The 55774-nt window shown below is 67.8% G+C and carries 52 protein-coding genes and 1 tRNA gene (1 of these 53 cut by a window edge); 27 read left to right on the top strand and 26 right to left on the bottom strand.

What is annotated here, in order from left to right; genetic code table 11:
* The 5 genes in view from AC5P6S_RS19595 to AC5P6S_RS19575 are tightly spaced (each overlapping or abutting the next) and all read left to right on the top strand, a layout consistent with a single transcriptional unit that may run on beyond the window.
* On the top strand, positions 1 to 337 hold the 3' end of the coding sequence (locus AC5P6S_RS19595; RefSeq protein ID WP_005414812.1) for a stage II sporulation protein M. The gene continues 656 nt to the left of window position 1, outside the view; only the last 337 of its 993 coding nucleotides appear in the window; its start codon lies off the left edge, out of view; the stop codon is at positions 335 to 337.
* The gene (locus AC5P6S_RS19590) at positions 327 to 1949 is read left to right on the top strand and encodes a DUF4129 domain-containing protein (protein WP_099473917.1); all 1623 of its coding nucleotides are present in this window, start codon (positions 327 to 329) and stop codon (positions 1947 to 1949) included. Before AC5P6S_RS19595 ends, AC5P6S_RS19590 begins: the two co-directional genes overlap by 11 nt.
* Positions 1946 to 3130 (top strand): DUF4350 domain-containing protein, encoded by a 1185-nt coding sequence (locus tag AC5P6S_RS19585; protein ID WP_033833771.1) that lies wholly within the window; start codon positions 1946 to 1948, stop codon positions 3128 to 3130. Before AC5P6S_RS19590 ends, AC5P6S_RS19585 begins: the two co-directional genes overlap by 4 nt.
* Positions 3127 to 4113, top strand: coding sequence for an AAA family ATPase (locus AC5P6S_RS19580; RefSeq protein ID WP_005411535.1), 987 nt, complete (start codon positions 3127 to 3129; stop codon positions 4111 to 4113). The genes AC5P6S_RS19585 and AC5P6S_RS19580 overlap by 4 nt, the downstream gene beginning before the upstream one ends.
* A complete protein-coding gene (locus AC5P6S_RS19575; protein WP_235643546.1) occupies positions 4110 to 5408 on the top strand; it encodes a DUF58 domain-containing protein in 1299 nt (432 codons plus the stop codon). Before AC5P6S_RS19580 ends, AC5P6S_RS19575 begins: the two co-directional genes overlap by 4 nt.
* Positions 5409 to 5546: 138 nt before the next feature.
* On the opposite strand, the gene AC5P6S_RS19570 is transcribed toward AC5P6S_RS19575, so the two are convergent.
* From AC5P6S_RS19570 to AC5P6S_RS19560, 3 genes are read right to left on the bottom strand one after another with little or no spacing between them, the layout of a single operon-like run.
* Positions 5547 to 6194: a hypothetical protein gene (locus AC5P6S_RS19570; protein WP_235643548.1), complete on the bottom strand. Its 648-nt coding sequence runs from the start codon at positions 6192 to 6194 to the stop codon at positions 5547 to 5549.
* Positions 6194 to 7372: a glutathionylspermidine synthase family protein gene (locus AC5P6S_RS19565; protein ID WP_049397686.1), complete on the bottom strand. Its 1179-nt coding sequence runs from the start codon at positions 7370 to 7372 to the stop codon at positions 6194 to 6196. Before AC5P6S_RS19565 ends, AC5P6S_RS19570 begins: the two co-directional genes overlap by 1 nt.
* A gap of 7 nt (positions 7373 to 7379) precedes the next feature.
* A complete protein-coding gene (locus AC5P6S_RS19560) occupies positions 7380 to 7952 on the bottom strand; it encodes a DUF1190 domain-containing protein (protein WP_005411539.1) in 573 nt (190 codons plus the stop codon).
* Between the two features lie 456 nt (positions 7953 to 8408).
* Here AC5P6S_RS19560 and ilvD point away from each other — a divergent pair, with 456 nt between their 5' ends.
* Positions 8409 to 10247, top strand: coding sequence for a dihydroxy-acid dehydratase (gene ilvD / locus AC5P6S_RS19555; RefSeq protein WP_049397685.1), 1839 nt, complete (start codon positions 8409 to 8411; stop codon positions 10245 to 10247).
* Positions 10248 to 10377: 130 nt separating this feature from the next.
* On the opposite strand, the gene dinG is transcribed toward ilvD, so the two are convergent.
* The 3 genes from dinG to aroE all read right to left on the bottom strand — a co-directional run bounded on the left by dinG (position 10378) and on the right by aroE (position 13850).
* Positions 10378 to 12480: an ATP-dependent DNA helicase DinG gene (gene dinG / locus AC5P6S_RS19550; protein WP_005411541.1), complete on the bottom strand. Its 2103-nt coding sequence runs from the start codon at positions 12478 to 12480 to the stop codon at positions 10378 to 10380.
* A gap of 167 nt (positions 12481 to 12647) precedes the next feature.
* A complete protein-coding gene (locus AC5P6S_RS19545; RefSeq protein ID WP_235643550.1) occupies positions 12648 to 13001 on the bottom strand; it encodes a hypothetical protein in 354 nt (117 codons plus the stop codon).
* A gap of 3 nt (positions 13002 to 13004) precedes the next feature.
* Positions 13005 to 13850, bottom strand: a complete 846-nt coding sequence (gene aroE / locus AC5P6S_RS19540; protein ID WP_033833778.1) for a shikimate dehydrogenase — start codon at positions 13848 to 13850, stop codon at positions 13005 to 13007.
* 49 nt (positions 13851 to 13899) lie between these two features.
* Between aroE and AC5P6S_RS19535 the strand changes: the two genes are divergently transcribed.
* Positions 13900 to 14763 carry a TolB-like translocation protein gene (locus AC5P6S_RS19535; protein WP_049417654.1) on the top strand — a complete coding sequence of 288 codons (864 nt, stop codon included), beginning with the start codon at positions 13900 to 13902 and terminating at the stop codon, positions 14761 to 14763.
* Positions 14764 to 14844: 81 nt separating this feature from the next.
* Here the strand turns inward: AC5P6S_RS19535 and AC5P6S_RS19530 are convergent, their stop codons facing one another.
* The 4 genes from AC5P6S_RS19530 to AC5P6S_RS19515 all read right to left on the bottom strand — a co-directional run bounded on the left by AC5P6S_RS19530 (position 14845) and on the right by AC5P6S_RS19515 (position 17444).
* Positions 14845 to 15114, bottom strand: a complete 270-nt coding sequence (locus tag AC5P6S_RS19530; protein WP_049397683.1) for a hypothetical protein — start codon at positions 15112 to 15114, stop codon at positions 14845 to 14847.
* 32 nt (positions 15115 to 15146) lie between these two features.
* Positions 15147 to 16136: a porphobilinogen synthase gene (hemB, locus tag AC5P6S_RS19525; RefSeq protein WP_005414824.1), complete on the bottom strand. Its 990-nt coding sequence runs from the start codon at positions 16134 to 16136 to the stop codon at positions 15147 to 15149.
* A gap of 19 nt (positions 16137 to 16155) precedes the next feature.
* Positions 16156 to 17073: a bestrophin family protein gene (locus tag AC5P6S_RS19520; RefSeq protein ID WP_005411547.1), complete on the bottom strand. Its 918-nt coding sequence runs from the start codon at positions 17071 to 17073 to the stop codon at positions 16156 to 16158.
* Positions 17074 to 17195: 122 nt separating this feature from the next.
* Positions 17196 to 17444, bottom strand: coding sequence for a hypothetical protein (locus AC5P6S_RS19515; protein WP_005411548.1), 249 nt, complete (start codon positions 17442 to 17444; stop codon positions 17196 to 17198).
* Between the two features lie 184 nt (positions 17445 to 17628).
* Here AC5P6S_RS19515 and AC5P6S_RS19510 point away from each other — a divergent pair, with 184 nt between their 5' ends.
* Complete coding sequence (locus tag AC5P6S_RS19510) at positions 17629 to 18087, top strand: hypothetical protein (RefSeq protein ID WP_005411549.1); 459 nt, start codon at positions 17629 to 17631, stop codon at positions 18085 to 18087.
* A gap of 171 nt (positions 18088 to 18258) precedes the next feature.
* Here AC5P6S_RS19510 and AC5P6S_RS19505 read toward each other — a convergent pair whose 3' ends face one another.
* From AC5P6S_RS19505 to AC5P6S_RS19490, 4 genes are all read right to left on the bottom strand, one after another.
* The gene (locus tag AC5P6S_RS19505) at positions 18259 to 20058 is read right to left on the bottom strand and encodes a DUF885 domain-containing protein (protein ID WP_005411550.1); all 1800 of its coding nucleotides are present in this window, start codon (positions 20056 to 20058) and stop codon (positions 18259 to 18261) included.
* A 342-nt stretch (positions 20059 to 20400) separates the two neighbouring features.
* Positions 20401 to 20916 carry a cytochrome c oxidase assembly factor Coa1 family protein gene (locus tag AC5P6S_RS19500; RefSeq protein ID WP_049403671.1) on the bottom strand — a complete coding sequence of 172 codons (516 nt, stop codon included), beginning with the start codon at positions 20914 to 20916 and terminating at the stop codon, positions 20401 to 20403.
* A gap of 25 nt (positions 20917 to 20941) precedes the next feature.
* Entirely contained in the window at positions 20942 to 23167 is a 2226-nt protein-coding gene (locus AC5P6S_RS19495; RefSeq protein WP_188246433.1) for a S9 family peptidase, read from the bottom strand.
* Between the two features lie 162 nt (positions 23168 to 23329).
* Positions 23330 to 24019, bottom strand: a complete 690-nt coding sequence (locus tag AC5P6S_RS19490; RefSeq protein WP_099473829.1) for a glutathione binding-like protein — start codon at positions 24017 to 24019, stop codon at positions 23330 to 23332.
* Between the two features lie 112 nt (positions 24020 to 24131).
* On the opposite strand from AC5P6S_RS19490, the gene AC5P6S_RS19485 reads away from it, so the two are divergent.
* Positions 24132 to 24752 carry a TIGR00645 family protein gene (locus AC5P6S_RS19485; protein WP_012481561.1) on the top strand — a complete coding sequence of 207 codons (621 nt, stop codon included), beginning with the start codon at positions 24132 to 24134 and terminating at the stop codon, positions 24750 to 24752.
* Positions 24753 to 24954: 202 nt separating this feature from the next.
* A complete protein-coding gene (locus tag AC5P6S_RS19480) occupies positions 24955 to 25959 on the top strand; it encodes an energy transducer TonB (RefSeq protein ID WP_005414830.1) in 1005 nt (334 codons plus the stop codon).
* 82 nt (positions 25960 to 26041) lie between these two features.
* On the opposite strand, the gene AC5P6S_RS19475 is transcribed toward AC5P6S_RS19480, so the two are convergent.
* Positions 26042 to 26296 carry a hypothetical protein gene (locus tag AC5P6S_RS19475; protein ID WP_005414831.1) on the bottom strand — a complete coding sequence of 85 codons (255 nt, stop codon included), beginning with the start codon at positions 26294 to 26296 and terminating at the stop codon, positions 26042 to 26044.
* 77 nt (positions 26297 to 26373) lie between these two features.
* Between AC5P6S_RS19475 and AC5P6S_RS19470 the strand changes: the two genes are divergently transcribed.
* The gene (locus AC5P6S_RS19470; protein ID WP_099473832.1) at positions 26374 to 27159 is read left to right on the top strand and encodes a helix-turn-helix domain-containing protein; all 786 of its coding nucleotides are present in this window, start codon (positions 26374 to 26376) and stop codon (positions 27157 to 27159) included.
* 67 nt (positions 27160 to 27226) lie between these two features.
* A complete protein-coding gene (locus AC5P6S_RS19465) occupies positions 27227 to 27655 on the top strand; it encodes a DUF7832 domain-containing protein (RefSeq protein ID WP_062605400.1) in 429 nt (142 codons plus the stop codon).
* Between the two features lie 71 nt (positions 27656 to 27726).
* Here AC5P6S_RS19465 and AC5P6S_RS19460 read toward each other — a convergent pair whose 3' ends face one another.
* The 4 genes from AC5P6S_RS19460 to AC5P6S_RS19445 all read right to left on the bottom strand — a co-directional run bounded on the left by AC5P6S_RS19460 (position 27727) and on the right by AC5P6S_RS19445 (position 31629).
* The gene (locus AC5P6S_RS19460; protein ID WP_012481564.1) at positions 27727 to 28911 is read right to left on the bottom strand and encodes an ABC transporter permease; all 1185 of its coding nucleotides are present in this window, start codon (positions 28909 to 28911) and stop codon (positions 27727 to 27729) included.
* Positions 28908 to 29654 carry an ABC transporter ATP-binding protein gene (locus tag AC5P6S_RS19455; protein ID WP_235643554.1) on the bottom strand — a complete coding sequence of 249 codons (747 nt, stop codon included), beginning with the start codon at positions 29652 to 29654 and terminating at the stop codon, positions 28908 to 28910. The genes AC5P6S_RS19460 and AC5P6S_RS19455 overlap by 4 nt, the downstream gene beginning before the upstream one ends.
* Entirely contained in the window at positions 29651 to 31177 is a 1527-nt protein-coding gene (locus AC5P6S_RS19450) for an alpha/beta hydrolase (protein WP_235643555.1), read from the bottom strand. Before AC5P6S_RS19450 ends, AC5P6S_RS19455 begins: the two co-directional genes overlap by 4 nt.
* A 68-nt stretch (positions 31178 to 31245) precedes the next feature.
* A complete protein-coding gene (locus AC5P6S_RS19445; RefSeq protein ID WP_265329150.1) occupies positions 31246 to 31629 on the bottom strand; it encodes a GGDEF domain-containing protein in 384 nt (127 codons plus the stop codon).
* 216 nt (positions 31630 to 31845) lie between these two features.
* Between AC5P6S_RS19445 and AC5P6S_RS19440 the strand changes: the two genes are divergently transcribed.
* The 3 genes from AC5P6S_RS19440 (at position 31846) to AC5P6S_RS19430 (ending at position 35084) form a co-directional block, all read left to right on the top strand.
* On the top strand, positions 31846 to 32331 hold the full coding sequence (locus AC5P6S_RS19440; protein ID WP_049397677.1) for a DUF1203 domain-containing protein: 486 nt from the start codon (positions 31846 to 31848) through the stop codon (positions 32329 to 32331).
* Positions 32332 to 32563: 232 nt separating this feature from the next.
* Entirely contained in the window at positions 32564 to 33736 is a 1173-nt protein-coding gene (locus AC5P6S_RS19435) for a lytic polysaccharide monooxygenase (protein ID WP_043034473.1), read from the top strand.
* 178 nt (positions 33737 to 33914) lie between these two features.
* Positions 33915 to 35084: a lytic polysaccharide monooxygenase gene (locus AC5P6S_RS19430; RefSeq protein ID WP_005411565.1), complete on the top strand. Its 1170-nt coding sequence runs from the start codon at positions 33915 to 33917 to the stop codon at positions 35082 to 35084.
* A gap of 152 nt (positions 35085 to 35236) precedes the next feature.
* Here AC5P6S_RS19430 and AC5P6S_RS19425 read toward each other — a convergent pair whose 3' ends face one another.
* Positions 35237 to 35986, bottom strand: a complete 750-nt coding sequence (locus AC5P6S_RS19425; protein WP_081113724.1) for a ferredoxin--NADP reductase — start codon at positions 35984 to 35986, stop codon at positions 35237 to 35239.
* 84 nt (positions 35987 to 36070) lie between these two features.
* Between AC5P6S_RS19425 and AC5P6S_RS19420 the strand changes: the two genes are divergently transcribed.
* The 5 genes from AC5P6S_RS19420 to AC5P6S_RS19400 all read left to right on the top strand — a co-directional run bounded on the left by AC5P6S_RS19420 (position 36071) and on the right by AC5P6S_RS19400 (position 41140).
* On the top strand, positions 36071 to 37039 hold the full coding sequence (locus AC5P6S_RS19420; RefSeq protein ID WP_005411567.1) for an ABC transporter ATP-binding protein: 969 nt from the start codon (positions 36071 to 36073) through the stop codon (positions 37037 to 37039).
* A complete protein-coding gene (locus AC5P6S_RS19415; protein WP_005411568.1) occupies positions 37036 to 37827 on the top strand; it encodes an ABC transporter permease in 792 nt (263 codons plus the stop codon). Before AC5P6S_RS19420 ends, AC5P6S_RS19415 begins: the two co-directional genes overlap by 4 nt.
* Before the next feature lie 348 nt (positions 37828 to 38175).
* Positions 38176 to 38943 (top strand): hypothetical protein, encoded by a 768-nt coding sequence (locus AC5P6S_RS19410; RefSeq protein WP_201861616.1) that lies wholly within the window; start codon positions 38176 to 38178, stop codon positions 38941 to 38943.
* A gap of 377 nt (positions 38944 to 39320) precedes the next feature.
* Positions 39321 to 40259: a 2-dehydropantoate 2-reductase gene (gene panE, locus AC5P6S_RS19405; protein WP_043034471.1), complete on the top strand. Its 939-nt coding sequence runs from the start codon at positions 39321 to 39323 to the stop codon at positions 40257 to 40259.
* Positions 40256 to 41140, top strand: a complete 885-nt coding sequence (locus tag AC5P6S_RS19400) for an NAD-dependent epimerase/dehydratase family protein (RefSeq protein WP_043034470.1) — start codon at positions 40256 to 40258, stop codon at positions 41138 to 41140. Before panE ends, AC5P6S_RS19400 begins: the two co-directional genes overlap by 4 nt.
* A 55-nt stretch (positions 41141 to 41195) precedes the next feature.
* Here AC5P6S_RS19400 and AC5P6S_RS19395 read toward each other — a convergent pair whose 3' ends face one another.
* Positions 41196 to 41993, bottom strand: a complete 798-nt coding sequence (locus tag AC5P6S_RS19395; RefSeq protein ID WP_043034484.1) for a TatD family hydrolase — start codon at positions 41991 to 41993, stop codon at positions 41196 to 41198.
* A gap of 67 nt (positions 41994 to 42060) precedes the next feature.
* On the opposite strand from AC5P6S_RS19395, the gene hrpB reads away from it, so the two are divergent.
* Complete coding sequence (gene hrpB, locus AC5P6S_RS19390) at positions 42061 to 44565, top strand: ATP-dependent helicase HrpB (RefSeq protein ID WP_138970129.1); 2505 nt, start codon at positions 42061 to 42063, stop codon at positions 44563 to 44565.
* A gap of 211 nt (positions 44566 to 44776) precedes the next feature.
* Positions 44777 to 45151, top strand: a complete 375-nt coding sequence (locus tag AC5P6S_RS19385; RefSeq protein ID WP_138970130.1) for a hypothetical protein — start codon at positions 44777 to 44779, stop codon at positions 45149 to 45151.
* Positions 45152 to 45241: 90 nt separating this feature from the next.
* Here AC5P6S_RS19385 and AC5P6S_RS19380 read toward each other — a convergent pair whose 3' ends face one another.
* From AC5P6S_RS19380 to AC5P6S_RS19370, 3 genes are all read right to left on the bottom strand, one after another.
* Positions 45242 to 45781, bottom strand: coding sequence for a pseudouridine synthase (locus AC5P6S_RS19380; protein WP_138970147.1), 540 nt, complete (start codon positions 45779 to 45781; stop codon positions 45242 to 45244).
* A gap of 64 nt (positions 45782 to 45845) precedes the next feature.
* Complete coding sequence (locus tag AC5P6S_RS19375; protein ID WP_012481577.1) at positions 45846 to 46112, bottom strand: hypothetical protein; 267 nt, start codon at positions 46110 to 46112, stop codon at positions 45846 to 45848.
* Positions 46113 to 46206: 94 nt separating this feature from the next.
* Positions 46207 to 47064 carry a class I SAM-dependent methyltransferase gene (locus tag AC5P6S_RS19370; protein ID WP_012481578.1) on the bottom strand — a complete coding sequence of 286 codons (858 nt, stop codon included), beginning with the start codon at positions 47062 to 47064 and terminating at the stop codon, positions 46207 to 46209.
* A 169-nt stretch (positions 47065 to 47233) separates the two neighbouring features.
* Between AC5P6S_RS19370 and AC5P6S_RS19365 the strand changes: the two genes are divergently transcribed.
* From AC5P6S_RS19365 to AC5P6S_RS19350, 4 genes are all read left to right on the top strand, one after another.
* Complete coding sequence (locus AC5P6S_RS19365; protein ID WP_012481579.1) at positions 47234 to 48190, top strand: aldo/keto reductase; 957 nt, start codon at positions 47234 to 47236, stop codon at positions 48188 to 48190.
* Between the two features lie 649 nt (positions 48191 to 48839).
* A tRNA-Thr gene (locus AC5P6S_RS19360) sits at positions 48840 to 48913 on the top strand.
* Between the two features lie 357 nt (positions 48914 to 49270).
* Positions 49271 to 50395 carry a slipin family protein gene (locus AC5P6S_RS19355; protein ID WP_005411579.1) on the top strand — a complete coding sequence of 375 codons (1125 nt, stop codon included), beginning with the start codon at positions 49271 to 49273 and terminating at the stop codon, positions 50393 to 50395.
* Positions 50396 to 50450: 55 nt separating this feature from the next.
* Positions 50451 to 51671, top strand: coding sequence for an RtcB family protein (locus AC5P6S_RS19350; protein ID WP_049397670.1), 1221 nt, complete (start codon positions 50451 to 50453; stop codon positions 51669 to 51671).
* Between the two features lie 95 nt (positions 51672 to 51766).
* Here AC5P6S_RS19350 and AC5P6S_RS19345 read toward each other — a convergent pair whose 3' ends face one another.
* Positions 51767 to 52672 (bottom strand): NAD(P)/FAD-dependent oxidoreductase, encoded by a 906-nt coding sequence (locus AC5P6S_RS19345; RefSeq protein ID WP_012481581.1) that lies wholly within the window; start codon positions 52670 to 52672, stop codon positions 51767 to 51769.
* A complete protein-coding gene (locus tag AC5P6S_RS19340; protein WP_044571046.1) occupies positions 52662 to 53117 on the bottom strand; it encodes an Rrf2 family transcriptional regulator in 456 nt (151 codons plus the stop codon). The genes AC5P6S_RS19345 and AC5P6S_RS19340 overlap by 11 nt, the downstream gene beginning before the upstream one ends.
* A gap of 182 nt (positions 53118 to 53299) precedes the next feature.
* On the opposite strand from AC5P6S_RS19340, the gene AC5P6S_RS19335 reads away from it, so the two are divergent.
* Positions 53300 to 55420 (top strand): methyl-accepting chemotaxis protein, encoded by a 2121-nt coding sequence (locus AC5P6S_RS19335; RefSeq protein ID WP_043034463.1) that lies wholly within the window; start codon positions 53300 to 53302, stop codon positions 55418 to 55420.
* Positions 55421 to 55774 lie beyond the last annotated feature (354 nt).

Genomic DNA, 55774 nt, shown 5'->3' with positions numbered 1-55774 from the left:
ACACGGTGGACCATTCTGGCGCTTCGTGGCCGGCCATGGCGCGTTCGAGCTGACCGCGATCGTGATCGCCGGCGGTGCCGGCCTGCAGCTGGGCATGAAGCTGCTGGCACCGGGCCGGCGCAGCCGCCTGGACGCGCTGGTCGACGGTGGCCGCATCGGTGCGCGGCTGTGCCTGGGCGTGGCGTTCATGCTGCTGGCCGCAGCCTTCATCGAAGCGTTCTGGTCGTCGATCGCCGAAGTCCCCGCATGGACCAAGTTCGGCGTCGCCGGAGTGCTCTGGGCCGGCGTGCTGCTGTGGCTGTGGCGTGGCGGGCGTGGAGGCGGCCATGCGCATTGACCGTCTGGACGTGGTGCTGCGTGCACGCAGCGGCTGGGAAGCGATGGAGCTGGGCAGTGCCCTCGCCCGCCGCCATGCGCGCGCCGTGTGGGGCAGCTGGCTGCTGGCCAGTGCTCCGTTGTTCGTGATCTTCAACGCGCTGGGATGGTGGCTGGATGCCTTCGGCTGGGCCTGGCTGGCGATGTGGTGGTGCAAGCCACTGTTCGAGCGTGCGCCGCTGTATGTGCTGTCACGCGGCATCTTCGGCGAACCGGTCAGCACACTTTCGGCCCTGCGTGCGCAGCGCCACTGGGGCAACACTGGTTCCTGGGGCTACCTGGGCTGGCGTCGCTTCAGCGTGCTGCGCAGCCTGTGCCTGCCGGTGAACCTGCTGGAAGGCAACGCACCGGGCCAGCGCGGTCCACGCCGCCGTGCGGTGGCTGCCGGCGCCGCAGGTGCGGCGACAGTGCTGACCGTGACCTGCATGGCGTTCGAAGCGGTGCTGGTGTCCGGCGCCATCGGTGCAGTGTTCATGTTCATGCCACTGGACCTGATGTCCGAATCCTGGCGTGCGGCGTGGGACATGATCGGCAAGGACACGCCGGCATGGGCACGCTTCGGTTTCAATCTGGCCTGCTGGCTGGCCTCGGCGCTGATCGGCCCGTTCTTCGTCGGTGCGGGCTTTGGCCTGTACTTGAACCGGCGTACGCAGATGGAAGCCTGGGACGTCGAAATCGCCCTGCGCCGCCTGCGCGATCGCCTGCTGCCGGCGGCATCGACGCTGGCGCTGCTGCTGTGCCTGGCACTGCCGCTGGTCTCCGCCCCGGTGCATGCGCAGGACGCAGATGCCGAGCCCGGGCGCGCAATGGGCAAGCCCAACGCCAGTGACATCGCCGCCGAAGACGACGACGATGAACCGACCATCGACCCGGCCAACACGCCGGCCACCATCTTCGGTGGCACGCCGGTGGACACCGCCGGTTTCCGTCAAGCGGTTAACCGCGCCTATGAGGACCCGCTGCAGCGCCCGACCCGCGAGGTCACCCGCTGGAAGCCGATCGAGCAGGCCGAGGAAAAAAAGAAGGAAGACAAGCAGCTGCAGCGTGACACCAACAGCAAAGGTGAACGCAAAGCGCGCAGGGACGGCATCGCCTGGCTGGCACGGCTGGCCGAATGGGGCCTGTGGGGCCTGCTCGGCATCCTGCTGCTGGTGCTGCTGCTGACCGCGCGGCTGTGGCTGCCATGGCTGCGTGGCAGTGGCCGGCGCAAGGCCGACGCTGCACCGGAGGTGCTGGAGAAACAGGTGGAGTTGCCGGTGGTGCTGCCGCCGGACGTGGCCACCCAGGCTGGCCTGCTCTGGGACCAGGGCCGGCCGCGGCAGGCGCTGGCCCTGCTGTACCGCGCCAGTGTGCGCACGGTGGGCGAGCGCAGCGGTATCGCGCTTCCACCCGGTGCCACCGAAGCGCAATGCCTGCGCGCGTCGCGGCGCATGCCTGATGCCACCGATCGTGACCTGTTCGCGCGCATCGTGCGCATGTGGCAGTACGCCGCCTACGGTGGCCGCCTGCCCAGCCGCGCCGATTTCGATGCATTGGCCGATACCCTGCGCCAGCAGTACGGGTGGCAGGCATGAGTCCGCGCCTGTTCTGGTCGCTGCTGCTCGGTGCATTGGTGCTGTTCGGTGTACCGCTGACCATCCTCTACCTGCGCACGCACGAACGGGTGACCGAGACGATCCGGCTGCCGCCACAGGGCGAAGCCGCCTACAACCCGCTGTACGTACTCGGCCAGGCCCTGCGCGCCGATGGCATTGACGTGCACTCGCGGCCACGGCTGGAACTGCAGCAGATGGCACTGGGGCCGAACGATACGGTGGTGCTGCTGCAGGACAGCAGCGAACTGCCGCCGCCCGTTGCCAGCGCGCTGCTGGACTGGGTCGACGGTGGCGGCCACCTGCTGGTACGTACACCGCCGCCGGCCGAGGACGATGCCGGCAGCACGCAGGGCCCCTTGCTGGACCGGCTGGGCGTGGACAGCCTGTTCCAGCGCAGCGACTGCCAGCCGTTCCATGTCGACGACGATCCTGGCCACGTCGAATTCTGCGGTGGCCGTCGCTTCACCCTGGGTTTTGCCGCCAGTGCGCAGGCCGAACGTCGCTGGGGCACGGATCGCGACCTGGTGTTCGCGCGCCTGCGCCATGGCCAGGGCAAGGTGAGCGTGCTGGCCGACATGGAGTTCATGCGCAGCGAGGTGGACTCACCGGCGGCGCGCCTGGCCTCCGCAGGGGGCAAGGCCAGCGACGGCCTGCACGACGCGTCGCATCGCGACCTGACCCGCTACCTGCTCGATCCGAACTACGGCAAGGGTGCGGTCTGGCTGGTCTATGCCAGCCGCCCGCCGTCGCTGTGGTCGCGCATGTTCTATCAGGGCTGGCCGCTGTGGGCACCGTTGCTGCTGGCCCTGCTGGGTTGGCTGTGGGGCCGCTCGCAGCGCTTCGGCAGCCTGCTGCCGTCGCCGGTTCTGGAACGCCGTTCGCTGCTGGAGCACGTGCGCGCCAGTGGTGAACTGCTGCTGCGTTTCGGCCACGGCGCGCGCCTGTACGAGGCCGTACTCGCCCTGTTCCTGCACCGCCTGCGCCTGCGCGCACCGGTTGCCGCCGCACTCGATGGCGCGCCGCGTGATCAGGCCATCGCCGAGCTGCTGAAGTGGCCGCAGGGCCGCGTTGCCAGCGCGCTCACGCCCCCTCCGCCGCACGATTCCTCCGCCCTGCGCGAGCGCATCCGCTTGCTGCTCCAGATGAGATCCCTGCTATGACCGAAGTCCCCGAGCTGCCGGCGGCCGCCAACGCCCGCCTGATCGAACGCGTCGATGCCATCCGCGATGCCGTCGGCCACGCCTTCATCGGCCAGGCTGATGTGCTGGACCAGATCCTGGTGGCCCTGCTGGCCGGTGGCCACGTGCTGATCGAGGGCGTGCCCGGGCTGGGCAAGACCCTGCTGGTGCGCGCGCTGGCCCAGGCACTTGAGCTGGACTACGGTCGCGTGCAGTTCACCCCCGACCTGATGCCCAGCGACGTCAGTGGCCACGCGGTGTACGACCCGAAGAGCGAGAGCTTCAAGATCCGTCGCGGCCCGGTGTTCACCAATCTGCTGCTGGCCGACGAGATCAACCGCGCACCGGCCAAGACCCAGTCGGCGCTGCTGGAAGTGATGCAGGAAGGCCAGGTGACCATCGAAGGCAAGGCCTTCACCCTGGCGCCGCCGTTCATGGCGCTGGCCACGCAGAACCCGCTGGAGCAGGAAGGCACCTACCCGCTGCCGGAAGCGCAGCTGGACCGCTTCCTGCTGAAGGTGCTGATCGACTACCCGCAGCTGGAGGACGAGAAGCGCATGGTGACCGCGATCACCAGCGGCCGCGCCGCCAGCGATTTCGACCTGAGCCAGGTGCCGCGCGTGCTCGGTGCCGGTGAGCTGCTGGAACTGCAGCGCGCCACGGCGGCGATCACCGTCGATGACGAAGTGATCGACTACGCGGTGCGGATTGTGGCGGCCACGAGGCAGTGGCCGGGTATCGCGGTCGGCGCTGGCCCGCGTGGCAGCATCGCGCTGGTACGTGCCTCGCGCGCGCAGGCGGTGTTGGCCGGCCGTGACTTCGTCACCCCCGACGACGTGCGCGACATCGCGCGCCCCGCGCTGCGCCATCGCATCGCGCTGGCACCGGAACTGCAGATCGAAGGCCAGGACGCCGACGACGTGCTGGGTGCACTGCTGGCCAAGGTGGAAGCACCGCGCCGATGAGGCCGGCCCCGCTGCTGCTGGCGCTGCTGCTGGCCTGGGCCGCCCTGGGTGGCCTGGTGCTGGGCGGCCTGCTGCCGCGCTGGAGCTGGGCGCTGGCCGCGGTGGCGATTGCCGTGCCAGCGTTGATGGATCTGTGGCGGCAGACGCGGCGTCCATCGCCGCAGATCCAGCGTGAGCTGCCCGAAGCGCTGGCACTGGGCGTGCGCCGCGAGGCCGCGCTGCGGCTGCAGGCGGACGCATCGATGACGGTGCAGGTGTTCGACCTGGTCCCCGGCGGCTGGCCGCTGGAGTCGCTGCCGCAGCGCGTGCGCCTGAAGGCCGGCAGCGCCTCCACCCTGCACTACCACCTGCAGCCGCTGCAGCGCGGGCGCTTCCGCTTCGACGGCGTGCACCTGCGCATGCGCTCGCCATGGCGGCTGTGGTGGCAGCAACGCACGCTGCCTCCCGTGCTGGACGTGCGGGTCTATCCGAACTTCGTACCGCTCACTCGCTTCGCCCTGTTCAGTGCCGACCAGGCCTCGCGGCTGGTCGGCGCACACGTGAAGCGCCGCCGTGGTGAAGGCACCGACTTCCACCAGATGCGCGAGTACCGCATCGGCGACAGCCTGCGCCAGCTGGACTGGAAGGCCACCGCGCGTGCGCGCAAGCTGGTCTCGCGCGAGTACCAGGACGAGAAGAACCAGCAGCTGCTGCTGATGCTCGACAGTGGCCGCCGCATGCTGGCCAGCGAAGGCGGGCTCTCGCACTTCGATCATGCATTGAACGCCTCTCTGGTGGTGGCCTACCTGGCGCTGCGCCAGGGCGATGCTGCCGGCCTGTTCGCCACCGGTGGCGAGCGCCGCTGGGTGGCACCGCAGCGTGGCATGGGCACGGTCGAGCACCTGCTGCGTGCCAGCTACGATCTGCAGCCGCGCGCGGTGGCCACCGACTACCTGGCCGCCGCCACCGAAGTGTCGCTGCGCCAGCGCCGGCGCGCGCTGGTGATGCTGGTCAGCAACGTGCGCGACGAAGACATCGAGGATCTGCTGGCGGCGGTGCGCCTGCTGCAGAAACGCCACCTGGTGTGCGTGGCCAGCCTGCGCGAGCGCGAACTGGATGCTGTCCTCGATGAAGAGGTGCAGTCGCTGGAGGACGCGGCACAGGCCGGCGCCGCGGCGCTGTACCTGCAGCAGCGCGCGAAAGCGCATGAAGCGCTGCGCAGCGAGAAGGTGATGGTGCTGGACGTGACCGCCGACGCCCTGCCCGGTGCACTGGTGGAGCGCTATCTGGCGGTGAAGCGCGAAGGGTTGCTCTGATACCGGGAGCGGTTGCCGGCCAGCGGCCGGCACTACCGACACATCGCTCTGGTAGGTGCCAACCTTGGTTGGCACGAAACCCACAGCGCCGACCAGGGTCGGCATCTACCAGCAACGGTTGCCGGCCAGCGGCCGGCACTACCCCTGCAGCAATCGCCGCTGCAATCGCTCCACCGCGCGCTGCAGCAACACCCGGTTGCGGGCCAGCTTCATCCACTGCGGCAGGCGCGAGAACATGGATCGGTGATGGCCGCGGCTTTCGCGCAATGTCGCGCTCGCGTACTCGTGCAATGCCTGCAGATGTTCAACGTTATAGGCCCAGAGCAGGCCTGCGCGGGTCGGTTCGACCAGGCACAGCGGCAATCCGAAGTGCGGATCGGCAGGCTCGGCATCACGCAACGGACGCACCGAGACCGAAACATCGGTACTGCGATCACATTGCGCACATCGAGCAGCGAAGGACGCCGGTGCAGGAACGCCAGCGGGAACCCGACGACGCACGTGCAGCCACTGATGCCCACAGAATCCACAAGGTTGGCGGCCCAGCATGTAGACCGCACCGACCCAGTCACCACTGTCCAGTGCAGAACTGCAGCCGGTGCAGCGGAATCGCGCGGTCCACCGGTAAGGTTCCCAGCTGGCGACCACCCAGCCGGGGGTGTCGCAGCGATGGCAACGCACCGCGACACGGTCCGCGAAGGCCTGCAGGCTGCGCCCGTCATCGAAGTGCCGGCCAGGCACGGGCGAAGAACGCCCATGCCGGCCAGGCCAACGCCGCACCGCCATCAGACGTAGATCCGCGTCGGCGCCTCGTCAACGATCGCATGCGGCACGAAGCGCGCACTGTCACGGGTGATCGCGCTGTCGTCTTCGCGGATGCCGATGCCGCAGGCGTGGTCACCCACCACCCAGCTGCCGATCAGCGGATAGCCGCCTTCGAAGCGGGTGAGCGGATGGGCGCGCTGGATGATCGCCGGGCCATCGTAGGGACCGTCGCTGCGCTGGGTGCTGCCATCGGCCAGATGCATCTCGATGTTCGCGCCTTCGCGCGAGAACAGCGGCTTGCGCACCCAGCCCGACGCCAGCGTGCTGCCGTCATCGAAATGCGCTTCCAGCAGGTTCGGATGGCCCACGTTGCGCTGCCACAGCAGCGGCAGGATGCCCTTGTTGCTCAACACCGCCTTCCACGCCGGCTCCAGCAGCTGAACGCCCGAGCCGGGCAGCGCGCGGCCGAATTCCTCGGCCATCAGGTCTTCCAGCGGATACAGCTTGAACAGCGTGCCGATCACCGAATCGTCCAGCGCGGTGAAGCGGCCGTCCTCGGACAGGCCAATGTCCTCGATGGCGATGGCCTGGCCATGCAGGCCGGCCTGCGATGCACAGTCGCGCAGATAGTCGACGGTGCCGCGGTCTTCTTCGGAGCTGCCCACGGCACTGAAGTACAGCGGCGGCGGCAGCTGCGTGGCCAGTTCGCCGAAACGCTCGACCAGCGCTTCGTGAATCGCGTTGAACTGGTCGGCGTGCTGCGGCAGGCGACCGGCGTTGCGCTGGTCTTCCAGCCACTGCCATTGGAAGAAGCTGGCCTCGAACAGCGAGGTCGGCGTGTCGTAGTTCAGTTCGTACAGCTTGGCCGGGCCAGTACCGTCGTAGGCCAGGTCCAGGCGACCGTACAGATGCGGCTGGCGCTGGCGCCAGCTGTCGGCGATCCAGTCGCGGTAATGCGACGGAATCGCCAGCTGGTCCATCAAGCGTTCGCTGGCGATGACATCGCCGACCAGGTCCAGCGCCATCTGGTGCAGCTCGGCGCTGGGGTCTTCGATGTCCTGCTCGATCTGGCGCAGGGTGAACGCGTAGTACGCGCTTTCGTCCCAGTACGGCTGGCCGTCGATGGTGTGGAAGCGGAAACCTGCCTCTTCCGCGCGCGCCCGCCATTGGGCACGCTCGGCAATCCGGATGCGCTGCATGGGTCGATCAGCCGCCGTAGCTGCCGCTGCTGCTGCGACGCGCGCTGGTGTTGCCGAAGCCACCACGGCTGGCAGTGACCGCACGGTTCGGTTCGCTGGTGACCGGGGCCAGGCCGGCCTTGCCCGCGCCGATGCCGCTGGCGGTGTTCAGGCCACCAGTGCCACCCGGTGCCGGGCGCGCCCAACCCGCATTCTTGTCCTGGTAGGCCGGCGCCGATGCCGGTGCCTGCGGTGCCAGGCCTCCGCGGTTGCTCAGCATCTGCGACATGAAGAAGCCCATCATCATCGGGCCGATGAACGAGGTACCGGCCGAGGTGTGCTGCTGCACGCACTGCTCCGGCTTGTAATCCTTCTCGCAGGCTTCCCTGCTGGCGTACTTCGGCGCCGCATCGGCGGCCTGCTTCTGCGCTTCGGCGAAGGCATTGCGGCACGACGACGGATCGCCGGTGGCCTCGGTGCAGGCCTCGACCGAGGTGTACAGGCCTTCCTGCACCTTCACCTCCGGCTCCTTCTGGCAGGCGGTGAACAGCAGCGGCGCGGCGCTCATCAGCAGCAGCGCGGTGGTGCGGGAACGTTTCATGGCCTCATGCCCTGTCGACGGATCAATGCCCCAATGATGCCAAATCCGGGCCAGCAACCGGAATCGGCAAAGTCCGAAAGATGAACGGACTTTCATTTTCGTCGTTCCAATCAGGAATCGGGGGTCAGAGCCCGTCGCGCAGAACGGGATCCGACCCCGTCAGATCGCAGGAAACTGTCGAAGGCGGGGTGGGTCCGGTTGCGGGGGCGTGAGCGCCATGGATGGCGCGACCGAGGCTACATGGACGTACTTGCGCCGTCCCCCGCAGCCGGACCCACCCCGCCATCCCACGGATAGCCCAGCTGTTGCTGTTGAGGTTGCCGGCCAGCGGCCGGCACTACCCCGGGTGCAGGGCGCAGCCCTGCCGCTCTCTCCCCGGTGGTTGCAGCAGCAACCGAAAAAATTGGCCATGATCGGCTGACCCCCACGTCGTACGGCCCGCCCGTTCCGCCAGCCATGCCCGAATACCGTTCCCGCACCTCCACCGCCGGCCGCAACATGGCCGGCGCCCGCGCCCTGTGGCGTGCCACCGGCATGAAGGATGGCGACTTCCACAAGCCGATCATCGCCATCGCCAACTCCTTCACCCAGTTCGTGCCCGGCCACGTGCACCTGAAGGACCTCGGCCAGCTGGTCGCGCGCGAGATCGAGCAGGTCGGCGGCGTCGCCAAGGAATTCAACACCATCGCCGTGGACGACGGCATCGCGATGGGCCACGACGGCATGCTGTATTCGCTGCCCAGCCGCGAGATCATCGCCGACGCCGTGGAGTACATGGTCAACGCGCACTGTGCCGACGCACTGGTGTGCATCAGCAACTGCGACAAGATCACCCCCGGCATGCTGATGGCCGCGCTGCGCCTGAACATCCCGGTGGTGTTCGTTTCCGGCGGGCCGATGGAAGCGGGCAAGACCAAGCTGTCCGAGCACAAGCTGGATCTGGTCGATGCGATGGTGGTGGCTGCCGATGACAGCGCTTCCGACGAGAAGGTGGCAGCGTTCGAACGCAGCGCCTGCCCCACCTGCGGCTCCTGCTCGGGCATGTTCACCGCCAACTCGATGAACTGCCTGACCGAAGCACTGGGCCTGTCACTGCCCGGCAACGGCACCACGCTGGCCACCCACGCCGACCGTGAGGCGCTGTTCCGCCGTGCCGGCCGCCTGATCGTCGAACTCTGCCATCGCTGGTATGGCGGCGAAGACCCGAGCGCGCTGCCGCGCGGCATCGCCACCCAGGCGGCGTTTGCCAATGCGATGACCCTCGACATCGCCATGGGCGGTTCCACCAACACCATCCTGCACCTGCTGGCCGCCGCGCAGGAAGCGGAGGTCGACTTCGACCTGACCCACATCGACGCGCTGTCGCGGCGCGTACCGCAGCTGTGCAAAGTGGCGCCGAATACGCCGAAGTACCACATCGAGGACGTGCATCGCGCCGGCGGTGTGTTCGGCATCCTCGGTGAGCTGGACCGCGCCGGCCTGCTCGAAACCACGGTGCCGACCGTGCACAGCGCCAGCCTGGCCGAAGCACTGGAACGCTGGGACGTGGTGCGCAGCGACAACGACACCCTGCATACCTTCTTCAAGGCCGGCCCGGCCGGCATCCCCACCCAGGAGGCCTTCAGCCAGGCCACGCGCTGGCCGACGCTGGACGTAGACCGCGCCGAGGGCTGCATCCGCTCGCTGCAGCATGCGTATTCGCTGGAAGGTGGGCTGGCCGTGCTGCGCGGCAACCTGGCCGTGGATGGCTGCGTGGTGAAGACCGCCGGCGTGGACGAATCGATCCATGTGTTCGAAGGTCCCGCGCGTGTCTATGAAAGCCAGGACGCCGCCGTCGCCGGCATCCTCGCCGACGAAGTGCAGCCGGGCGAGGTGGTGGTGATCCGCTACGAAGGCCCGAAGGGCGGCCCCGGCATGCAGGAAATGCTGTACCCGACCAGCTATCTGAAGTCGAAGGGACTGGGCAAGCAGTGCGCACTGCTCACCGACGGCCGCTTCTCCGGCGGCACCTCCGGCCTGTCGATCGGCCATGTCTCGCCGGAAGCCGCCAGCGGGGGTGTCATCGGCCTGGTGGAAGATGGCGACCGCATCCGCATCGACATTCCGGCCCGCCGAATCGACCTGCTGCTGGATGAGACCACGCTGGCCCAGCGCCGCAGCGACGCCGATGCGCGTGGTTGGAAGCCGCGCGCGCCGCGCCCACGCAAGGTCACCAGCGCGCTGAAGGCCTACGCCCTGCTGGCCACCAGCGCCGACAAGGGCGCCGTACGCAACACCGCGCTTCTGGGCGATTGACCGCCATACGGTAGTGCCGGCCGCTGGCCGGCATCTGGGAAAAGGGGACGGAGGGAATTAAGTCGTTTGTGCCATAAACGACTTAATTCCCTCCGTCCCCTTTTTTCCGGCCAGCGGCCGGCACTACCGGTCAGCCGATCACACGCTTGAACGGCGGCAGCGCGTCGATGATGCGCTTGCCGTAGCGGCGGGTCAGCAGCCGCGAATCGAGGATGATCACGCGGCCGGTGTCGGTGGAAGTGCGGATCAGGCGGCCTGCGAACTGGGTCAGCGTGCGCAACGCATGCGGAATGGCGATCAGGTTGAAGGCATTCAGCCCACGCCCCTCGAACCATTCGCTGAGGGTGGCGGTCTGCGGATCGGTCGGCACCGCGAATGGCACCTGGGTGATCACCACCGTGGTGCAGGCTTCACCGGGCAGGTCGAGGCCTTCGCCGAACGAGTTCAGTCCGAACAGCACCGAACCCTCGCCTGCGGCCACGCGGCGCAGGTGCTCGTCGATCAGGCGGGTCTTGGACATCTCGCCCTGCACCAGCACCTGCTTGCGGCGCGCGGCCGACATCAGCCCGGCCACCTTCTCCATCTTCCAGCGCGAGGTGAACAGCACCATCGAGCCTTTGGCCCAGTCCAGCTCGGTGTCGAGATAGCGCGCCACTTCGCGCGGATGGCCTTCGCGGTCGTCCGGAGTGACCGGGAATTTCGGCACGATCAGTTCGGCCTGGTTGGGCAGGTCGAACGGTGACGACAGCGAGACCATCTCGGCCTCTTCCGGAATGCCGTTGTCGATCGCCAGCGACTGGAAGTCGCCACCGCCGGTCAGCGTCGCCGAGGTCATCACCACCGAGTCCACTTCATCCCACAGCAGCTTGCGCAGCACGTGCGCGGCCGACACCGGCGAGCCGTGCAGCACCAGGTCGCCGTCGCGGGTGGCGGTGACCCAGCGCGCCATCGGCGGCGCACCGTCCTTGTCTTCGCGACGCCAGGCCTGCCACAGGTTGTACTGCTGCTCGATCATCTCCAGCGCCATGCCCAGGTTGCGCTGCAGGCGCTCGCGCGCGGCATCGTCCGGCTTGCCCTTGGCCACCTGCGCGGTGGCGGCATGCGCCCAGTTGTAGAGACTGCGGGTATCGTCGGCCAGTGCTTCGATCGGCTCGCGCCAGGCCTCGGGCAGGCGTCCATTGGCGGCGCGCCACATCGGTTCCTCATCGGCTGGCGCCGGCATCCACACCCGCTCGATGTGGTCACGGAACGCGCGCAGCTGCTTGGCCACGTTGCTGGCCACCTCGATCGCTTCGTTCGGCAGCAGGTTGCCGAGGCGATCCTTGTCGACCGCGCGGTAGGCGCCGGCGATCAGGATCTGCAGGCGACCGGTGCGTTTGGCCATCTCGTCCAGCGCCAGGCTGGCCGCGCCCTGGTCGATCGCCACGTTGCCGATGTGATGGCCTTCATCCAGCACCAGCAGCATGTCCGACGGCGGTGCGATCAACGGCTGGCCGTTGTCGCTGTCGCCGATCGACAGCGCCGACAGCAGCAGCGCGTGGTTGGTGACCACGATCTGCGCATCACGCACGGTGTTGCGCGAACGCAGCACCGCACACTGCGCCGAATAGGCACAACGGCGCCCGGCGCAGCCCGAAGCCGGCGTGGTGATGCGGCTGCGCAGGCCGGGGCTGATGGTCTCCGGTGCGTTGTCGATATCGCCATCCCAGCTGCCGCTGGTGAAGGCGTCGGTCAGGCGCTTGGCGATGTCCATCTCGATCGGCGCCAGTGGCCGGTCGAACAGCGGCGCGTCATCCTCGAACATGCCGCCCTGCGAGCCCTCGCCCTGCGCCTCGGCGGCATTGCGCGTGCACAGGTAGCGGGTACGGCCCTTGGCCAGCGCCACGGTCGCCTCCAGGCCGGTGGCTTTCAGGAAATTCGGGATATCGCGCTCGACCAGCTGCGACTGCAGCGCCACGGTGCCGGTGCTGATCACCAGCTTCTTCTTGCTGGCCAATGCGATCGGCACGCCTGCGGTGAGGTAGCCCAGGCTCTTGCCGACGCCGGTGGGCGCCTCGACCACGCCGACGCCACCGCTTTTCGACAGCGCACGCGACACCACGCCGATCATCTGGCTCTGCGAGCGACGGGTGGAAAAGCCGGGGGTATTGGCCTGCAGCGTCGTGTACGCCTTGCGGATCGCGTCCTTCAAGGTGTCATCGAGGGTGCGCGGAGCGGCGACGGTTTCGGTCACGCCGGGAATTACCGTAGCTGGATCAGGCCGGGCATTGTCGCATGGCCGGCCGCATTCACCGCCGCTGGGACCCTGAACGGGCCGGCGACGACGCCCGCTGGCGGTCCCGGTCCAATGGCCGGACCATCCCAGGGGCAGATACGCCGGGCATGGCCCGGCGCGACCGGTCAGGCGGCCGGGAGCGTACGGGTACGCAGCAGGCGCACCAGCGCCCACACCACCAGCACCACACCGATGGCCTCGACCATCGCCAGCGCGAAATGCAGCACGCCGAGGATGGCACTCAAGCTCGACACGGCACTGAAATCACCGCTGCGGACCATCAACATCGGCAGGATGCCCGCCGCCATGCCGCCGAGGCTGGCCAGCAGCAACAGCAGCAGGCCGACCAAGGCACCGGTGCGGGTGGCATCGCGCGGTGCGCCGACCACCCAGACCAGGCCCACGCACAGCGCGATCAGCACCGGCAGGCGCACGCCCACCATGCTCAGCACCGTGACCAGCAGGGTTGTGCCGTCCATCGATCAGTCCTCGCCGGCCAGCACGGCCGAGCCCTGACGCAGCGACTGGTAGACCTCGTCGGTCTGCGGGCGCACACCGTGCCACTGCAGGAAACTCTCAGCGGCCTGCTCGACCAGCATGCCCAGGCCATCGACCGTATTGCGGCACTCCGCGGCGCGCGCCCAGGCCAGGAAGGCGATCGCCGCTTCGCCGTAGTTGAGGTCGACGGCGGTGGTCATCGAGTTGACCAGCGACAGCGGCAGCTTGAACTCGACGTCACGGTCGCGGCCGGCCGAGGTGGCGTTGACGATCAGTTCGAAGTCACCCAGATCACGCAGGTCTTCCCAGTAGCGGCTGATCGCGCGACCCGGCTCACCCATCGCATCGATCAGTTCATCGGCGCGTTCCGGCGTGCGGTTGACCACCACCAGCTCGGTGATGCCGGCATCAAGCAGCGCCGGGGCGACGCTGCGCGCGGAGCCACCGGCACCGATCAGCAACATGCGGCGGCCACGCAGGTCCAGGCCATGGCGGTCGGTCAGGTCACGCACCAGGCCGATGCCGTCGGTGGTGTCGCCATGCCAGCGGTCGCCCTTGCGCAGCAGCGTGTTGACCGAACCGGCGCGGCGCGCGCGTGCGGTCAGGGTGGTGCACACCGAGAACGCGGCCTCCTTGTGCGGCGAGGTGACGTTGGCGCCGACACCGCCGTCGGCGGCGAAGGCCTCCAGGCCGGCCAGGAACGCCTCCGGGGCCAGGTCGATCGCGCGGTAATCCACCGCGATGCCTTCCTGGCGACCGAACGTCGCGTGGATCTGCGGCGACTTCGAGTGGGCAACGGGGTGTCCGAAGACGGCGTAACGGTCGGTCATGGAATCCTCAAGCTGGCTAGACTGATGCTCTGTTCGTGCATGGAACCGGATGATGCGCATCACCCTGCCCCTGCTGGTGCTTGCCGCCAGTCTACTCTCTGCCCCCGTGGCGATGGCGTTGAACGAGTACGGCATCGAAGGCATGGGCGTGGTCTCGACCCGTGCCGACGAGGGCCGCGCCACGATCAGTGCCGACGGCCAGCGCATCGTCTTCGCCCGCCGCGGCGAAGCCGGCTGGGGCCTGTGGGAGGCGCGCGTGGTCGATGGCCGCTGGCAGCAGGCGCAGGCCCTGCCGGTAGGCGTGGCCGGCGAGGCCCGCGATCCCTACTTCAGCCGCGACGGCCGCTGGCTGTTGTTCGCCGCCGGCCGCGAAGGCGCGCTGGCGCTGTACCGGGCTGCGGTGGAAGCCGATGGCCGGCTGGGCAAGGCGCACCCCATGGCCGGCGACGGTGGACGCCACGAAGAGCGCGGGCCGGCCCTGAGCGCGGACGGCACGCGGCTGCTGTTTGCCCGCCAACAGGGCCGTGGCGCCGGCTGGAACCTGTTCGTGGCGACGCTGGATGCGCAGGGCATGCGCGGCCCGGCCACCGCATTGACAGCGTTGAACAGCGCCGATGACGAGACCGACGGCGACTGGCTGGGCAACGATGGCGCAGTGGTGTTCAGCCGCGGCAACGGCACGACCGCACAGGTGTGGAGCAGCGGCTGCGCGTGGAGTGGCGCGGCCCTGCAACCGTTGGGACTGTCGTTCAACCAGACCGGCGGCTGGACCGGCGCGCCGGTGATCGACAACGCCAAGCCAGGCGAAATGATGGTGGCCAGCAGCGCGGCCAGGGCACCGCGTGCCGGTGGCGTGGACGTGTACCGGTTGGCGGTGCCGAAGGTGGCGGCGGTGGCCGGGTGCGTGCGGTAGATCCACGCCGCGCGTGGATGCGCCCGCGAAGGGGTCAGAGCCCTTTCCTGCGGAAAGGGATCCGACCCCCGGCATTGCCCGTCAGCGCGACAACACCTTGGCGCGCAACTGCTCGTACTCCATCTCGCTCAGCTGGCCATTGTCCTTGCGCTGGTTCAGCGCGGCCAGCTCGGCCTGCACGCTGTCCGGCAGGGCCTGCTCACGGGCCACGTGGCGGGCGGCGGAGAGCTGCTCCGGTGGACGCTTGCCCGCGCGCCAGGCGGCGATGAAGACACCGACGATGATGGTGCCGAACACCAGCGTGCCGGTGCCCCAGATCAGCCATTGCATCCATCCCAGTTCGGGTCCCATCGCGCAGTCCTCCGTCTATCGTGGCGCTATTGTCAGCGCTCGCGCAGCCATCGCGCCACCTGCGGCGCGAAATAGGTCAGCACGCCATCGGCACCGGCCCGCTTGAAGCCCAGCAGCGACTCCAGCACGCAGGCGCGCTCGTCCAGCCAGCCGTTGGCGAAGGCGGCCTTCATCATCGCGTACTCGCCACTCACCTGATAGGCGAAGGTCGGCACACCGAATTTCTCCTTCACCCGGCGCACCAGGTCCAGGTACGGCATGCCCGGCTTGACCATCACCATGTCGGCGCCTTCTTCCAGGTCCAACGCGATCTCGCGCAGGGCCTCGTCGCCGTTGGCCGGGTCCATCTGGTAGGTCTTCTTGTCGGCCTTGCCGAGGCTGGCCGCGCTGCCCACCGCATCACGGAACGGACCGTAGAACGCCGAGGCGTACTTGGCCGAGTAAGCCATGATGCGCACGTTGACGTGGTTGTCGGCATCCAGCGCACGGCGGATCGCGCCGATGCGGCCATCCATCATGTCCGACGGCGAAACGATGTCGACGCCGGCTTCGGCATGCGACACCGACTGCTTGACCAGCGCTTCGACAGTGATGTCGTTCAGTACATAGCCCTTGTCGTCGATGATGCCGTCCTGGCCGTGGGTGGTGTACGGGTCCAGCGCCACATCGGTCATCACCCCCAGTTCCGGGAAGCGCGACTTCAGCGCGCGGATCGCGCGTTGCGCCAGGCCGTCCTCGGCCCACGCCGCCGATGCATCCAGCGATTTCAGCGACGGGTCGATCACCGGGAACAGGTCGATTACCGGAATGCCCAGCTCCAGCGCCTCTTCGGCCACCTTCAGCAGTTCTTCGATCGACAGCCGCTCCACGCCCGGCATCGACGGCACTGCGGTGCGGCCGGCCAGTTCGTGCACGAACACCGGGTAGATCAGGTCATCGGTGGTCAGCGTGTTCTCGCGCATCAGGCGACGCGAGAACTCGTCGTGGCGCATGCGGCGCGGGCGGTAAAGCGGATGGGACATGGCAGGCTCCGAAGAGTGGCTATTGCAACAGGTAGCCCTGCGGCAGCAGGGGTTCGGGCAACGGGCGTTCGCCGAGCGCATCGAGCTGGTCGATCTCGATCGTGCGCACCAGCGCGTCCAGCGGCAGGTCGTTCGGCTCCAGGCCGAACGGGTCTTCCATTTCTTCGCCCAGCTGGTCCAGGCCGAAGAAGGCATAGGCCAGCACCGCCGACAGCACCGGCGTGCCCCAGCCCAGCGAACTGGCCAGGCCGAACGGCAGCAGCACGCAGAACATCCACGCGCAGCGGTGCAGCAGCAGGGTGTAGGCGAACGGCAGCGGCGTGGTGAGGATGCGCTCGCAGCCGGCCTGGATCGACGACATCGCGTGCAGGCGCTCTTCCAGCTGGGTGTAGAGGATGGGCTCGAGCTGGCCGGCGCGCAGCGCATGCGCCAGTTCGGCCGCGATCATCGCCAGCAGTGCATCGGGCACGTTCTCGCGCTGGCCCAGCTGTTCGCGCTGGCGCTTGTCCAGCCACGGCAGTGCTGCCAGGGCGACGATGCGACCACGCAGTCGCGCCGCCAGCGCATGGGCGAACGCGGTGGTGAGGTAGGCGACGCGACGACGACGGCCCGCGTCGTCGGCCAGCAGCAGGTTTACCTGGCGCGCCAGCGAACGCGATTCGTAGACCAGCTGGCCCCACAGCTTGCGTCCTTCCCACCAGCGGTCGTAGCAGGCGCTGTTGCGGAAGCTGAGGAAGATCGACAGCACCAGGCCAAGCAGGGTGAACGGGGTCACCGACACGCGTTCGATGCCGGTGGGGGGCGCCAGTTCGACCACCGCAGCCACGGCGATGGACAGGATCAGGATGGCCAGCACCTTCGGCGCGATCGCTTTGACGATCGAACCGCGCAGGATGTACAGAAGTTGCCAGCCGTGGGGACGGGGTCGGATGATCATGGGGCAGCCGCGCGGGGCGCGGATTCACAGGCACGCGGGGGGCTCGCGCAGCCATTCATTGTACGCCCCCGCCCGGCCATCGGCCGTGTGCCTGCGACGCCCTGTCGCACCCGGGACCGGGCTCAGACCACGCCGCCGCCCAGGCCAAGACGCAGGATGCCGACCACCACCACGATACCGTTCAGGACCAATCCGGCCCACGCCCGACCACGCTTGCTCGGGTGGGTGAACAGGATGCCCAGCGCGGCGATGACCGCACCGACCGCGGCGAACGGGATCAGGAACCAGTTGCCCCAGCCCAGCAGCGGAATCAACGCCAGGATCATCCACAACAGCGCCAATACGCCCCACAACAGACTGATCACACCCATGCCGCTCTCCCGCAGTTGGTTCCTGGCCCCACCATAATCGTTCCCGTTGCCGCCGCCTACTGCCATTGGCGGGGCTGTCACCCGACCCGTGCTAGCGTGCTGTCGTGCGTGCCCCGGCCCGGGTGTTGGCGCCGATTCAGAGTGGCCCGCCGATCATCGCAACCAGTCCTGCAGGGGAAGTGCCATGAACATCCGTTGGGCCGCGTTGGCGGCCACGCTGCTGGTCGCCGCCGGCTGTGCCAGCACCTCCAAGGTGATGCTGGGCCGCGCGCGCGCACCGATCGATCCGGCGCTGGTGCAGATCTATTCGACGCCACCGGCCGGCTCCCAGGAAATCGCCCAGCTGGAATCGTCTTCCGCCGTCGGCTTCGGCACCCAGGGCCAGACCGACGCCGCGGTGGCCCGCCTGAAGCGTGAAGCCGCAGCGCTGGGCGCCAACGGCGTGGTGCTGATGGGCGTGGGCAGCAGCGGGTCGCCGGTAGGCATGTCGGTGGGCGCGGGCACGTTCGGCTCGCACGTCGGTGGTGGCGTCGGCATCGGGATTCCGACCACGCAGAAGCGCGCCGCAGGCGTCGCGATCTGGGTGCCGAATCCGGCACCGCCGGCGCGGTTGCCGACACAGGTGATTACCCCGCAGCGGTGACGCAGCAGCGTCACCGGGGTAGTGCCGGCCGCTGGCCGGCACATCCCTGCAACAGCCAACACATCGCTCTGGTGGGTGCCAACCTTGGTTGGCACGAACCCACAGCGCCGACCAAGGTCGGCATCTACCAACACCGGTTGCCGGCCAGCGGCCGGCACTACCGGAGGGTGTTCAGCGCTTGTACTTCGGTACGAACACCTTGTTCACCGCGTCGGCCAACTGGTCCGGCGGCAGCAGGCCCTGGTCGAGCAGGAAGTTGTTGAACGCGAGGCGGTCGAACTTCGCACCCAGCGCCAGTTCCGTCTGCATGCGCAGTTCCAGGATGCGGGTGTAGCCGTAGAAGTAGCTACCGGCCTGGCCCGGCATCCGCACCATGTAGCGGTCCAGTTCCTGCGTGGCCATCGCCTTGGACAGGCCGACCTGCTCCATCAGCACGCGCTCGCCGTTGGCACGGTCGGTCAGGCCGAGGTTGAGCATCGGGTCGAGCATCGCGCGCGCGGCGCGCAGCAGGCGGAACTGCAGGGCGATCATCTGCCCGTCCAGCGGCTCGTACGGCACCATCTCGGCTTCGGCGTACAGCGCCCAGCCTTCCACGTTCACCGAATTGAACGCGAACATGGTGCGTGCCAGCGACACACCACGCTCGACCATCGCGGTGAACTGCAGCTCGTGGCCGGGGCGGCCTTCATGCGCGCTCAGCGTCCATGCTGCCGCACCGAAGTTGAAGTCGTCGTACTGCGCGCCCGGGCCCGCTGCCGGGTTGCCCAGCGGCAGCACGAAGGTGCCCTGCTGCCCGGTGTTGTTGACCAGCGGGGCCGGCAGGAAGTGCGGGGCCGGGCTGGCCGCGCTCTCGGCGGCCGAGCCAAGGCGCATCTGCATGGCGCGCTTGGGCACGTCCACGATGGCGTGCTCGCGGATCAGCGGATCGATCGCATCGATCACCTTGCGGTAGTGGCCTTCCAGATGATCGTCGGCGATCTTGTCGGCCTTCAGCGCGCGGATCACCGCCACCGGATCGCTCGGGTCGGCCACCTTCAGCCCCTTGTCCTTCACCACCAGCGGTGCCAGCTGCTGCATCGCCGAGCGGGTTTCCATGAACTCCAGCTGTGCGCGCTGCATCAGCAGCTTCGGGTCGATGTCGATGCCGACCTGCTTGAGCTGGTAGGCGTACAACGGCGCCGGCAGGCGTGCGTCGGCACGTGCCTTCGGCAGTACCTCCTTGCGGGTCCAGGCGGCGTAGTCCTTCATCTGCCCGGCCAGCGCCTTCATTGCTTCATCGGCGCCGGCAATCTGGTACTTCTTCAGCAGCGACTCGATACCGGTGATGTAGGTCTCGACGTTGTCCAGCGACTGCTGCACTTCAATCTTCGTCGGCTGCAACAGGCTGCTGTCCTTCAGCCGTTCCTCGTAGCGCTGGCGCGCCAGCGTGGTGAAGGCGGTGCCGCCCGGCTGCAGGCCGGCATAGGCCTTGAGGCGGTCGACCGCCTTGGCCCGGCGCTCGGCCGGCACCTGGTCGGACAGCAGCAGGTTGAGGCCGCTGAACACGGTCTGCGGCGCATCGCTCCACGGCAGCAGGTACTTCTCGTTGAGCTCGCTGCCTTCGATGTTCTGGCTGGCGGCGTGGATCATGATTTCCAAGTCCTGGCGGACATTGGGATCCTTCTCGACGGCCAGCTTTGCCTTCAGTTCGTCACGTGCCTTGGCCATGGCAGCGCGGTAGCGCTTGCCGTTGTCCGGGCCGAGATCGGCCACCTTGTCGTCGTAGCCGGGCACGCCGAAGAAGCCGGTTTCCTCCGGCTGGAACGGGCCCTGGGCGTCCAGCAGAATCTGCGCCAGCGCATTGCTGCGGGCGACCCAGGCCGGGCTGGCCGGGGTGGCGGCCTTGGCGGAGGGTGCCGCCAGCGCCGGTGGTGCGGACAGCAGCGGTGCGGCAGTCAGGGCCAGGGCAACGGCGAGCGCAATCGGCTTCATGGGACACTCCAGCAAAGGGTTGCCCGCACCCTACGCGCTCACGGCGATGGCGACAATCGGTGGGAAGTCATGGCGGGCTGGTTGTGCAGCCGGGCTCCGCGGAAACCTGGCGGGAGTAGAGTCGATTGTCAGTCGACCATCGCGCGCAGCGCGGGGTTTTTCGCTGTCTGATCGAAGAGCAGTCGACTGACAGTCGACTCTACCCCGGTCGACCATCGCGCGCAGCGCGGGGGTTTTCGCTGTCTGATCGAAGAGCAGTCGACTGACAGTCGACTCTACCCGGTCGACCCTACCCGGTCGACTCTACCCAGTCGACGTCCCGCAGTCGCCTGCGCCCGGAGGTCACAGCGCGGCGGTCAGCGGGCATTCGCCGCGATCACGGCAGGCCTTCAGCTCGCACTCCTGCGCGGCCTCGTCGTCATCCAGCGCCGTCAGGTCGAAGGTCTGCTTGTCCTCGCCCAACACGTACATCACCGGGTAGTCCCACACGTCATCGCGACGGGTACCCTGCACGAACAACCGCCCGTGCGCATGCGGTCCTTCCAGGGCTACGGTCAGGCCGACATCACGCTGGCCGTTGATCGCCGTCTGCATGCTGCCCAGCGGCATCGACTCGATGTTCAACGGCTCACCGAACGCTTCCACCAGTTCAATACTGCAGCCCGCCCGCCGCAGCGCCTCGCGCATCGGCGGGCTCTCGCGTGCCGCCTCGCTCCAGCGCAGCACGCTCCAGGTCACCACACCCCCTGCACCACCCAGCACCAGCACCACCATCAACGGCATCGCCCAGCGCCAGTGGCGGCACCACCAACCGGCGGATGCCGGGTCATGGGCGGGAATCGGCGGTGGCAGGGTCATCGGCGGGCTCCTTCCCGTTTCTGGATCAGGGCTTGAGGCAACGTCCCAGGAAGGCTTCGGCCACGCGGTAGCGATGCAGGGCATCGGCGCCGGACAGGCCATGCTTGGCACCCGGGTAGGTCATCAGCTCGAACGGCTGTGCACGCTTCTGCAACGCGCTCATCAGGCTGGTCGAATTGGTGAACAACACGTTGTCGTCAGCCATGCCGTGGATCAGCAGCAGCGGCGAGCGCAGGCCATCGATATGGGTCAGCACGCGCGCTTCGCGGTAACCCGCTTCATTGCGCGCCGGCAGGTCCATGTAGCGTTCGGTGTAATGGCTGTCGTACAGGCCCCAGTCGGTCACCGGCGCACCGGCCACGCCACAGGCGTACTGGTTCGAAGCCTTGGCCAGCAGCATCAGGGTCATGTAGCCGCCGTTGGACCAGCCCTGCACGCCGATGCGCGCCGGGTCCACCCATGGCTGCTGCTTCAGCCAGGCCACGCCGCGCAGCTGGTCGGTCACTTCCACCGTGCCCTGCTTGCCATACAGCGCACCACCGAAGTCGCGGCCACGGCGCGGGGTGCCACGGTTGTCCAGCGAGAACACCACGTAGCCCTGCTGGGCCAGGTACTGGTTGAACAGGTGGTCGCCACGGCCGGGCCAGCTGTCGGTGACGGTCTGGCTGGCCGGGCCACCATAGACGTACACCGCCACCGGGTAGCGCTTGGACGGATCGAAGCCGGCCGGCTTGATCAGGCTGTAGTTCAGCGGGGTCTTGCCGTCGGCAGCCATCAACGTGCCGAACTCCACCGGGCGCTGCGCATCGCGGTAGCGCGCATACGGATGCTTGGGATCGGCCAGGTCGTTCTCGAGCAGGGTGGCGATCTTCTCGCCATTGGCGCGGAACAGTTCGATCTGCGGCGGCGTGGTGCTGTTGGACCAGCTGTCTACGTAGACGCTGGCGTTGCGGGCGAAGCTGGCGCTGTGCATGCCCGGCGCCTTCGACAGGCGCTGCGGCTCACCGCCCTGCAGCGACACCGCGTAGATCTGGCTTTCGCGCGAGGTCTCGATGCCGGCGCGGAAGTAGGCCTTGCCAGCCTTTTCATCGACCGCCAGCAGCTCATCCACCGGCCAGTTGCCGTGGGTCAGCGCGGTGGCCTTGCCCTTGCTGTCGATGCGGTACAGGTGCTGGAAGCCGGTGCGTTCGGACGACCACAGCACGCTGCCGTCATCGAGGAAGCGCAGGCTGTTGTGCAGCGGCACCCAGGTCGGGCTGGTCTCGTGGGCGAGCACGCGCTGGCGGTTGGAATCGAGTGCCACTTCCACCAGGTCCAGCTGCTTCTGGTCACGCGACTGGCGCTGGAAGCTCAGGTGCTGCGCATCGCGCCAGTCCACGCGGGCCAGGTAGATGTCCTGTTCCTTGCCGAGGTCGACCCAGCGCGGCTGCGCATCGGCGGCCGGTGCGATCACGCCCAGCTGCACGCGCACGTTGGCATCGCCGGCGGCCGGGTAACGCTGCTCGATCACGTCGGTGCGGTCGGCATAGACCTCGTAGCGCTTCTGCACCGGTACCGGCGATTCGTCGATGCGGGCAAAGGCAATCGCCGAATCGTCCGGCGCCCACCAGTAACCGGTGTGGCGATCCATTTCCTCGTCGGCGACGAACTCGGCAACGCCGTTGCCGATGGTGGTGCTGCCGTCGCGGGTCAGCTGCAGCTGCCTGCCGCTGGCCAGGTCGATCACCCACAGGTTGCGGCCGCGGATGAAGCTGACGAAGCCGCCCTTGGGCGACAGCTTGGCGTCGGTGGCGAAGCCTTCACCATGGGTCAGCTGGCGCACCGCCGCCTGGCCCTGCTGCTTGAGGTCGTACAGGTACAGCTCGCCGCCCAGCGGGAACAGCAGGCGCTGCGCGTCCGGCGACCACTGGTAATCGACGATGCCGGTCATCGCGGCGATGCGCTGGCGCTCGCGGCGGGCCTTCTCCTCGTCGCTGAGGGTCTCGGTGCCGGGCAGCACCACCTTGGAATCAACCAGCAACCGGGTCTGGCCACTGTCGATGTCGTAGCTCCACAGGTCCAGCTGGTTGCGGTCGCTGTCCTTGCCGCGCAGGAAGCTGACCTGCGAACCGTCGGGCGCCACCTTCGGCTTCATCAGGGTTGGGCCGGACAACGGCAACGGGCCGGTGATGGCTTCCAGGGTCAGCTTTTCAGCGTGGGCGGCGGTACTGGTGGCGAGCATGAGGGCGAGCGAAGCGAACAGGTGGCGCATGGAGGATCCCGGCAAACGGCAGGTCCGCCCCCGCGATGGACGCGGAGCGGTCGTCCCCCATCCTAACCAAGCCTGTGCGGGAAGGCAGCATGACCTTCTGCCCATGGCCTGGTGCTGGGGTCAGAGCCCTTTGCGCTGCAAAGGGATCCGACCCCGAGGCGGTCAGCGCTGGCCGAACAGGTGCTTGCGCTCCTCGTCGCTGAGCGGCTTGCCGGCGTTGGGGTTCACCTGCTGGCGCAGGGCATAGGCCCGCTGGGTGGCCGGGCGTGCGGCAATGGCTTCATGCCAGCGCTTGAGGTTCGGGAACGCGGTGAAATCCACCGGCAGCGTGTCGTAGGCGCCGATCCACGGGTAGCTGGCCATGTCGGCGATGGTGTACTCGTCGCCGGCCAGGAAGGCGTGCTGGGCCAGGCGCTTGTCCATCACCCCGTGCAGGCGGCGCACTTCGTTGTCGTAGCGCTCGATGGCATACGGGATCTTTTCAGGCGCGTATACGTTGAAGTGGCCCATCTGGCCGCTCATCGGGCCCAGGCCGGCCATCTGCCAGAACAGCCACTCCAGGGTGGTGACGCGGCCGCGGGGGTCGCTGGGCAGGAAGCGGCCGGTCTTCTCGGCCAGGTACAGCAGGATCGCGCCGGACTCGAACACGCTCTGGGGAGCACCGCCATCGGCCGGGGCCTGGTCGACGATGGCCGGCATCTTGTTGTTCGGCGAGATCGCCAGGAATTCCGGCTTGAACTGGTCGCCCGAGCCGATGTTGACCGGGTGGATGCGGTATTCCAGGCCGGTTTCTTCCAGCAGCAGGGTCACTTTGTGGCCGTTCGGGGTGGGCCAGTAATACAGGTCGATCATGGCGGCGGCTCGGGGTGCGGAAAGGAACCTGAAGTCTAGTGCGTGAGTTGGGTTGGCACCGTCATGGCGGGCCGGTAACCTCGCCTCTCCCCCGCAACGCAGCATCCCTCGCATGAGTGCAAACCGCCCGCCGCTCTCCCCCTTGTCCACGCTGATCTTCGCCTCACGCTGGCTGCAGCTGCCGCTGTACCTGGGCCTGATCGTGGCGCAGTGCGTCTACGTGTTCCTGTTCGGCAAGGAACTGTGGCACCTGATCTCGCACTCGGTGTCGATGGGCGAGCAGCAGATCATGCTGATCGTGCTGGGCCTGATCGACGTGGTGATGATCTCCAACCTGCTGGTGATGGTGATCGTCGGCGGCTACGAGACCTTCGTCTCGCGCCTGCGCCTGGAAGGCCACCCGGACCAGCCGGAATGGTTGAGCCACGTCAATGCCAGCGTGCTGAAGGTGAAGCTGGCGATGGCGATCATCGGCATCTCCTCGATCCACCTGCTGAAGACCTTCATCGCCAGCGGTGCGCTGGGCGGCATCCCGCTGTGCACGCCGGAGCAGATGAGCGTGGCCGCTGCCAACATCGGTGTCGCCCGCTGCTCGATGCTGACCCAGGATGGCGTGCTGTGGCAGACCATCATCCACTGCGTGTTCATCCTGTCGGCGATCGGCATCGCCTGGACCGACAAGCTGATGTCCAACAGCCACAGCAGGTCGCACGACAAGGCACACGACCACTGAGGTCGCCGCCGCCAGCGGCTTGACCGCCGCTGCCCCATTCCGGCCACCGTCCCTTGTGCGCGGCGGTGGCCGGGATGCTAGATTGCACCCTCGCCGTTGCCGGCGGTGGCGTCGGGAAACGTCACCCTGCCGCGCCCGGACCGCAGGTCCCGGCCATGCGTATCAATGATTTACGTCACGTCGTCTTCTAGAGGGGAGCAGGATGTCGCACGTCTCAACGATCACCGCCGCGCGCCGGTGGCTGCCGGTTGCCCTGGCACTGGCACTGGCCGCCTGCTCGGGCAAGGAAGAATCCGCAGCGCCTGCTGCCGCCACGGCGCCTGCCGCTGCCGCACCCGCCGCACCGGCGGTTGCTGCCAAGGTGCAGTCCATGGGTACCGAGCAGCTGCGCGAGTCGGCCAGCCAGGCGCTGCGCGAGAACCGCATGTATGCACCGGCCGGCGACAACGCCATCGAGTACTACCTCGCCCTGCGTGACAAGACGCCGGACGACGCCTCGGTGAAGAGCGCACTGACCGACCTGCTGCCGTACACCCTGATCGCCGCCGAGCAACACCTGGGCCGCGAGGACTACACCGAAGCGCAGCGCCTGGTGGCACTGATCGAGAAGGTGGATGCATCCGCGCCGGCCCTGCCGCGCCTGAAGGACGGCCTGGCCAAGGGCGTGCAGAACGCCGCCAAGCGCACCGAAGCGGAAGCCGAGAAGGCCAAGAAGGACGCCGAGGACCGCAGCAAGCAGCAGACCGAGCAGCAGCGCCTGAGCGAGCAGCGCGCCAAGGAAGCCGACGCCGCCAAGCAGATTGCCGCGCAGCAGGATGCCGCGCGCCGCGACAACGAGCGCCAGGAAGCCGAGCGCCAGGCCGCCGCCCGCCGCGAGGCCGAGCAGAAGCAGCAGCAGGCTGCCGCCCAGCAGGCCAGCGCCGCACGCCAGGCCGCCGCACCGGCAGCGCCCACCCTGCGCCCGGTCAGCACACCGGCGCCGCGCTATCCGGGCGAAGCGCTGCGTTCGGGAACCTCCGGCGAAGTGCTGGTGGAGATCACCGTCGGCACTGACGGCTCGGTGGTGAACGCTCGCGTGCTGCGCGCGACGCCGGGACGCGTGTTCGACCGTGAAGCCCTGAACGCGGTCAAGCGTTGGCGCTTCGAGCCGGTCAGCGCGCCGGTGACCACCCGCCGTACGCTGGTGTTCGCGCCGGGCAACAACTGAACGAAAAAGGGGACGGAGGGGATTAAGTCGTTTCTGCCCCTGCAATGACGCCAAGGCCCGGCATGTCCGGGCCTTGTCCGTTTCAGGCCGCTCCATCGATCAGGTGTTGCAGTGCCGGATCGCGCGCCGTCAGCACCTGGAACAGGCCCAACGCGTGCAGGCCCGGCAGCAGCGCACGCAGGTCGGCTTCGGCAGTGGAACGGGTGGCAACATCGCTGGCGGGATCCTGCCAGTCACGGACGCTGGCCAGGAAGGCGCCGACACTGCCCTTGCGCACGGTGAGGCCGTTCACCTGCACGTCGTTCTGATGGTCGGGGAGGATGTCGTGTGGCTGCATGGGGAAGCGCTCCGTTGAAGTGGGCCCCAGTGTCGGGGCCCGGAGGCGACGTTTCTGCCGTATAACTGCCAATCGATATGGCAGATCAGACAACCGCCGCATTGCTCGACCCCGCGCTGGCCGATGCCACCGATGGACCGGTGGTGCTGGCGGCCCGGCTGCACCAGCTCGGCAAGCGTCGCACGGCCCGCCACCGGCATGCGCGTGGGCAGCTGCTGGGTGCGTACCAGGGGCTGCTGCGGATCGCCGCCGACGACCTGCACTGGCTGCTGCCCGCAGGTCACGTCGCCTGGATACCGCCGTTGCTGCCCCACGCGCTGCTGGGCGCAGACGGGTTCAATGGCTGGAGCCTGTACTTCAACGCGGAGGCCTGCCTGGGTCTGCCCGCCACACCACGCATCTTCCAGCCCAATGCGCTGCTGCAGGCGGCGACAGCACGTGCGCTGCAATGGCCCCATGCGCCACTGGATGCTGCGCAGGCACGCCTGGCCGGCGTGATCGCCGATGAGATTGCCGCCAGCACGCCGCTGCCGCTGGCCCTGCCACAACCGCGTGACCGGCGCCTGGGCCGGATCGCCGCCGCGCTGGCTCGCGCGCCGCACGACAACCGCAGCGTCGAGGACTGGGCCGCCAGCAGTGGCCTGTCCGGCCGCAGCCTGGCCCGCCACTGGCTGGCCGAGACCGGCATGACGCTGAGCCAGTGGCGGCAACGCCTGCGGGTGCTGCTGGCGCTGCCACGCCTGCTGTCCGGCGAGCCGGTGATCAGCGTCGCGCTGTCGATGGGGTACGACACGCCCAGCGCCTTCATCGCCGTGTTCAAGCGCGAGATGGGGGTGACGCCTGCGCGGTATGGAAAGGACTGACGCATTCGGCACTACCGCCGCCTTTCCGCACCTCCTAAGCTCGCTGTCGATCTCAAGGGAAGAACAGATGAAGTACGACGACGCCAGCTGGCATTCCGGCGGTGATTTCCCCACGGATCTTCCTGCAGAGGCTGGGGCTACTCACATTGGCATGTACCTGGCGTGGCTGCTGCTACAGGGAATGGCAAGCGCGGAACTCGCGGAAGACGCAGAAGAAGACCTGCAAGCGCTGCTGGAACGCAGAACGACGCCAGGCCTGTTCCTGCTGGAGTGCAGCGACGGCAAATTCGTCGACGATCTGATCAGTGATGAAGCCAACACGTTCACCGCTGCGTACTACGACCTCGAGAATGGCCAGTACCTGGACGACTATGAGGAACAGCTGGGCGCCAATGTCCCGGATCTGTACCACGTCGCCGATACCTGGGAGAACTTCGACCGCCTGGCGCCGGTGATTGCCCAGCGCTTCGCCACTTGGCAGGCAACCCAATCCTGAAAACAACGAGGCCCGGCATGACCGGGCCTCGTTTCATATCCGCCGGGCACAGCCCAGCGCTATCTCTGCGGTCAGCCGGAGATGGCCAGGCGCTCGTTGTGATAACGGCGCACGGCGGCGAACCACAGCACGGCGGCCAGGCCGAGGCTGGCGCCGAGGTAGATGGCCCAGACCGCGGGTGTGATGGTCTCGTGGCGGATCACCTTCAGCAGCATCTGGTTCTGCGACAGGAACGGCACGGCGTACTGCCACAGCTGGCTCTTCACCGGGTAGGCAATCAGCGCATAGCCCGGCAGCATCGGCAGAAGCATCAGCCAGGTCATGTGGCTCTGCGCTTCCTTCATGCTCTTGGCCGCTGCGGCCAGGAAGGTCAGCAGCGAGGTGCCGATCAGCAGCATCGGCAGCATCACCAGCAGCATCTGCACCATCGCCATGATGTTCATGTTGAGCTGGCGGCCGATGTTGCCGGGGGCGATCTGCGCGCTCACCTTGAACGCGGCCAGGGTCAACAGCAGCGAGGCAAAGCCGACCATGCAGGCGGCGGCGATCTTGCCGCTGACAATGGCACTGCGCGACCCCGGCGTGGCCAGCAGCGGCTCCAGCGACTGCCGCTCACGCTCGCCGGCGGTGGTGTCCATCACCAGGTAGGCACCACCGAGGAACGAGGTGAGAGTCAGCAGGATCGGCAACAACGCCGACAGCATCAGGCCACGCTTGGCTTCGGCACTGGCCATGTCCTGGCTGGCCACGTCCAGCGGCCGTGCGACCTGGGCGTCGATGCCCCGCGCCATCAGCCGCAGCGCCCCTACCTGGCCGTTGTACGTGGCCAACGCCGCCTGCAGGCGCGCAGTGGGCACCTCGGCGGCACGTCGTGTGCTGTCACTGATCACCTCCACCAGCGCCGGCTTGCCATCGGCCCAGTCCCTGCCGAAGTCCGGGCTGATGCGCAGCGCCACGTCGATGTCCTGCGAACGGATGGCCTCGGCCAGGTCCTTCGGCGCAGCAGCGGTATTCAGGCCCTGGGCAGCCAGGAAGCGCACCAGGTTCGGCGCATGTTCGGCGCCGATGGTGGGAATCTGCAGCGGCTGCTCGATCTGCGTGCGCACGCGGCTTTCGGACAGCTTGCCCATACCCAGGATCAGCAGCGGGTACAGCAGCGGCCCGAACAGCAGGGTCAGCGCCAGCGTACGCCGGTCGCGCGACAGGTCACGCAGCTCCTTGCGCATCACCGTCATCAGGGTCGACATCATGCTCATGCGTGCAGGCCCTCTTCGCTGCCGATCAGTTTCACGAACGCATCCTCCAGGTTGGATTCGCCGGACTGCCCGCGCAGTTCATCGGCGCTGCCGGCGGCCATCACCGTGCCCTTGGCGATGATCACGATGTGATCGCACAGCGCGGCCACCTCCTGCATGATGTGGCTGGACAGGATCACGCAGCGGCCTTCTTCGCGCAGGCCCAGCAGGAAGCGGCGCAGTGCGCGAGTGGTCATCACGTCCAGGCCGTTGGTCGGTTCATCGAGAATGACGTTGCGCGGGTCGTGCACCAGTGCGCGGGCGATCGCGGTCTTGGTGCGCTGGCCCTGCGAGAAGCCATCGGTCTGGCGGTCGAGGATGTCGCCCATGTCCAGCGCGTGCGACAGCACCTCGATGCGCTCGCGGATGCGCTCGGCCGACAGGCCATGCAGTTCGCCGAAGTAGGCGATGTTCTCACGCGCGGTCAGGCGCTTGTAGACGCCACGCGCGTCGGGCAGCACGCCGAGATGGCGACGCACTTCCACCGGATTGCGCGCAGCATCGACACCATCGACGCTGATGCTGCCCTGGTCGGGGGTCATCAGCGTGTACAGCATGCGCATGGTGGTGGTCTTGCCGGCACCGTTGGGGCCCAGCAGGCCGGTGATCTGGCCATCGGCGGCGCGGAAGCCGACGTTGGCCACCGCCTGGATGCGGCCGGTGCGGGTATCGAAGGCCTTGTGCAGGTTGTCGGCGACGATCATGGTTCCCATCCGTTGAACGAGGTGAACGCCGGCACGTAGCTCAGCGTGTCCAGGCAGCCGGCATCCAGCGCCTTCGCATCGGTCGTGTCGATGAACTGGCCAAGCAGGCGCGGCATGCAGCCGGCGGTCAGCGTGCCGTGGCCCTGGCCACGGGAGACCAGCGCGCGTCCATTGGGCAGGCCCTTGAGGACCTGCTCGGCATAGCGGGGCGGGGTCACCGGGTCCAGTTCACCAGACAACAGCAGCGCCGGTACGTCACTGCGCAGCGGCACGGCATTGGCTGCCGGTGCCGGCCGGTGCGGCCATGCCGGGCAGGCGGCAAAGAAGGAACTTGCCACGTCGTTGCCGAACAGGCGCCCGGGATCCTCGGCCGGCGCCTGGTAGCGCGGCGCGTCTTCGCTGCAGATCACCGACCAGTGCATGCCACGGTTGATCTGGAAATCCATGCTGCGGTTCGCACCGCGCGCCAGCGAGGCGAGCGGCGCGTAGCGGCCGTGCGCGGCTTCATCAAGAACCAGCGGCAGCAATGAGGCGTACTGGGGTACGTAGGAAAACGCAAACGCCAGGCCCACCACGCTGTCCGGTGTCAGCACATCCTTCCGGGTGTCGTAGGTGCCGGGATCGCGATACTCGACCGGAACCGGTGCACGGCGCAGGGTCTCGACCACGCTGCGCAGCTGCGCACGGGTATCGGTCGGGAAGCGCCTGCTGCAGGCAGCGTCCTTGCGGCACTGCGCCGACTGCAGGGCGATCGCGTCTTCGAACGTCCTGGCGAAATCGCCGCCCACCACCAGCTCATTCGGCACCACGCCATCGATGACGATGCTGCGGGTGTGCTGTGGATAGGTACCCGCATAGCGCTGGGCCACGCGGGTGCCGTAGGACGCACCGATCAGATTGACCCGGTCCACGCCCAAGGCCTGGCGGACCGCGTCCAGGTCGGCAATGGCTTCGGTGGTGGTGTAGAAACGTGCGTCCGCACGTCCCTGCAGGGAAGCCGCGCATCGCTGGGCATAGTCGCGCATCAAGGCCTCGGAGGGCGCCGCGTCCTCGTCCATCGGCAGTTCCTTTCCGTCCGCGCCGAGGCAGCTGAGCGGGTTGGAGCCGCCGGTGCCGCGCTGGTCGACCAGGAAGATGTCCCGCTGCTTGCGCACCTGGCGCAGCGCGGTATCGACGATGACGGCCACTTCGCTGGCGGCCTGGCCGGGGCCACCGGCCAGGAAGAACACCGGGTCGGGCTGGCTGGAGCCGCTGCTGCCCGATTCCAGCCAGGCGATGCGCAGGCCGATGCGCCGGCCAGCGGGCTGGGCCCGGTCCTCCGGCACCTGCAGGGTGGCGCACTGCGCTTCCACGTTGGCACTGGCACCTACCGTGGACAGCGTGCAGGGCTGGAAGTCGATCGTGCCGAAACGGCGGCTGGGTGCATCGCTGGCGCCTTCGGCGCCGGGTGACGGTGACTGGCTGCAACCGGCAAGCATCAGGCTGGCCAACGTTGCGGCCAGCACGAGGTGGTGTCTTTGCATCGTGCTCGTTTCCCCTGGAGGACGTTCCTGGCAACCACGACGGGCTGCCGCGGAAGATGTGACTCAACTTACACGGGCACGGCGTCGTCGGCGATGGGCAGACGCGAAATCTCCGCCGGCGTGGCGCAGGCCAGGCGATCGCGGCCGGCGGCCTTGGCCCGGTACAGCGCCGCGTCTGCCGCTGCCAGCAGCGTGGACAGGTCGCCGTTGCCGTCGTCCATCGCCAGGCCAATGCTGGCAGTGACCGTCACCGGCCCAGTGGTCAGCGGCGCCGGTTTCTGCTGCAGAGCGGTACGGATCGCCACAGCCCACGCCATCGCTTCACCCTGCGTGCTGCCGGCCAGCACCAGCACGAACTCCTCGCCACCGTAGCGGCCCAGCAGCGTGTCATGGCCCTGCAAACCGTGCTGCATCAATGCAGCGAAGTGGCGCAGTACCTCGTCTCCGGCCAGATGGCCCCAGCGATGCAGAGCAGGAAGCCAAGCGCGGTGAGGGTGGGGACATCCAGGGACATGCGGCGCTCATCGGCCGGGGCGGCGCGCGCATCTTGGCGCCTTGTGCTGCGATCCCCGCGGCGCTGCCTGGCCCGATGGAGATGCGGGGTCTGAAAACGGCGAGCACGGCGGCCGGTGCCTGCGCAGAATCCGTGGGAAACCAAGGAGACGCCCATGCATGCGTGGTACCTCGGTGGCATCGACCACCGCCCGTTCCTGCACCTGTTCGAAAAGAGCGACACCGCGCTGGCTGCGCTGGGCATCCGGCGTCGCTGGGCCGGCGAATCAGGAGGACACCCCTGCCGGATCAGCCTGAGCGATCCGCCCGGTGGCAGCGAGCTGCTGCTGTTGTCCCACGTGCACCTGCCCCTGCACTCGCCCTATCACGCCTCGGGCCCGATCTTCGTGCAGCGTGGCGTGACCCGCTGCGTGCTGCCGCCGGGCGAAGTACCCCCGTACGTGCAGCGCCGGATGATCTCGTTGCGCGCCTATGACCAGGCTGCATTGATGCTGGCCGCCGAGATCAGCGCAGGCACGGATGTCGGCGCTCGGCTGGACGCGCTGTTTGCCGACCCTGACGTGGCCTTCGTGCAACTGCACAACGCGGCCCACGGCTGCTTCTCGTGCCAGGCGGATCGCGTCGGCATGGCGCCGACATGACCGGATCTCCACGACGTGATCGTTGCCACGCCGGACACGTGATCGCCAGCGCATCCGTTCAGGCCCACGTGAAGCCCGCGGGAAGGGCTTCACACCCACAGTCACGGATCAGCATTTCCATGGTTCCGCACCCGGCACCGCAACTCGATACTCGCGATGGTGCCGCCGAAAGTCCGCCGCGCAGCGCAACTCTGCGGTCACCGCTCTCTTTCGACGACCACAAGGAAGCGCCATGTCATTCCGATCCACACCGCTGCTGCTGGCCACCTCGTTCGCCGCTGCAGGCCTGTGCCTGGCCGGCAACGCGTTCGCCCACGGCACCATGACCACGCCGGTCAGCCGCGTCTATGCCTGTTTCCAGGGCAATCCGGAGAACCCGACCAACCCGGCCTGCGCCGCCGCGAAAGCGGTGGGCGGATCGCAGGCGTTCTACGACTGGAACGGCATCAACCAGGCCAACGCCAACGGCAACCATCAGGCGGTGGTGCCCGACGGCAAGCTGTGCAGCGGCAACAATCCCACCTTCCGCGGCTTGGACGTGAACCGCAGTGACTGGCAGACCACGCCGATCCACGCCGATGCCAATGGCAAGTTCACCTTCGTGTTCAAGGCGACCGCGCCGCACGCCACGCGCGACTGGCGCTTCTTCGTCACCCGCGACGGCTGGCAACCGGGCAGCCCGTTGCGTTGGGCCGACCTGCAGGAGTTCTGCACGCTGGGCAATACACCGCTCTCTGCCGATGGCACCTACAAGCTGCAGTGCACGCTGCCGCAGCGCACCGGCCAGCATGTGATCTACAACACCTGGCAGCGCTCGGATTCGACCGAAGCGTTCTACACCTGCATGGACGTACGCTTTGAGGGCAGCGGCGGTGGTACGACGCCGGCACCGCAATGGCAGGATGCCGGCCCGGTCACCGCCCGCGGTGAATTGCCGGTCGGTACGACGCTGGCACTGCGCGTGTTCAATGCCAGCGGCAACGATGTCGAACGTGTGGAAGCGACGCTGGCCAGCGGCCAGACCTCGGCCGCGCAATGGCCCTTGGCGCTGGCCCGCAAGGTCAATGCCAGTGCCCGGCATGCGCGCGTGGGCGTGCTTGCCAATGGCGTGATCACGCCGTCGGCGTCGGCCACCGACAATCGCGTGTACCTGAAGGACGGCAACCGCTTCCAGCTCGATACCCAGGTGCCGGACCCGGGTACGCCATCGCCAGGTGGTGATTTCGACCACGTGTACCCGGCGGGCATCGGCAGCTACGTGCCGGGCCAGACCGTGGTGAAGAGCAGCGACGGCAAGCTGTATGCCTGCCGCCCGTTCCCGGAGGGTGCATGGTGCAACGTCAATGCCGAGGCCTACCGGCCGGGCGTGGGCGCGGCCTGGCGCGATGCGTGGATCGCGTACTGACGCAGTGATGTGGGAGGCGGTGCACATCACACCGCCTCCTGGCTCCCCTGTCGCGCAGTGGGGCGCGCGTTGCAGAAACAGAGGAACCCAGCAGCCTTTCAAACTTGTCTGATGGGCATATGGCGGCTACATGGGAAGACTCCGCGAGGTTTCCAACACTTCGCAAAGGAGTTCCTGCATGCACCTGTCCCATCGGGCCGTCCTCGCACTGTCCGCCGTTGTCGGCCTGGCACTGTCCGGCAACGCCTTCGCCCACGGCACCCTGTCCAAGCCGCTCAGCCGCGTGAAGCAGTGCCACGAGGGCAATCCGGAGAATCCGACCAACCCGGCCTGCGCCGCCGCCAAGGCCATCGGCGGCGCCCAGCCGTTCTACGACTGGGCCGGTGTCAACCAGGCCAACGCCAATGGCAACCATCAAGCGGTGGTTCCAGATGGCGAGTTGTGCAGCGGCGGCAACAGCAAGTACCGCGGCCTCGATCTGAACCGCAGTGACTGGCCGACCTCGCCGATCCGCGCCGATTCGCGCGGGCGCTACACTTTCGAGTTCAAGGCACCGGCCCCGCATGCTACCCGCGAGTGGAAGTTCTACGTCACCCGCGACGGCTGGCAGCCGGGCAGCCCGCTGCGCTGGGCCGACCTGCAGGAATTCTGCACGCTGGGCAACGTGCCGGTCTCCGGCGACGTCTACAAGCTGGATTGCCCGCTGCCCAAGCGCAGCGGCCAGCACATCATCTACAACACCTGGCAGCGCTCGGATTCCGGTGAAGCGTTCTATACCTGCGCGGACGTGCGCTTCGAAGGCGGTGGTGGCGTTGAACCGCCGCCGCAGTGGCAGGACGCCGGCCCGGTCACCGCCCGCGGTGCGTTGGAAGAAGGCACCACCCTGACGCTGCGCGTGTTCAACGCCCAGGGCAATGATCTGGAGCGTCCGGAGATCACCCTGGCCGCAGGTCAGACCGCTGCGAACCAGTGGCCGCTGGCGCTGGCCCGCAAGGTCAACGCCAGTGCACAGCAGGCGCGTGTGGGCGTGATGAGGAACGGCGTGATCACGCCGGTCGCCTCGGCCACCGAGAACCGCGTCTACCTGAAGCCGGGCAACCTGTTCCAGATCGATACCCGCCTGCCGGGCCCGGTCGATCCGGTCGATCCGCCGCCGGGTGACGACTACGACTTCGTGTATCCGGCCGGTATCGGCAGCTACACGCCGGGCGAAACCGTGGTCAAGGGCACCGACGGCAAGCTCTACGCCTGCCGGCCGTTCCCGGAGGGTGCGTGGTGCAACATCAACGCCGATGCCTATCGCCCGGGCACCGGTTTCGCCTGGCGCGATGCCTGGGTCGCGTACTGAGGCAGGCGACCGGGGGCGGCGTGGCGCCGCCTCCGGTTCTTGGAGTTGCCGGCCAGCGGCCGGCACTACCAGGGTTCGTGGGGCTGCCCGGCCAGCGACCGGCACTACCAGGGTTCGTGGGGCTGCCGGCCAGCGGCCGGCACTACCCTGACTTACTTGCTGCTGACGTACTTCTCGCGGCGGATCTGCGGGTTGCCCAGGCCGGCGGCCTTCAGCAGCTCGGCACAGGCATCGACCATGTCCGGGTTGCCGCACAGGTAGGCGATGTCGGTGGCCGGGTCCGGCGTTAAGCCGGCCAGCGCCTGCTGCACGTAGCCGTGCTGTACGTCCGGGTGCGGATCAGCCGGGAGTTCACGCGACAGGCACGGAACATAACGGAAGTTCGGGTGCTTTTCGGCGAAGCTGTAAAAATCTTCGCTGTACAGCAGCTCGCCCGGGCTGCGCGCGCCCTGCAACAGCACGATCTGCACACCGCGTTCGGCCATGGCCTTTTCCAGCAGCGGCAGCATCGAGCGGTACGGGGTAACGCCGGTACCGGTGGCGATCAGCAGGTAACGGGCGTTGTGGTCACCGGGATTCAGGCAGAACCGGCCATAGGGGCCGGACGCACTGATCTGGCCGCCCTGCTCCAGTGCCTCGAACAGGGCCGTGGCGGCGCCACCGGGCACGAAACTGACGGCGATATCCACCGCCTCGCCTGGGCCCAGCGCGTGGTCGTGGATGGTCGCCAGCGAGTAGCTGCGCTTGGTTTCGGTGCCGTCGGCGTAGCTGAAATGGACCTGGATGAACTGGCCGGGCTGGAAATCCAGCGGCTGCCCATCGTCACGCACGAACTGGTAGTGGCCGACGGTCGGGGCCAGCATGCGGCAGCCGACCAGCTTGAGGGGGAATTGAACAGGCACGACTTTTCGGGACAGTGTGTAGCCGGGGCAAGCCCTCGGGGTCTTCTATAATAGCCCCTCCCCGCCCCTCTCCAGCGCCAGCCCATGGGCGCGAAGGCTTCGAGCTTGGCATCCCAGAACGATACGGCGCCCGCCCTGCGCGTGCGCGACCTGCGCAAGACCTACGACAACGGCACCCAGGCCCTGAAGGGGGTTTCCCTGGAAGTGGCCCCGGGCGACTTCTTCGCCCTGCTCGGCCCCAATGGCGCCGGCAAGTCGACCCTGATCGGCATCATCAGCTCCCTGGTCAACCTCAGTGAGGGCCAGGTGGAAGTGTTCGGCAGCGACCTGGTGCGCAACCGCAGCGCCACCATGCGCCTGATCGGGCTGGTGCCCCAGGAAATCAACTTCAACCTGTTCGAGAAGCCCTTCGACATCCTGGTGAACTACGCCGGCTTCTATGGCGTACCGCGCGAGGAAGCCGAGCAGCGCGCCGAAGAGGAACTGAAGCGCGCGCACCTGTGGGAAAAGGCACAGGTGATGAGCCGCACGCTGTCCGGCGGCATGAAGCGCCGGCTGATGATCGCCCGCGCGATGATGACCCGCCCGCGCCTGCTGATCCTGGACGAGCCGACCGCCGGCGTGGACATCGAGATCCGCCGCGACATGTGGCGCGTGCTGAAGGAGATCAATGCCGCAGGCACCACGATCATCCTTACCACGCACTACCTGGAAGAGGCCGAGTACCTGTGCCGCCACCTGGCGATCATCAACCATGGCCAGATCGTCGAGCAGGGGCCGATGCGCACCCTGCTGGCCAAGCTGGACGTGGAGGGCTTCCTGCTGGACATCGACGGTGACCTGCCGGCACAGCTGCCGGTGATCGAAGGTGCGACGCTGACCGCGCCGGACCCGCACACGCTGGACATCGACATGCCGCGCGCAATGGACCTCAACCGCGTGTTCGCCACGCTCAACGAGGCCGGTATCCGCGTGCGTTCGATGCGTACCAAGAGCAACCGCCTGGAGGAGCTGTTCGTGCGCCTCACCGGCAACCTGGAGAAGCCTGCATGAGCACCACCGAGCTGACCGACGGCCAGCGCAACCGCATCGCGCTGATGACCATCGTGCGCCGCGAAGTCGCCCGCATCATGCGCATCTGGGGCCAGACCCTGGTGCCACCGGCGATCACCATGACCCTGTACTTCCTGATCTTCGGCAACCTGATCGGGTCGCGCGTGGGTGACATGGGCGGCTACACCTACATGCAGTTCATCGTGCCGGGCCTGGTGATGATGAGCGTGATCCAGAACAGCTACGGCAACATCAGTTCCTCGTTCTTTGGCGCCAAGTTCGGCCGTCACGTGGAAGAACTGCTGGTCAGCCCGATGCCGAACTGGGTGATCCTGTGGGGCTACGTGGCCGGTGCGGTGCTGCGCGGCCTGATGGTGGGCGTGATCGTGCTGATCATCGCGATGTTCTTCACCCCTGTGCGCATCCCGCACCCGCTGGTGATGCTGACCACGGTGATCCTGGGCGCGACGATCTTCTCGCTGGCCGGCTTCATCAACGCGGTGTATGCGAAGAAGTTCGATGACGTGGCGATCGTGCCGACCTTCATCCTGACCCCGCTGACCTACCTGGGTGGCGTGTTCTATTCGGTGAAGCTGCTGCCGGGCTGGGCCGAAGCGGCCACGCACGCCAACCCGATCTTCTACATGGTCAACGCGTTCCGCTATGGCCTGCTGGGCAGCAGCGATGTACCGCTGCCGGTGGCCTACGGCCTGATGATCGGTTTCGTGGTGGTGCTGACGGCGTTGGCGCTGTGGCTGCTGCGTCGCGGCGTGGGCATGCGCAGCTGAGTTTTGCCTGCAGGGCCTGCGGCCCTGCACCCGCCGAATCAACGGCAACGGCAACGGCAACGGCAACGGCAACGGCAAAAGCAACGGCAAAAGCTGACTATCCGGGGGATGGCGGGGTGGGTCCGGTTGCGGGGGACGCCGTGAATCCGTCCATGGAGGCTTGGCCGCGGCATCCATGCCGCGGACACCCCCGCAACCGGACCCACCCCGCCTTCGACAGATTGCCGCTGCTGTTGGTGGGTGTCGACCTTGGTCGACACGATGGATCCACGCCATGCGTGAATGGAGCGTTCACGGTAAGGCCGACGCCCGGATCTTTTCGTTCGGGATTGCGGCTAGGCTGTGGCGATGAAGATCACTTCCATTCCATTGGACAAGGCCGTGTCGGACGGCCCCATCGATGCCTTCAGCCATGCGTTGCTGGGCGATTCGCCCACGCTGGATGAGGTGCTGGAATACCTGGCGTCACTACAAACGGCTGATCCCCGGTATCGCTACCTGTGCACGCTCGATGATGTCGGCCAATGCCGCTACACCAGCATGCATGCGTCCGACGACGCGCGCATCGCGCTGTACGAGGACGAAGATCCGGAAACCCCCGAAGACGCGTTGGCGGCACGCGAGCGGTTGCTGGCGCATGTGGTCGCGCAGCTCGAGCATTCCTCTCATCGGCTGGAATGGAGCGCGCTGCCGGGCACGCTGATGTGCAGCGACGAGGACATCGAGGCGCTGGTCGCCGCCAATGCAACGCCGGACCTCATCGTCGACGAGGTGGTCTGCGTGCAACAGGTGCCGGTGGACCGCGATGACCTGCTGATCGCCGCCCTGCCCAACGGTTACTTCAGCGCGGACTGGGACATCTTCCAGAATCACGCCCTGATCCGGCACCTGCAGGAACACCATGACTACCGCTTGTTCGGGCTCGGCGCATCGTGGCTCGGCTTCCAGCGCGACAGCGCGCCGTCGCCTGCACAGGCAAATGCGTTGGTCGCGGACCTGCAGCGCGTCTACGCGGCCGGAACGCATGACACGTGGTCAAAACTGGCTGCAACCCTGGCCACCCGCACCACACTGCTGTTGGGCTACACCGAAGACTTCAGCGAACAACTGCCCTGAGCACCGCTCTACACGAGCGAGCGCAGCGAGCGACCCGCCTCCGCTCCTGATCTGTTTTCCGTGGTGGCCGCACCCGGAAACTGTCAGGGGTCGTGTGCGATGGGCTCGCGGGGGTATCCGCGCCTTGGATGGCGCGGCTAAGCCCCCAGGGGTGAGGGCGCTTTGCTTGCGAAGCATTGCTTCGCAAGCGCCCGAACGCACAGCCGCCAGCGGCTGGGCCGGACCGCGGAGCGGGGTTCACGGCGTCCCCCGCGAACCCATCGCACACGACCCAGCTCATGAAACCAACTGCGCGAACCACCACGAGGGGCTCCGCCGTTGGCCGCAATCTCCGGCACAATCGCAGATCTGATTCTCCAGAAAGCGGTGAACGTGCAATGCGCATCCTGATCCTCGGCGCCGGCGGTACCGGCGGTTACTTCGGTGGTCGCCTGGCCCAGGCCGGCGTGGACGTGACCTTCCTCGTGCGCCCCGCGCGCGCCGCACAGCTGGACCGCGATGGCCTGGTCATCCGCAGCCCGCTCGGCGATGCCAGCTTCCCGGTGCAGCACGTCACCGCCGATGCGCTGCCCGCATTGGCCGCGCAGAAGCCGTTCGATCTGGTCATCCTCAGCTGCAAGGCCTACGACCTCGACAGCTCGATCGACGCCATTGCTCCAGCCGTGGGCGCGAACACCACCGTGCTGCCCATCCTCAACGGCCTGCACCACTACAACGCGCTGGACCTGCGCTTCGGCCGCGAGGCGGTGCTGGGCGGCCTGTGCTTCATCAGCGCCACCAAGGCACCTGATGGCGCCGTGCTGCATCTGGGCAAGCCGGCCAAGCTCACCTTCGGCGAACGCGATGGCGGCGCGGCGTCCGCACGCGTACGTGCCTTCGCCGCCGCCTGCGCGCAGGCCCATCTTGATCACCTGGCCAGCGAACACATCGGCCAGGAACAGTGGATCAAGTACACCTTCCTGACCGCGCTGGCCGCCGCGACCTGCCTGCTGCGTGCGGATATCGGCACCATCGTCGCCACCGATGATGGCGAGGCGATCGTGCGCGGCCTGTACGACGAATGCCTGGCCGTGGCCGAAGCTGCCGGTGAGCCGATTCCCGATGCCGCGCAGGACACCGCGCGCGGCACCCTCACCCAGGCCGGCTCTGCATTGAAGGCATCGATGTTGCGGGACCTGGAGGCTGGCCAGCAGGTCGAGGCCGAGCAGATCGTCGGCGACATGCTGGCGCGTGCACGCAAGGCCGATCAGGAAGCCCTGTTGCTGCAGGTCGCCTACAGCAGCCTGCAGGCCTACCAGGCACTGCGCGGCGCGTGAGCCTCCCGTTGCGGGCCAGCGCGCTGCCTACGCGGGTGCTGATCCTCGGTATGGGCTGGAGCGGATGCGTGCTGGCCACGCAGCTGCAGGCACGGGGAGTGCACGTCGTCGGCACGGTGCGTGACCCCTCGTCGGCGCCGGACGATGGCCTGCTGCGGCATCAGCTGCACGCTGACACTCCACCGTCGCCCGCCCTGCTCGATGAGGTCGCGCAGGCCGAGGCCGTGCTGTGCAGCGTGCCGCCAGATGCTGCGGGCGACCCGGCACTGCGCCTGCTGCTGCCGGCTCTGCGGGCCAGCCCGGCACTGCGCTGGGTGGGCTATCTGTCGTCCACGTCGGTGTATGCCGATCGGGCCGGCGGCTGGGTTGACGAGCACAGCGCAGCCGATGCCACCGAAGCAGCCGGCGTGCAGCGCCTACGTGCCGAAGCGCAATGGCGTGCGCTTGCAGAGGTACGTGGCATCGCTTCGGCGGTGTTCCGCCTGCCCGGCCTGTACGGGCCGGGGCGCAATGCGTTGCTGCAGCTGTCACAGGGCCGTGCCCGCCATGTGATTCGGCCGGGCCTGGCGTTCAACCGCCTGCACGTAGAGGATCTTGCGGCAGTGATCGTCGCGGCGATGCAGCGACCGGTTGCGCAGGGGATATACCTGCCCAGCGATGACGAGCCGGCACCACCGCAGGATGTGCTGGCCTTCGCCGCGAAGCTGGGCGGGTTTGCGATGCCACCTGCCGTGGCCTGGGACGACCCTGCACTCAGCCCGACGCTACGCCGCTTCTACGAGAGCAACAAGCGCATCGACAGTCGTGGCACGCGTGAAGCGCTGGCGTGGCAGCCGCGCTTCCCCAGCTACCGTGAGGGCCTGCGCGACCTGCTCCGGTAGTGCCGGCCGCTGGCCGGCACCACGGTTGATTGCCGGCCAGCGACCGGCACTCCCATCAACCCGCGTCGGGCAGGCGGAAGAACGCACGCGTCGCCGCAGTCGCATTGGCCGCCGTCACTGCAACGTCCTCGCCACGGTCACGCGCCAGTTCTTCCACGATGTGCGAGAGGAACATCGGTTCGTTGCGGCGGTCCTTCGGCATCGGCTTCAGCGTGCGTGGCAGCAGGTAGGGCGCATCGGTCTCGATCATCAGGCGGTTGGCCGGGATGTTCTTCACCAGTTCGCGCAGGTGCGCGCCACGGCGCTCGTCGCACAGCCAGCCGGTGATGCCGATGTACCAGTCCTGGTCCAGGTAGTCGAACAGCTCGTCGCGTTCGCCGGTGAAGCAATGCACCACCGCCGGGCCTATGCGACCTTCGAAGTTCTTCATCTGTGCCATGAAATCGGCATGCGCGTCGCGCTGGTGCAGGAACAGCGGCTTGCCATTGTCCGCGGCCAGCTGCAACTGGCGCTCGAAGGCACGGTGCTGCGCCGGGCGCGGCGAGAAGTCACGGAAGTAGTCCAGCCCGCACTCACCCACCGCCACCACTTCCGGGTGATCATGCAGCGCGCGCATCTCGGCATCACATTCCTCGGTGTACTCCACCGCATGATGCGGGTGCACGCCGGCGGTGGCATACAGGAAGCCCGGGTGCTGCTGCGCCAGCTGCACGGCCAGCGGCGAGTGCTCGCGGCTGGCACCGGTGATGACCATCTGCACCACGCCGGCCTGCCGTGCGCGGTCCAGCACGGCATCGCGGTCGCGGTCGAAGGAGTCGTGGGTCAGGTTGGCGCCGATATCGATCAGGTGCATGGTCATCGCGGGGGAAAAGTGCCCGCGCATTGTACCTGCGGCCGCCATGGCCCCTTATTCTTTGCCCATGAATGCCCCGCTCTTCCCGATTTCCCCGCTGCTGCCGCAGATCCAGCAGCACCTGGCCGTGCAGCCACGGCTGGTGCTGGAAGCCCCGCCCGGCGCCGGCAAGACCACCCAGGTACCACTGGCCCTGCTCGAAGCGCCATGGCTGCAAGGCCGGAAAATCATCCTGCTGGAGCCGCGCCGGGTCGCCGCACGCAGCGCCGCGCTGTTCATGGCACGGCAGCTGGGCGAAGAGGTCGGCGGCACGGTCGGCTACCGCATCCGCTTCGAGAACAAGGTCTCGGCACGCACCCGCATTGAAGTCGTCACCGAAGGCATCCTGACCCGCATGCTGCAGGACGACCCGATGCTGGAAGAGGTCGGTGCGATCCTGTTCGACGAATTCCACGAGCGCCATCTCAGCGGTGACCTCGGCCTGGCGCTGGCGCTGGACGTGCAGGCGCAGCTGCGCGATGACCTGCGCCTGGTAGTGATGTCGGCCACGCTGGATGGCGAGCGCCTGGCACGCTTCCTCGATGCGCCGCGGCTGAGCAGCGAGGGCCGCAGCTACCCGGTGACGGTCAGCCATTTCCCGGCGCGCCGCGATGAGACGCTGGAACTGCAGGTGCGCCGCGCGGTGCAGCAGGCCCTGGCCGATCACCCCGGTGACCTGCTGGTGTTCCTGCCCGGCCAGCGCGAGATCGCGCGGGTGCAGGCTGGCCTGCAGGAATCGCTGGATGCCGGCGTCGAAGTACTGGCCCTGCATGGTGAGCTGCCGGTGGAACAGCAGGCGCGCGTGCTGCAGGCCGCCAGCGATGGCCGCCGCCGCGTGGTGCTGGCCACCAACGTGGCCGAGTCGTCGGTGACCCTGCCCGGCGTGCGCGTGGTGATCGACAGCGGCCAGGCACGCGAACCGCGCTACGACCCCAACAGCGGCTTCACCCGGCTGGACGTGGTGTCCATCGCCCAGGCGTCGGCCGACCAGCGCGCCGGTCGCGCCGGTCGCGTGGCCGAAGGCGTGGCCTGGCGGCTGTGGCCGCAGTCGCAGCGATTGGAGCCGCAGCGCCGCGCCGAGATCGACCAGGTGGAACTGGCCGGACTGGCACTGGAACTGGCCGCCTGGGGCAGCAGCGACCTGCGCTTCCTCGATCCGCCACCTGCCGGCCCGATGGGCGCCGCCCGCGAACTGCTGCAGCGGTTGGGCGCATTGTCCAGCAGTGGTGCGATCACCGCACTCGGCCGCCGCATACTGGCGCTGGGTACGCACCCACGGATGGCGGCGATGCTGCTGGCCGCGCCCGATGCACGTTCGCAGGCGCTGGCCGCCGATCTGGCCGCGCTGCTGGAAGCGCGCGATCCGCTGCGCCAGGGCGGTGACGCGCTGGCGAGCCGCTGGCGCGCACTGGCCGCGTTCCGCAATGGCCGCACACCGGGCGATGCCAACCGCGGCGGGCTGGCCGCCATCGATGCCGCCGCCAAGCAGTGGCGTCGCCGCCTGCGCTGCGAAGCCAAGCCGCCGGCCAGCATCGAGGCCCATGAGCTGGGTGACCTGCTCGCTCACGCCTTCCCTGATCGGATCGGCTTCCAGCATCCCGGCGATCCACTGCGTTACCTACTGGCCAATGGGCGCAGCGCGCGCCTGCACGAGCTGAGCGACCTGCGTGGCGAACCGTGGCTGGTGGCCAGCGAGCTTCGCTTTGAGGCACGCGATGCGCTGCTGCTGCGCGCCGCACCGGTGGACGAAGGCCAACTGCGCAGGGCGTGGCCGGAGCGCTTCGTCACCGAAGACGTGGTGCGCTGGGACAGCGAGCGCCGCGCCCTGGTGGCCCTGCGCGAGAGCCGTTTCGACCGGATCGTGTTGGACAGCCGCTCGGCCGGCCGGGTCGATCCGCAGCACGCCGCGCAGGCGCTGACCGATGCGGTGGCCGAGCTCGGCCTGCAGGCGCTGCCGTGGACCGAAGGCCTGCGCCAGTGGCAGGCACGGGTGGAATCGCTGCGCCGCTGGATGCCCGAGCTCGGCCTGCCCGACTGCAGCGACGACGCCCTGCTGGCCAACCGTGCGCAGTGGCTGCAGCCCGCGTTCGCCGGCAAGACGCGACTGGATGCGCTGGACGAATCCAGCTTTGGCGAAGCGCTGAAATCGCCACTGGAGTGGTCACAACGGCAGCTGGTCGAGCGTCATGCGCCGACCCGCATTACCGTGCCGTCCGGACTGGAGCGGCCGATCACCTATGCGCTGGACAGCGAGAGCGGCGATCCGCTGCCGCCGGTGCTGGCGGTGAAGCTGCAGGAACTGTTCGGCCTGGCCGACACGCCGCGCATCGCCGATGGCCGCGTGCCGCTGACCCTGCACCTGCTCTCCCCCGGTGGCCGCCCGCTGCAGGTCACCCAGGACCTGCGCAACTTCTGGGAAAGCACCTACGCCGAAGTGAAAAAGGAGATGAAGGGCCGTTACCCGCGCCACCCATGGCCGGATGATCCGTGGACGGCGACGGCCACGCACCGGGCCAAGCCGCGCGGAACCTGAAGGGCGGGGTCGGATCCCATTGCATCGCGATGGGCTCTGACCCCAGGCGTGGCGCTGGGGTCAGAGCCGTTTCCCAACGGAAAGGGATCCGACCCACCCTGCCTGATCCTGAATGGCTACGCTAAAGTCACACCGCCTGCGTCCCCGACTGACATACCGTTTACGGGCAACACGCGACACTGGACTTCGACCCGAGGCAAAGGACCCCTGCATGAGCAAGCTGACTGTAATCACCGACCGCGCTCTGGAGCGCGCCCTGGAGCTGGCCCACACCGCCGGCGATGGCCTGAAGAGCGCCGGTGGCAGCCTGCGCAACGCGGACTGGATCAAGACCGGCGCCGCCCTCGGCGCAGTGAAGACCGGCGGCAAGGTCGCCACCAAGTTCGCCCGCCGCAACCCGGCCGTGACCATTGCCGCGGCTGCCGTCGGCGTCGGCCTGCTCGGCTATGCGCTGTACCGCAAGCAGCAGAAGAAGAAGGCTGCCAATGGCCACGTGGTGAATGGGCAGGCGGAGCGCATCAACGCACGCGACCGCCGCAACGACACCGTGGTGGACGAGCACAGCGATATCGGCAGCGACGCCTGAGTGTGACCGACCGGTTCAGAGCCCTTCCTGCGGAAGGGATCTGAACCCGGGCCGGGGCCGGATGCCGCGAGGTATCCGGCCCTTTCTGTTTCAACCGATCTGCCGCCACTGCCCCGGCTGCAGGTCGTCCAGCCGGTAGGGTCCCATCGACACGCGGACCAGCCGCAGCGTCGGCAGGTTCACCGCGGCGGTCATCCGCCGCACCTGGCGGTTGCGCCCCTCGCGGATCGTGATCGCCAGCCAGCTGTCAGGCACGGTCTTGCGGAAACGCACCGGCGGATCGCGCGTCCACAGCGACGGCGCCGGATCGAGGCGCTCGATCTTCGCCGGCAGGGTCGGCCCGTCATTGAGCACCACGCCGTCGCGCAGCCGTTGCAGCTGCTCATCGCTGGGCGTGCCTTCCACCTGCACCCAGTAGGTCTTGTCGGCCTTGTGCCTGGGGTCGGTCAGCTTGTGCGCCAGCGTACCGTTATCCGTCAGCAGCAGCAGGCCTTCGCTGTCATGGTCCAGGCGACCGGCGGCATACACGCGCGGCGGCAGGCCGAACCCGGCCAGCGTCGGCCGCGGCGGTACGCTGCGGTCGGTGAACTGGCAGAGCACGTTGAAGGGCTTGTTGAAGGCGATCAGCATTGCGGGCACGGCAGTCGGCGGGTGGGGCATTGTCCCATTCCCGCATCGCCGCCGCGATCACCACTCAGCCGAAGACCTTCCTTTCCATCAACAGCGCAACGAGCACCACCACGGCGCCGCACGTGGCGGCAGCGTTGGCGCGATACCGTAGCCGCGCTACCGGTGGGCAGGCCCTGCGCGCACGTTCGTCCCACAGGCAACCCACGAGCAGCACCGCAAAACCTGCCGCCGCCACGAGATCATGCACGTGACCCGCATGGAACACGAAGTCGTACAACCGCGGCAGCGCCATCAATGCGAAGGCGAAGTACAGCACTTTCTTCAACAGCACACTCCATTGGTGGCAGCGCCGGGCATTGCCCGGCCGCTACCCATTCCGCCCGACACCGCGCTGCGCGCTCACCAGGCACGGCCCTGCCCCCCCTTTACGGCTTGATGAAGCGCAGGGTCATGCGGTCGCTTTCGCCGATCGCCTGGTACTTCGCATCATCGGCCTTGTCGTGCTGGTTGGTCGGCGGCAGCGTCCACACGCCGTTCGGGTGGTCCTTGGTGTCGCGCGGGTTGGCGTTGACCTCGCTGCGCGCGTCCAACCTGAAGCCGGCGGCCTCGGCCATCGCGATCACCTGCTGCTGGCCGACATAGCCGGTGTCATCGTCGTCGGCCACGTCGGCCTTGGCGCGGTGCTCGACCACGCCCAGCACGCCGCCCGGCTTGAGCACGTTGAAAAAACCCTGGAACATGCCCTGCGCCTGGCCGGCCTTGCGCCAGTTGTGCACGTTGCGGAAGGTCAGCACCACATCGGCTGAACCGGCCGGGCCGAACACCGGCTTGGCCGGATCGTAGGCCACCACGGCAGTCTTGCCGAACTGTGCCGGTGCAGCGGCGTACTTCTTTTCCAGGCTGTCGCGGCTGCGCTGCTGGTAGTCGCGTCCACGGCCTTCGGGCACCGCCATCGGATCGACCACCGCAGCAACGTAGTGGCCCTTGTCGTGCAGCAGGGGCGCCAGGATCTCCGAGTACCAGCCGTTGCCGGGGGTGATCTCGATGACGGTCTTTTCCGGCGTCACCTTGAAGAACGACAGCGTCTGCGCCGGGTGGCGGAAGCCGTCGCGCTTGACGTTGTTGGCATCACGGGTGGGTGCCTTCACCGCCGCGTCGATGGCCGGCGACACCTGGATCTTCGCCGGCGCCACCGTGGCCGGTGCGGCGAACGCGGGAACAGCGGCAAACAGGGCCGAAGCAAGCAGCAGGCGGCAACCACGCAGGGACGAAGCAGGCATCATCGGAGCGACTCCAGCGGAAGATGCGGCGAGACTAGCAGCCGCGGCGTCCCAGGTGTTCACAAAACGTTAGCTGCGTGCGTATCGCGGAACACTGTTTTGTGGTCGCCGCCGCAGCACGGTCACACTACGCGTTTTATTCTGGAGCACTTCCCCCAAGGAGTCCGTGCCCATGACGGCAACCCGCGAACTGGGCCGTTCCGGCCTGCATGTACGTCCGCTCGCCTTCGGTGGCAACGTGTTCGGCTGGAGCGCCGATGAGAAGGCCAGCTTCGCCCTGCTCGATGCCTTCGTCGACGCCGGCTTCAACCTGGTCGACACCGCCGATGTGTATTCGGCCTGGGTGCCGGGCAATGCCGGCGGCGAATCGGAGACGCTGATCGGCAAGTGGTTTGCCCGCAGCGGCAAGCGCGACAAGGTGGTGCTGGCGACCAAGGTGGCCAAGTGGGCCGAACGCCCCGGCCTGACCCCGGACAACATCAATGCGGCGGTCGAGGATTCGCTGCGCCGCCTGCAGACCGACGTGATCGATCTGTACCAGGCCCACGAGGATGACGAGTCGACGCCGCTGGAGGCGACCCTGGCTGCATTCGGCCGGTTGATCGAAGCTGGCAAGGTGCGTGCGATCGGTGCTTCCAACTACAGCGCCACGCGCCTGGCCGATGCGCTGAAGGTGTCCACCGACTACAAGCTGCCGCGTTACGAAACCCTGCAGCCGGAGTACAACCTGTATGACCGCGCCGGCTACGAAAAGGAACTGGAACCGCTGGTGCAGCGCGAACAGATCGGCGTGATCGGCTACTACGCGCTGGCCAGTGGCTTCCTCAGCGGCAAGTACCGCACGCCGGCCGATGCGGCCAAGAGCCCGGCGCGTGGCGAGAACGTGGTGAAGCGCTATCTGAATCCGCGTGGCCTGCGCATCCTGCAGGCACTGGATGACGTGGCCAGCAAGCACAACGCCAGTGCCGCGCAGATCGCACTGGCATGGCAGATCGCACGGCCGTCGATCACCGCGCCGATCGTCAGCGCCACCAGCGTCGAGCAGCTGCACGATCTGCTGGCGGCGGCCAATGTGTCGCTAAGCGTGCAGGATGTCGCGCAGCTGGATGCCGCCAGCGCCGAAGCGTGAGGGCCGGTAGTGCCGGCCGCTGGCCGGCATTGCACACATACCGCAGAAAATAATTGAACAAAATGGTTGCGCACGACTAAATCGTGGTTTATCGTGCGCACCTCGTTTCAACAACCACTGGAAACTTCCCTTGAACGCGCATTCCGTCGCCATCGCCAAACTGCTGCCATGCCTGCGCATGGACGGGCCGGCGCACGCGTTCGGCAAGGAAGACCAGCTGACAACGGCCTGATACCCGCCCTGCGGAGATCGGCCACCCCGATCTCCGAGGCCTGACGACGCCCTCGGAACGCAAGTCCCGGGGGCGTTTTCGTTTGCGTCGGCACAAGGACCCGCGATGCCAGAACTGCACCCCGCGCGGCGACCCGCCGCTCACTGACCCAGGCTTTTCCCGCCCCGCCGAAGGATTTACTTCGCGCGACTGGCAGCGCCTGGACATTATCTGCATCGCATCAGAACATTATCGCTCGCCGATAATGTCGGTGGCCTGCACCCTCGATTATCCAACGGTCCCGTTTCAACCACGGGCTGGTGCGCGCGGCGTTGCCGTGGCGTATGCCGGAGGTCGCGGACATGCCATCGCCTGGATCGCCTGCTGGAGGCAGGCACCGGTTCGCCGGTACGCGGTTCGATTCCGCGCGGTCCCCAACTGGATAGCTCAGCTTGGTCAGAGCAACGGATCCGTAATCCGTCTGTCGTGGGTTCGATTCCCACTCCAAACCACATGACCTGTCACGTCATGACTTGAAGCAACACCCGGGGCGCAAGCCCCAGCGGCCATCGTCGCCGTCCACCGACATCGCCTTCGGGCAGGAACGTGGAAGGCAACGGACCTCACGCCGGGCCCCGGCCCGCCGCCACTGCCAGCCACGTTCCGCACCGGTGCTGCCTGCCGGGAACGACGATGGCAGCACTGCCGGCGCATCGAAGGCTCCGCGCGCGGACCGTCCGCCGATGGCCGCCCTCTTCCGCTGCCTGCACGTGATGTGCAGGCAGCCTCGCCACGACCGGATCGACCCGGGTCATGGCGATTCATCCGCAACGGGTCGAACCACCAGAGCCATACAAGGAGAGACTCCCATGTTCTGGACCATCAAGGTCGTGATCGGCGACGGCGAGCGCGGCCTGGTGTATCGCAACCGTCGTTTCCAGCAGATCCTGCTGCCGGGCGTGCACCGCCTGTCGCCGTTCGGCGGCCGGCCGCACGTGGACATCCACACTGCATCGAAGGGCGCGGCCTACACCGGCAGCGACCAGGACAGCCTGATCGAAGCGCTGGGCGCACAGCTGGACACGCACTTCGTGCTGGCCAACGTCGGCGCCAGCGAGGTCGGCCTGTTGCTGCGCAACGGCCGCATCGATGAAGTGCTGCCGCCGGGCAGCCGCCGTCTGTACTGGCGCGGTTCGGTCGATACCCAGGTGCAGGTAATGGCGTTGGGTGACGAGCCGCGCATTCCGGCCGACGTGCAGCAGCGGCTGGGTCAATTGGGCGTGCTGCCGCGTGTGGCGGTGATCAGCACGGTGCCGAGCGAGTCGGTCGGCCTGCTGTTCATCGATGGCACGCTGCGGCAGACGCTGGACGCCGGCCTGCACGCGTTCTGGAACTTCAACGGCAACGTGTCGGTGGAGCGTGTGGAACTGCGTGCACGTTCACTGGACGTGTCCGGCCAGGAGCTGCTCAGCCGCGACAAGGTGACCCTGCGGGTGAACCTGGCCGCGACCGTGCAGGTGGTCGACCCGGTGCGTGCGCACCGCACGCTCAGCAATGCCGATGAGTTCGTCTACCGGCAGCTGCAGTTCGGCCTGCGCCAGGCAATTGCCGCGCGCAGTCTGGACGAGCTGCTGGGTGACAAGGCGGCACTGGACGGCGAGATCGCTGCGCATGTGCAGGCGGCGATCGAAGGCCACGGCGTGCGCTTGCTCGGCGTCGGCATCAAGGACGTGATCCTGCCGGGCGAGATGAAGGAGATCCTCAACGGCGTGGTGCTGGCCGAAAAGCAGGCCCAGGCCAGCGTGATCCGTCGCCGCGAGGAGGCCAACGCCACGCGTTCGCAGCTCAACACCGCAAAGCTGATCGAGGACAACCCGGTGCTGATGCGCTTGAAGGAGCTGGAGGCACTGGAGAAGGTCACCGAGAAGATCGACACGCTCACCGTGTTCGGCGGCCTGGATGGCGTGCTGAAGCAGCTGGTGACGATCAGGTAGGGGTAGCGGTGGCGCAGGGACGCGCCGCCGGCCCATCAATGACATTAAGGAAGACATGGACACTCAACAGAACTATCAATGGCTGCATGCCGAGGGCACCACGCCGATCAAGGGCTGGGTCAACGGAGTGCCGCTGGAAGCGCAGGCACATGAGCAGCTGCGCAACATCGCCGCGATCCCGTTCGTCGGGCCGTGGGTGGCCGTGATGCCGGACGTGCACCTGGGCAAGGGCGCGACCGTCGGCTCGGTGATCCCGACCCGCGGGGCGATCATCCCGGCCGCGGTCGGCGTCGACATCGGCTGCGGCATGGCGGCGGTGCGTACCACGCTGCGCGCCGATGACCTGCCCGATGACCTGCGGCAGCTGCGCAACAGCATCGAGCGCAGCATTCCGGTGGGCAACGGGCGCGGCGGCGAGCATCACCGCATGCCCGACAGCATCCACACCCGGCTGGTGCAGTCCGGGCTGGCCGCCGGCCTGGAGAGGATCAAGGACAAGCACCGCCGCATCCGCACCGACAAGCTCGACCGCCAGCTGGGCACGCTGGGTGGCGGCAACCACTTCATCGAACTGTGCCTGGACGAGACGGACACGGTGTGGGTGATGCTGCACAGCGGCTCACGCGGTACCGGCAACCTGATCGGCACCTACTTCATCGAGAAGGCGCGCGAGGAACTGGCCCGGCGCGTGCTGGGCTTCCACCTGCCGGACAAGGACCTGGCGTTCTTCATGGAAGGCGAGCCGCTGTTCGATGACTACGTCGAAGCGGTGTCGTGGGCGCAGGACTACGCCCGGCAGAACCGCGAGGCGATGATGTCGCGCGTGCTGGCCGAGATGCGCCACCGGCTGCCGAAGTTCCAGCTGGCAGCGATGGCGGTGAACTGCCACCACAACTACGTGCAGAAGGAGACGCACCACGGGCAGGAACTGCTGGTAACACGCAAGGGCGCGGTCAGCGCGCGTGAGGGCGAGCTGGGCATCATTCCCGGCAGCATGGGCACGCGCAGCTACATCGTGCGCGGCAAGGGCAACGCGGACAGCTTCCACAGCTGCAGCCACGGCGCCGGCCGGGTGATGAGCCGTGGCACGGCGCGCCAGCAGATCACGCTGGCCCAGCACCGCGAGGCCACCGCGCATGTGGAATGCCGCAAGGACAGCGGCGTGCTGGACGAGTCACCGGCCGCGTACAAGTCGATCGACGATGTGATGGCTGCGCAACTGGACCTGGTCGACGTGGTGCACACGCTGCGCCAGGTGCTGTGCGTGAAGGGGTAATGGAGCGGTGCCGGCCAAGGCCGGCCTCTACCAGAGCAACACGTCGCGTCGGGGGTCAGATCCCTTTCTGCGAAAGGGATCTGACCCCGGCACATTCAGCGCGGCACGCTGTCTTCGGCCACCAGCGCATGGTGCACGCCGATGCCCGCGCGCACGCCTTCGGCCATGGCCAGGGTGATGTTGCCCACCGTGGTCGCATCGCCTGCGGCATACACGTTCGGCACCGAGGTGTGCTTCATCGCATCGACCTCGATCAGCACGCCCAGCGGGCTCTCGACCAACGTGCAGCCCAGCTGCTGCACCAATGGCGTGGCCATCGCCTGGGTGGCCGGCACGAACAACGCACGCTGGGCGATTCGGCGGCCGTCGGCCAGCTCCACTTCCAGCCAGGTCGGCTGGTCGCCCTGCACGCCCAGCACGGGTGACGTCTCGATCTGCACGCCGCGCTGTTGCATGGCGGCGCGTTCCTCATCCGTGATGTCCAGTCCCATGCTGAAGAACGTGACATTGCCCCAGTCCGCGAACAGCGGCGCCTTGCTGGCGGACATCGGATGACCGCCAAGCAGGCCAATGGCACCACCACCCACTTCATAGCCATGACAGTACGGGCAGTGCAGCACGGTGCTGCCCCAGCGCTCGGCGAGGCCCGGCAACGCAGGCAACTGGTCGGCGATGCCGCTGGCGAGCAGCAGCTTGCGCGCGGCCAGCACCTGGCCATCGGCGGTACGCACTTCCACGCCTTCGGCGCTGGCGGTGGCCTGAACGGCTTCGGCATGCACCCAACGCACCGTGGGGTAGTCCAGCAGCTGCTGGCGCGCGGTCTTCAGCAGCTCGGCGCCACTGATGCCATCCAGCCCGAGCACCCCGTGCGAATGACTGGCGAAACGGTTGCGCGGCGAACCGGCGTCGATGACGGTGACCGGGCGACGGGCACGGGCCAGGATCAGGCCGGCGGCAATGCCGGCATAGCTGCCGCCGACGATGAGCACATCAGGATTCATGGTGACCTTCCAGGGAACGGTGATGGGCAAGATGGCGGGCGAAGTCGGCGCCGAGCTGGTCCAGCGTGGTCGCCTGCAGCCGCGCTTCGAGCAGGCGCTGCGCTTCGCGCGCCCCTTCGAGCAGGGCGCTGTTGACCAGCTGCTGGATCGGGCAGCCACCGCCGGAGTCGCGTGCGCCGACCTGGACCAGCGGTGGTGCGCCCACCGCCAGGTAGATGTCATGCAGGGTGATCGCCGCGGCATCGCGTGCCAGCAGGCTGCCGCCGCCGTGGCCGCGGGTGCTGCGCACCAGGCCGGCCTTGTGCAGCTGCGCCAGCAGGCGACGGATCACCACCGGATGCGTCGGCAGGCAGGACGCCAGCTGCTCGGACGTGCGCGGGGCGGCATGGCCGACCAGGTGCGCCATCACATGCAGGGCGTCGGACAGTGGATTCGCGGATTTCATGTAACAACTATAGTTACATTTAAATTCTCTGTCGAGGGTCTTCTTTCGTTCCATATGGACACATTTGTCCTATGAAACATCCCCTTCACATCACTAAACGAAACGGTAATGTGATGAGCGTCGCACTTCAGACGTGTGAGGACAGGTCGATACCGCATTGCCCCTTCCCGAGAGTCCCTTCCATGAAAGCGTCTGTCCGTGCTCCGCGCCTGCAGTCCAAGCTGCTCGGCGCGGTTTCCGTTGGTCTGGCCGTGGTCCTGCTGTGCGCATTGGCGGGCCTGGCCTCCGCCTGGTTGAAGTTGTCCACCGAGGTTCCACCCGAAGTCGCGCACAGCCGCGACGCCGAACGCCTGCAGCGCGAGTTCCGCGGCCAGGTGCAGGAATGGAAGAACGTGCTGCTGCGCGGCCACGACGACGCGCTGCGCCAGCGCCATCTGGACGCCTTTGACAGCGAGGGCCGCCTGGTCGAGCAGCTGGCCAGGGGCCTCGTAGCCAGCCCGGACATACGCACGCGCGAACTGGCACAGTCCTTCATCGGCCTGCACACGCAGCTGCAGAAGGACTACCACGCCGCCCTGCAGGCGTTTGCGGAAGCCGGCTACGATCCCGCCGCCGGCGACAATCTGGTGCGTGGCAAGGACCGCCCGGTGGCGACCGCACTGGATGCGCTGAGCACGCATGCCACGCAGGTGGCCGAAGCAACCGTAGCGGCGCGGTCGCAGCAGGCGCGGCAGACCCTGCTGCTGTGCGCGGCGCTGACCGTGCTGGCCGCCGTGTTGCTGCTGATGGGCCTGGCCTGGTGGCTGCGGCGCGCGGTGGTGCAGCCGGTGCTGGCGGTGGAAGCCGCTGCGCGTGCCGTGGCCGCCGGTGATCTGCAGCACGTGGTGCAGGTGCGCAGCCGCGACGAGATCGGTCGCCTCGCGCAGGCGATGCAGGCGGTGCAGTCCACGCTGCGCGGCGTACTGGACGCACAGGCGACGATGGCGCAGGCGCATGACGCCGGCACCATCAGCCATCGCATGGATGCCAGTGCATTCCCGGGCGCGTTCGGCACCATGGTGGCCGACTGCAACACGCTGGTTGACGCGCACATCCAGGTGAAGATGCGCGCGATCTCGATCATGGGCCGCTATGCCGTCGGTGACCTCAGCCAGGACATGGAACGCCTGCCCGGCGAAAAGGCCGTGATCACCAACGCGTTGGATACGGCCAAGGCCAATCTCGGCATGATCAACGGCGAGATCCGCCGCCTGGCCGAAGCCGCCGCCGCCGGTGACTTCGGCCAGCGCGGCGACAGCGCACGCTTCGAGCATGATTTCCGCGCAATGGTCGACGGCTTGAACCGATTGATGCAGACCACCGAACTGAACCTCGGCGAGGTCTCCAGCATGCTGCGCGCGATTGCCGATGGCCGCCTCGGCGCGCGCATGCACGGTGATTTCCAGGGCGTGTTCGCGCGTATCGCCGGCGACGCCAACACCACCGCTACGCAGCTGGCAACCATCGTCACCGACATCAAGCACGCCTCCGGCAACATCCACACGGCGGCGGCGGAGATCGCCGCCGGCAACAACGATCTGTCGCGCCGTACCGAACAGCAGGCCGCCAACCTGGAAGAGACGGCGGCATCGATGGAGGAACTGACCTCCACCGTGCGCCAGAACGCCGAGCATGCGCGCCAGGCCAACCAGCTGGCGATCGGCGCGCACACCGTTGCCTCTCACGGCGGCAGCGTGGTCGGCCAGGTGGTGACGACGATGGGCGCGATCGAAACCTCGTCGCGGCAGATCGCCGAGATCATCAGCGTGATCGACGGCATCGCCTTCCAGACCAACATCCTGGCGCTGAACGCCGCGGTGGAAGCGGCACGCGCCGGCGAGCAGGGCCGCGGCTTCGCGGTGGTTGCCAGCGAAGTGCGCACCCTGGCACAGCGTTCGGCGGCAGCCGCGAAGGAGATCAAGGCGTTGATCGAAGCGTCGGTGGAACAGGTCGGCCACGGTGCACGGCGCGTGCGCGAGGCCGGTGACACCATGGCCGAGATCGTGGCGTCGGTGCAGCGTGTCACCGACATCATGGCCGAGATCTCCGCCGCCTCGCAGGAGCAGAGCGCGGGCATCGAACAGGTCAGCCAGACCGTGATCCAGATGGACGGCACCACCCAGCAGAATGCCGCGCTGGTGGAGGAAGCCAGCGCCGCCGCGCGCAGCCTGGAGCAGCAGGCGAACCGGTTGATCGACGCGGTGGATGTGTTCGATCTGTCGACCACCGCCGCAGCGAAGGACGCGCTGGCGCGCGCGGCCTGATTGATCCGGTTGCCGGCCAGCGGCTGGCAACCCCGCCACCACATGGGTAGCGCCCGACCGTTGGTCGGGCGATGGCAGGGGCCGTGCGGACCAACGGTCCGCACCCACCGTAACCTGCGGTAGTGCCGGCCGCTGGCCGGCAACCCCACCACCACATGGGTAGCGCCCGACCGTTGGTCGGGCGATGGCAGGGGCAGTGCGGACCAACGGTCCGCACCCACCGTAACCTGCGGTGGTGCCGGCCGCTGGCCGGCAACCCCATCACCACATGGGTAGCGCCCGACCGTTGGTCGGGCGATGGCAGGGGCCGTGCGGACCAACGGTCCGCACCCACCGTAACCTGCGGTAGTGCCG

This window comes from Stenotrophomonas sp. YJH_SMC_119 (genome assembly GCF_059368315.1).
This window is presented reverse-complemented; position numbering and strand designations above follow the sequence as displayed.

Coding starts and splice junctions, on each gene's coding strand:
- AC5P6S_RS19580 (WP_005411535.1), top strand. CDS start 3,127: ATGACCGAAGTCCCCGAGCTGCCGGCGGCCGCCAACGCCCGCCTGATC.
- AC5P6S_RS19510 (WP_005411549.1), top strand. CDS start 17,629: ATGAACATCCGTTGGGCCGCGTTGGCGGCCACGCTGCTGGTCGCCGCC.
- AC5P6S_RS19565 (WP_049397686.1), bottom strand. CDS start 7,372: ATGCAGCGCATCCGGATTGCCGAGCGTGCCCAATGGCGGGCGCGCGCG.
- ilvD (WP_049397685.1), top strand. CDS start 8,409: ATGCCCGAATACCGTTCCCGCACCTCCACCGCCGGCCGCAACATGGCC.
- panE (WP_043034471.1), top strand. CDS start 39,321: ATGCGCATCCTGATCCTCGGCGCCGGCGGTACCGGCGGTTACTTCGGT.
- AC5P6S_RS19465 (WP_062605400.1), top strand. CDS start 27,227: ATGAAGTACGACGACGCCAGCTGGCATTCCGGCGGTGATTTCCCCACG.
- AC5P6S_RS19505 (WP_005411550.1), bottom strand. CDS start 20,058: ATGAAGCCGATTGCGCTCGCCGTTGCCCTGGCCCTGACTGCCGCACCG.
- AC5P6S_RS19350 (WP_049397670.1), top strand. CDS start 50,451: ATGGACACTCAACAGAACTATCAATGGCTGCATGCCGAGGGCACCACG.
- AC5P6S_RS19385 (WP_138970130.1), top strand. CDS start 44,777: ATGAGCAAGCTGACTGTAATCACCGACCGCGCTCTGGAGCGCGCCCTG.
- AC5P6S_RS19355 (WP_005411579.1), top strand. CDS start 49,271: ATGTTCTGGACCATCAAGGTCGTGATCGGCGACGGCGAGCGCGGCCTG.
- AC5P6S_RS19530 (WP_049397683.1), bottom strand. CDS start 15,114: ATGGGACCCGAACTGGGATGGATGCAATGGCTGATCTGGGGCACCGGC.
- AC5P6S_RS19420 (WP_005411567.1), top strand. CDS start 36,071: ATGGGCGCGAAGGCTTCGAGCTTGGCATCCCAGAACGATACGGCGCCC.
- AC5P6S_RS19520 (WP_005411547.1), bottom strand. CDS start 17,073: ATGATCATCCGACCCCGTCCCCACGGCTGGCAACTTCTGTACATCCTG.
- AC5P6S_RS19415 (WP_005411568.1), top strand. CDS start 37,036: ATGAGCACCACCGAGCTGACCGACGGCCAGCGCAACCGCATCGCGCTG.
- aroE (WP_033833778.1), bottom strand. CDS start 13,850: ATGACCGACCGTTACGCCGTCTTCGGACACCCCGTTGCCCACTCGAAG.
- AC5P6S_RS19570 (WP_235643548.1), bottom strand. CDS start 6,194: ATGGCGGTGCGGCGTTGGCCTGGCCGGCATGGGCGTTCTTCGCCCGTG.
- AC5P6S_RS19475 (WP_005414831.1), bottom strand. CDS start 26,296: ATGCAGCCACACGACATCCTCCCCGACCATCAGAACGACGTGCAGGTG.
- AC5P6S_RS19345 (WP_012481581.1), bottom strand. CDS start 52,672: ATGAATCCTGATGTGCTCATCGTCGGCGGCAGCTATGCCGGCATTGCC.
- AC5P6S_RS19590 (WP_099473917.1), top strand. CDS start 327: ATGCGCATTGACCGTCTGGACGTGGTGCTGCGTGCACGCAGCGGCTGG.
- AC5P6S_RS19545 (WP_235643550.1), bottom strand. CDS start 13,001: ATGGACGGCACAACCCTGCTGGTCACGGTGCTGAGCATGGTGGGCGTG.
- AC5P6S_RS19365 (WP_012481579.1), top strand. CDS start 47,234: ATGACGGCAACCCGCGAACTGGGCCGTTCCGGCCTGCATGTACGTCCG.
- AC5P6S_RS19455 (WP_235643554.1), bottom strand. CDS start 29,654: ATGATCGTCGCCGACAACCTGCACAAGGCCTTCGATACCCGCACCGGC.
- AC5P6S_RS19370 (WP_012481578.1), bottom strand. CDS start 47,064: ATGATGCCTGCTTCGTCCCTGCGTGGTTGCCGCCTGCTGCTTGCTTCG.
- AC5P6S_RS19395 (WP_043034484.1), bottom strand. CDS start 41,993: ATGCACCTGATCGATATCGGCGCCAACCTGACCCACGACTCCTTCGAC.
- AC5P6S_RS19480 (WP_005414830.1), top strand. CDS start 24,955: ATGTCGCACGTCTCAACGATCACCGCCGCGCGCCGGTGGCTGCCGGTT.
- AC5P6S_RS19335 (WP_043034463.1), top strand. CDS start 53,300: ATGAAAGCGTCTGTCCGTGCTCCGCGCCTGCAGTCCAAGCTGCTCGGC.
- AC5P6S_RS19515 (WP_005411548.1), bottom strand. CDS start 17,444: ATGGGTGTGATCAGTCTGTTGTGGGGCGTATTGGCGCTGTTGTGGATG.
- AC5P6S_RS19470 (WP_099473832.1), top strand. CDS start 26,374: ATGGCAGATCAGACAACCGCCGCATTGCTCGACCCCGCGCTGGCCGAT.
- AC5P6S_RS19410 (WP_201861616.1), top strand. CDS start 38,176: ATGAAGATCACTTCCATTCCATTGGACAAGGCCGTGTCGGACGGCCCC.
- AC5P6S_RS19340 (WP_044571046.1), bottom strand. CDS start 53,117: ATGAAATCCGCGAATCCACTGTCCGACGCCCTGCATGTGATGGCGCAC.
- AC5P6S_RS19560 (WP_005411539.1), bottom strand. CDS start 7,952: ATGAAACGTTCCCGCACCACCGCGCTGCTGCTGATGAGCGCCGCGCCG.
- AC5P6S_RS19585 (WP_033833771.1), top strand. CDS start 1,946: ATGAGTCCGCGCCTGTTCTGGTCGCTGCTGCTCGGTGCATTGGTGCTG.
- AC5P6S_RS19380 (WP_138970147.1), bottom strand. CDS start 45,781: ATGCTGATCGCCTTCAACAAGCCCTTCAACGTGCTCTGCCAGTTCACC.
- AC5P6S_RS19495 (WP_188246433.1), bottom strand. CDS start 23,167: ATGCGCCACCTGTTCGCTTCGCTCGCCCTCATGCTCGCCACCAGTACC.
- AC5P6S_RS19535 (WP_049417654.1), top strand. CDS start 13,900: ATGATGCGCATCACCCTGCCCCTGCTGGTGCTTGCCGCCAGTCTACTC.
- AC5P6S_RS19460 (WP_012481564.1), bottom strand. CDS start 28,911: ATGAGCATGATGTCGACCCTGATGACGGTGATGCGCAAGGAGCTGCGT.
- AC5P6S_RS19435 (WP_043034473.1), top strand. CDS start 32,564: ATGTCATTCCGATCCACACCGCTGCTGCTGGCCACCTCGTTCGCCGCT.
- hrpB (WP_138970129.1), top strand. CDS start 42,061: ATGAATGCCCCGCTCTTCCCGATTTCCCCGCTGCTGCCGCAGATCCAG.
- AC5P6S_RS19575 (WP_235643546.1), top strand. CDS start 4,110: ATGAGGCCGGCCCCGCTGCTGCTGGCGCTGCTGCTGGCCTGGGCCGCC.
- AC5P6S_RS19490 (WP_099473829.1), bottom strand. CDS start 24,019: ATGATCGACCTGTATTACTGGCCCACCCCGAACGGCCACAAAGTGACC.
- AC5P6S_RS19430 (WP_005411565.1), top strand. CDS start 33,915: ATGCACCTGTCCCATCGGGCCGTCCTCGCACTGTCCGCCGTTGTCGGC.
- AC5P6S_RS19485 (WP_012481561.1), top strand. CDS start 24,132: ATGAGTGCAAACCGCCCGCCGCTCTCCCCCTTGTCCACGCTGATCTTC.
- AC5P6S_RS19440 (WP_049397677.1), top strand. CDS start 31,846: ATGCATGCGTGGTACCTCGGTGGCATCGACCACCGCCCGTTCCTGCAC.
- AC5P6S_RS19450 (WP_235643555.1), bottom strand. CDS start 31,177: ATGCAAAGACACCACCTCGTGCTGGCCGCAACGTTGGCCAGCCTGATG.
- AC5P6S_RS19500 (WP_049403671.1), bottom strand. CDS start 20,916: ATGACCCTGCCACCGCCGATTCCCGCCCATGACCCGGCATCCGCCGGT.
- hemB (WP_005414824.1), bottom strand. CDS start 16,136: ATGTCCCATCCGCTTTACCGCCCGCGCCGCATGCGCCACGACGAGTTC.